The 54489-nt window shown below is 70.5% G+C and carries 58 protein-coding genes; 32 read left to right on the top strand and 26 right to left on the bottom strand.

What is annotated here, in order from left to right:
* The first annotated feature begins 298 nt into the window (after positions 1–298).
* The 6 genes from ABIC70_RS22155 (at position 299) to ABIC70_RS22130 (ending at position 6170) form a co-directional block, all read left to right on the top strand.
* Positions 299–1294, top strand: coding sequence for an ABC transporter ATP-binding protein (locus tag ABIC70_RS22155; protein WP_354441160.1), 996 nt, complete (start codon positions 299–301; stop codon positions 1292–1294).
* Between the two features lie 17 nt (positions 1295–1311).
* Positions 1312–2574 (top strand): ABC transporter substrate-binding protein, encoded by a 1263-nt coding sequence (locus tag ABIC70_RS22150; protein WP_043386400.1) that lies wholly within the window; start codon positions 1312–1314, stop codon positions 2572–2574.
* A 205-nt stretch (positions 2575–2779) separates the two neighbouring features.
* A complete protein-coding gene (locus ABIC70_RS22145; RefSeq protein ID WP_182593205.1) occupies positions 2780–3715 on the top strand; it encodes an ABC transporter permease in 936 nt (311 codons plus the stop codon).
* 2 nt (positions 3716–3717) lie between these two features.
* Complete coding sequence (locus ABIC70_RS22140; protein WP_182593206.1) at positions 3718–4608, top strand: ABC transporter permease; 891 nt, start codon at positions 3718–3720, stop codon at positions 4606–4608.
* A gap of 293 nt (positions 4609–4901) precedes the next feature.
* On the top strand, positions 4902–5318 hold the full coding sequence (locus tag ABIC70_RS22135; RefSeq protein WP_187294380.1) for a hypothetical protein: 417 nt from the start codon (positions 4902–4904) through the stop codon (positions 5316–5318).
* Between the two features lie 159 nt (positions 5319–5477).
* Positions 5478–6170 carry a 50S ribosomal protein L25/general stress protein Ctc gene (locus tag ABIC70_RS22130; RefSeq protein ID WP_043386413.1) on the top strand — a complete coding sequence of 231 codons (693 nt, stop codon included), beginning with the start codon at positions 5478–5480 and terminating at the stop codon, positions 6168–6170.
* A gap of 74 nt (positions 6171–6244) precedes the next feature.
* Here ABIC70_RS22130 and pdxH read toward each other — a convergent pair whose 3' ends face one another.
* Positions 6245–6868 (bottom strand): pyridoxamine 5'-phosphate oxidase, encoded by a 624-nt coding sequence (pdxH, locus tag ABIC70_RS22125; protein ID WP_354441156.1) that lies wholly within the window; start codon positions 6866–6868, stop codon positions 6245–6247.
* A 146-nt stretch (positions 6869–7014) separates the two neighbouring features.
* Here pdxH and ABIC70_RS22120 point away from each other — a divergent pair, with 146 nt between their 5' ends.
* Positions 7015–7452 carry an RT0821/Lpp0805 family surface protein gene (locus ABIC70_RS22120; RefSeq protein ID WP_374701347.1) on the top strand — a complete coding sequence of 146 codons (438 nt, stop codon included), beginning with the start codon at positions 7015–7017 and terminating at the stop codon, positions 7450–7452.
* A gap of 54 nt (positions 7453–7506) precedes the next feature.
* Here the strand turns inward: ABIC70_RS22120 and ABIC70_RS22115 are convergent, their stop codons facing one another.
* The gene (locus ABIC70_RS22115; RefSeq protein WP_354441154.1) at positions 7507–7803 is read right to left on the bottom strand and encodes a hypothetical protein; all 297 of its coding nucleotides are present in this window, start codon (positions 7801–7803) and stop codon (positions 7507–7509) included.
* 359 nt (positions 7804–8162) lie between these two features.
* On the opposite strand from ABIC70_RS22115, the gene ABIC70_RS22110 reads away from it, so the two are divergent.
* From ABIC70_RS22110 to ABIC70_RS22090, 5 genes are all read left to right on the top strand, one after another.
* Positions 8163–9782: a glucosamine inositolphosphorylceramide transferase family protein gene (locus ABIC70_RS22110; protein ID WP_354441152.1), complete on the top strand. Its 1620-nt coding sequence runs from the start codon at positions 8163–8165 to the stop codon at positions 9780–9782.
* Positions 9783–9918: 136 nt separating this feature from the next.
* Positions 9919–11895, top strand: a complete 1977-nt coding sequence (locus ABIC70_RS22105) for a monovalent cation:proton antiporter-2 (CPA2) family protein (RefSeq protein WP_043356576.1) — start codon at positions 9919–9921, stop codon at positions 11893–11895.
* A 17-nt stretch (positions 11896–11912) separates the two neighbouring features.
* Positions 11913–13349: an MATE family efflux transporter gene (locus tag ABIC70_RS22100; protein ID WP_354441150.1), complete on the top strand. Its 1437-nt coding sequence runs from the start codon at positions 11913–11915 to the stop codon at positions 13347–13349.
* Positions 13350–13457: 108 nt separating this feature from the next.
* The gene (locus tag ABIC70_RS22095) at positions 13458–14231 is read left to right on the top strand and encodes a DUF937 domain-containing protein (RefSeq protein ID WP_354441148.1); all 774 of its coding nucleotides are present in this window, start codon (positions 13458–13460) and stop codon (positions 14229–14231) included.
* Between the two features lie 73 nt (positions 14232–14304).
* On the top strand, positions 14305–14622 hold the full coding sequence (locus tag ABIC70_RS22090) for a cupin domain-containing protein (protein ID WP_043386424.1): 318 nt from the start codon (positions 14305–14307) through the stop codon (positions 14620–14622).
* Between the two features lie 163 nt (positions 14623–14785).
* Here the strand turns inward: ABIC70_RS22090 and ABIC70_RS22085 are convergent, their stop codons facing one another.
* The gene (locus ABIC70_RS22085) at positions 14786–15145 is read right to left on the bottom strand and encodes a hypothetical protein (protein WP_354441146.1); all 360 of its coding nucleotides are present in this window, start codon (positions 15143–15145) and stop codon (positions 14786–14788) included.
* 64 nt (positions 15146–15209) lie between these two features.
* Here ABIC70_RS22085 and ABIC70_RS22080 point away from each other — a divergent pair, with 64 nt between their 5' ends.
* The 5 genes from ABIC70_RS22080 to ABIC70_RS22060 all read left to right on the top strand — a co-directional run bounded on the left by ABIC70_RS22080 (position 15210) and on the right by ABIC70_RS22060 (position 19711).
* A complete protein-coding gene (locus ABIC70_RS22080; protein ID WP_354441144.1) occupies positions 15210–15818 on the top strand; it encodes a hypothetical protein in 609 nt (202 codons plus the stop codon).
* Positions 15819–16040: 222 nt separating this feature from the next.
* Positions 16041–17345: a serine hydroxymethyltransferase gene (gene glyA / locus ABIC70_RS22075; protein ID WP_043386430.1), complete on the top strand. Its 1305-nt coding sequence runs from the start codon at positions 16041–16043 to the stop codon at positions 17343–17345.
* 102 nt (positions 17346–17447) lie between these two features.
* Positions 17448–17981, top strand: a complete 534-nt coding sequence (gene nrdR, locus ABIC70_RS22070) for a transcriptional regulator NrdR (RefSeq protein WP_043356555.1) — start codon at positions 17448–17450, stop codon at positions 17979–17981.
* Positions 17978–19087 carry a bifunctional diaminohydroxyphosphoribosylaminopyrimidine deaminase/5-amino-6-(5-phosphoribosylamino)uracil reductase RibD gene (gene ribD, locus ABIC70_RS22065; RefSeq protein WP_354441142.1) on the top strand — a complete coding sequence of 370 codons (1110 nt, stop codon included), beginning with the start codon at positions 17978–17980 and terminating at the stop codon, positions 19085–19087. Before nrdR ends, ribD begins: the two co-directional genes overlap by 4 nt.
* A gap of 3 nt (positions 19088–19090) precedes the next feature.
* Positions 19091–19711: a riboflavin synthase gene (locus ABIC70_RS22060; RefSeq protein WP_043351065.1), complete on the top strand. Its 621-nt coding sequence runs from the start codon at positions 19091–19093 to the stop codon at positions 19709–19711.
* A 6-nt stretch (positions 19712–19717) separates the two neighbouring features.
* Here the strand turns inward: ABIC70_RS22060 and ABIC70_RS22055 are convergent, their stop codons facing one another.
* The 12 genes from ABIC70_RS22055 to ABIC70_RS22000 all read right to left on the bottom strand — a co-directional run bounded on the left by ABIC70_RS22055 (position 19718) and on the right by ABIC70_RS22000 (position 31261).
* A complete protein-coding gene (locus ABIC70_RS22055; protein WP_043386434.1) occupies positions 19718–20146 on the bottom strand; it encodes a PaaI family thioesterase in 429 nt (142 codons plus the stop codon).
* 108 nt (positions 20147–20254) lie between these two features.
* On the bottom strand, positions 20255–21826 hold the full coding sequence (locus ABIC70_RS22050; protein ID WP_043386436.1) for a SpoVR family protein: 1572 nt from the start codon (positions 21824–21826) through the stop codon (positions 20255–20257).
* 90 nt (positions 21827–21916) lie between these two features.
* Positions 21917–23218, bottom strand: coding sequence for a YeaH/YhbH family protein (locus tag ABIC70_RS22045; protein ID WP_043386438.1), 1302 nt, complete (start codon positions 23216–23218; stop codon positions 21917–21919).
* Between the two features lie 203 nt (positions 23219–23421).
* Complete coding sequence (locus ABIC70_RS22040; RefSeq protein ID WP_043348452.1) at positions 23422–25374, bottom strand: PrkA family serine protein kinase; 1953 nt, start codon at positions 25372–25374, stop codon at positions 23422–23424.
* A 218-nt stretch (positions 25375–25592) separates the two neighbouring features.
* On the bottom strand, positions 25593–26036 hold the full coding sequence (locus ABIC70_RS22035) for an Ig-like domain-containing protein (protein ID WP_043348449.1): 444 nt from the start codon (positions 26034–26036) through the stop codon (positions 25593–25595).
* Between the two features lie 120 nt (positions 26037–26156).
* Complete coding sequence (locus ABIC70_RS22030) at positions 26157–26576, bottom strand: hypothetical protein (protein ID WP_182593211.1); 420 nt, start codon at positions 26574–26576, stop codon at positions 26157–26159.
* Between the two features lie 87 nt (positions 26577–26663).
* Positions 26664–27155, bottom strand: a complete 492-nt coding sequence (locus ABIC70_RS22025) for a MerR family transcriptional regulator (RefSeq protein ID WP_182593212.1) — start codon at positions 27153–27155, stop codon at positions 26664–26666.
* Positions 27156–27400: 245 nt separating this feature from the next.
* Positions 27401–27721 carry an integration host factor subunit alpha gene (locus ABIC70_RS22020; protein ID WP_043348440.1) on the bottom strand — a complete coding sequence of 107 codons (321 nt, stop codon included), beginning with the start codon at positions 27719–27721 and terminating at the stop codon, positions 27401–27403.
* Positions 27722–27887: 166 nt separating this feature from the next.
* Complete coding sequence (locus ABIC70_RS22015) at positions 27888–28895, bottom strand: beta-ketoacyl-ACP synthase III (RefSeq protein ID WP_051976215.1); 1008 nt, start codon at positions 28893–28895, stop codon at positions 27888–27890.
* A 104-nt stretch (positions 28896–28999) separates the two neighbouring features.
* Positions 29000–30034: a phosphate acyltransferase PlsX gene (gene plsX, locus ABIC70_RS22010; RefSeq protein WP_043348438.1), complete on the bottom strand. Its 1035-nt coding sequence runs from the start codon at positions 30032–30034 to the stop codon at positions 29000–29002.
* Between the two features lie 145 nt (positions 30035–30179).
* Positions 30180–30695 carry a YceD family protein gene (locus tag ABIC70_RS22005; protein WP_043386443.1) on the bottom strand — a complete coding sequence of 172 codons (516 nt, stop codon included), beginning with the start codon at positions 30693–30695 and terminating at the stop codon, positions 30180–30182.
* Positions 30692–31261, bottom strand: coding sequence for a ubiquinol-cytochrome C chaperone family protein (locus ABIC70_RS22000; RefSeq protein WP_043348434.1), 570 nt, complete (start codon positions 31259–31261; stop codon positions 30692–30694). Before ABIC70_RS22000 ends, ABIC70_RS22005 begins: the two co-directional genes overlap by 4 nt.
* A 155-nt stretch (positions 31262–31416) precedes the next feature.
* On the opposite strand from ABIC70_RS22000, the gene ABIC70_RS21995 reads away from it, so the two are divergent.
* A complete protein-coding gene (locus tag ABIC70_RS21995) occupies positions 31417–31914 on the top strand; it encodes an outer membrane protein assembly factor BamE (protein WP_043348419.1) in 498 nt (165 codons plus the stop codon).
* On the opposite strand, the gene ABIC70_RS21990 is transcribed toward ABIC70_RS21995, so the two are convergent.
* The 7 genes from ABIC70_RS21990 to ABIC70_RS21960 form a co-directional block, all read right to left on the bottom strand.
* Complete coding sequence (locus ABIC70_RS21990) at positions 31851–32570, bottom strand: HAD hydrolase-like protein (protein WP_354441137.1); 720 nt, start codon at positions 32568–32570, stop codon at positions 31851–31853. The genes ABIC70_RS21995 and ABIC70_RS21990 overlap by 64 nt on opposite strands.
* Position 32571: 1 nt before the next feature.
* Complete coding sequence (locus ABIC70_RS21985; protein WP_053609102.1) at positions 32572–34485, bottom strand: PAS domain S-box protein; 1914 nt, start codon at positions 34483–34485, stop codon at positions 32572–32574.
* Between the two features lie 103 nt (positions 34486–34588).
* The gene (locus tag ABIC70_RS21980; protein ID WP_043348413.1) at positions 34589–35680 is read right to left on the bottom strand and encodes an alkene reductase; all 1092 of its coding nucleotides are present in this window, start codon (positions 35678–35680) and stop codon (positions 34589–34591) included.
* 426 nt (positions 35681–36106) lie between these two features.
* Complete coding sequence (locus tag ABIC70_RS21975; RefSeq protein WP_075380890.1) at positions 36107–36499, bottom strand: response regulator; 393 nt, start codon at positions 36497–36499, stop codon at positions 36107–36109.
* A complete protein-coding gene (locus tag ABIC70_RS21970; RefSeq protein ID WP_354441134.1) occupies positions 36492–39002 on the bottom strand; it encodes a GAF domain-containing protein in 2511 nt (836 codons plus the stop codon). The genes ABIC70_RS21975 and ABIC70_RS21970 overlap by 8 nt, the downstream gene beginning before the upstream one ends.
* On the bottom strand, positions 38999–39799 hold the full coding sequence (locus tag ABIC70_RS21965; protein ID WP_043386450.1) for a Crp/Fnr family transcriptional regulator: 801 nt from the start codon (positions 39797–39799) through the stop codon (positions 38999–39001). The genes ABIC70_RS21970 and ABIC70_RS21965 overlap by 4 nt, the downstream gene beginning before the upstream one ends.
* Positions 39800–40201: 402 nt before the next feature.
* Positions 40202–42346, bottom strand: a complete 2145-nt coding sequence (locus ABIC70_RS21960) for a sodium-translocating pyrophosphatase (protein WP_075380891.1) — start codon at positions 42344–42346, stop codon at positions 40202–40204.
* A gap of 259 nt (positions 42347–42605) precedes the next feature.
* Between ABIC70_RS21960 and ABIC70_RS21955 the strand changes: the two genes are divergently transcribed.
* Positions 42606–43082, top strand: a complete 477-nt coding sequence (locus tag ABIC70_RS21955) for a hypothetical protein (RefSeq protein ID WP_354441132.1) — start codon at positions 42606–42608, stop codon at positions 43080–43082.
* On the opposite strand, the gene thiL is transcribed toward ABIC70_RS21955, so the two are convergent.
* The 4 genes from thiL to ABIC70_RS21935 form a co-directional block, all read right to left on the bottom strand.
* Positions 43002–43997 carry a thiamine-phosphate kinase gene (gene thiL / locus ABIC70_RS21950; protein ID WP_354441130.1) on the bottom strand — a complete coding sequence of 332 codons (996 nt, stop codon included), beginning with the start codon at positions 43995–43997 and terminating at the stop codon, positions 43002–43004. The two genes, ABIC70_RS21955 and thiL, sit on opposite strands and share 81 nt — an antisense overlap.
* 3 nt (positions 43998–44000) lie before the next feature.
* Positions 44001–44624 carry a transcription antitermination factor NusB gene (gene nusB / locus ABIC70_RS21945; protein ID WP_354441128.1) on the bottom strand — a complete coding sequence of 208 codons (624 nt, stop codon included), beginning with the start codon at positions 44622–44624 and terminating at the stop codon, positions 44001–44003.
* A gap of 11 nt (positions 44625–44635) precedes the next feature.
* Positions 44636–45130, bottom strand: coding sequence for a 6,7-dimethyl-8-ribityllumazine synthase (ribH, locus tag ABIC70_RS21940; protein ID WP_043348390.1), 495 nt, complete (start codon positions 45128–45130; stop codon positions 44636–44638).
* Positions 45131–45198: 68 nt separating this feature from the next.
* Positions 45199–45861, bottom strand: coding sequence for a carboxymuconolactone decarboxylase family protein (locus tag ABIC70_RS21935; protein ID WP_354441126.1), 663 nt, complete (start codon positions 45859–45861; stop codon positions 45199–45201).
* A gap of 174 nt (positions 45862–46035) precedes the next feature.
* On the opposite strand from ABIC70_RS21935, the gene ABIC70_RS21930 reads away from it, so the two are divergent.
* The 13 genes from ABIC70_RS21930 (at position 46036) to ABIC70_RS21870 (ending at position 54300) form a co-directional block, all read left to right on the top strand.
* Positions 46036–46758 carry an SDR family NAD(P)-dependent oxidoreductase gene (locus tag ABIC70_RS21930; RefSeq protein ID WP_043348395.1) on the top strand — a complete coding sequence of 241 codons (723 nt, stop codon included), beginning with the start codon at positions 46036–46038 and terminating at the stop codon, positions 46756–46758.
* On the top strand, positions 46755–47942 hold the full coding sequence (locus ABIC70_RS21925; protein ID WP_502916036.1) for a hypothetical protein: 1188 nt from the start codon (positions 46755–46757) through the stop codon (positions 47940–47942). Before ABIC70_RS21930 ends, ABIC70_RS21925 begins: the two co-directional genes overlap by 4 nt.
* Positions 47939–48442 (top strand): NUDIX hydrolase, encoded by a 504-nt coding sequence (locus tag ABIC70_RS21920; protein ID WP_354441122.1) that lies wholly within the window; start codon positions 47939–47941, stop codon positions 48440–48442. Before ABIC70_RS21925 ends, ABIC70_RS21920 begins: the two co-directional genes overlap by 4 nt.
* Positions 48439–48909 (top strand): TIGR02301 family protein, encoded by a 471-nt coding sequence (locus ABIC70_RS21915; RefSeq protein ID WP_354441120.1) that lies wholly within the window; start codon positions 48439–48441, stop codon positions 48907–48909. The genes ABIC70_RS21920 and ABIC70_RS21915 overlap by 4 nt, the downstream gene beginning before the upstream one ends.
* Before the next feature lie 159 nt (positions 48910–49068).
* Positions 49069–49323 (top strand): hypothetical protein, encoded by a 255-nt coding sequence (locus ABIC70_RS21910; protein WP_012320917.1) that lies wholly within the window; start codon positions 49069–49071, stop codon positions 49321–49323.
* Between the two features lie 101 nt (positions 49324–49424).
* Positions 49425–50276: a CAF17-like 4Fe-4S cluster assembly/insertion protein YgfZ gene (ygfZ, locus tag ABIC70_RS21905; RefSeq protein ID WP_354441118.1), complete on the top strand. Its 852-nt coding sequence runs from the start codon at positions 49425–49427 to the stop codon at positions 50274–50276.
* Positions 50277–50587: 311 nt separating this feature from the next.
* On the top strand, positions 50588–50998 hold the full coding sequence (locus tag ABIC70_RS21900) for a DUF6841 family protein (RefSeq protein WP_043386464.1): 411 nt from the start codon (positions 50588–50590) through the stop codon (positions 50996–50998).
* Positions 50999–51288: 290 nt separating this feature from the next.
* Positions 51289–51702: an SRPBCC domain-containing protein gene (locus ABIC70_RS21895; protein ID WP_354441116.1), complete on the top strand. Its 414-nt coding sequence runs from the start codon at positions 51289–51291 to the stop codon at positions 51700–51702.
* 154 nt (positions 51703–51856) lie between these two features.
* Positions 51857–52060: a hypothetical protein gene (locus tag ABIC70_RS21890; RefSeq protein WP_354441114.1), complete on the top strand. Its 204-nt coding sequence runs from the start codon at positions 51857–51859 to the stop codon at positions 52058–52060.
* A gap of 87 nt (positions 52061–52147) precedes the next feature.
* Positions 52148–52762 (top strand): DNA-3-methyladenine glycosylase I, encoded by a 615-nt coding sequence (locus tag ABIC70_RS21885; RefSeq protein WP_075380896.1) that lies wholly within the window; start codon positions 52148–52150, stop codon positions 52760–52762.
* Positions 52759–53349: an HD domain-containing protein gene (locus ABIC70_RS21880; protein ID WP_043386474.1), complete on the top strand. Its 591-nt coding sequence runs from the start codon at positions 52759–52761 to the stop codon at positions 53347–53349. The genes ABIC70_RS21885 and ABIC70_RS21880 overlap by 4 nt, the downstream gene beginning before the upstream one ends.
* A 50-nt stretch (positions 53350–53399) precedes the next feature.
* Positions 53400–53912, top strand: a complete 513-nt coding sequence (locus ABIC70_RS21875; RefSeq protein WP_354441111.1) for a tyrosine phosphatase family protein — start codon at positions 53400–53402, stop codon at positions 53910–53912.
* A gap of 127 nt (positions 53913–54039) precedes the next feature.
* On the top strand, positions 54040–54300 hold the full coding sequence (locus tag ABIC70_RS21870) for an exodeoxyribonuclease VII small subunit (RefSeq protein ID WP_043348369.1): 261 nt from the start codon (positions 54040–54042) through the stop codon (positions 54298–54300).
* The last annotated feature ends 189 nt before the right edge of the window (positions 54301–54489 follow it).

Here is a 54489-nt window from a genome sequence, read left to right as displayed (position 1 = left end):
CCTTGGCCCGCCGCTTGCTCTCCGGTGTCGGATGGCGGGCGACACAGGGGGAATCGATGTTGCGGACGCGGCGTCGACCGGATCGAGCGCGGGTCCCCTCTCCCGTGCGGGAGAGGGACAGGGTGAGGGGCGTGCGGCTTCCGGATAGGGCGCGCATGGCAAGGGTGTGCCCCGTCCTGAACGTTCTCGTCCCTCACCCCTACCCTCTCCCGCACGGGAGAGGGGGCGTGTCGCGGCCTTCAAGAGTGATCGTGCCACTCTTGTATCTTGCACATCGCCGGAAGCAGGCGAGCCTCACATGAATGTCGAGCTGATCGGCCTGACCAAGCGCTACGGCGCGGCGACCGCGGTCGATGCCATCGACCTGAAGGTGCCGTCCGGGGCCTATTGCTGCCTGCTCGGCCCCTCCGGCTGCGGCAAGACCACGACGCTCCGGATGATCGGCGGCCACGAGCACGCCAGCGCGGGCGACGTGGTGATCGGCCCGAAGGCAGTGGGCGACGCGGCGCCGTCCGAGCGCGGCACCGCCATGATGTTCCAGAGCTACGCCCTGTTCCCGCATCTCGATGCGCGGGACAACGTCGCCTTCAGCCTGCGGATGCGCGGAAGCGGCAAGGTGGAGCGCCGGGCCAAGGCCATGGCGATGCTCGACCTCGTGCAGATGGGCCACCTCGCCGGGCGCCTGCCGGCCCAGCTCTCCGGCGGCCAGCAGCAGCGCGTCGCGCTCGCCCGCGCCCTCGTCACCGGCCCGAAGGTGCTGCTCCTCGACGAGCCGCTCTCGGCGCTCGACCCGTTCCTGCGGGTCCGGATGCGGGTCGAGTTGAAGCGGATCCAGACCGAGCTGGGCCTCACCTTCATCCACGTCACCCACAGCCAGGAGGAGGCGATGGCGCTCTCCGACCTCGTGGTGGTGATGAATGCCGGGCGGATCGAGCAGGCTGCCGACCCGCGCACCGTGTTCGAGCGGCCGGCGACCGCCTTCGTGGCCCGGTTCATCGGCGGCCACAACGTGATCCGCCTGCCCGACGGGCTCATCGCCGTGCGGGCGGACCGGATGCGCCTCGGCGCCGAGGCCGGCCCCGCCGCGCGGCCGGCCCGGGTGGTGGCTGTCGAGTACCAGGGCACCAGCGTCCATGTCGGCCTCGACGCAGAGGGGCTGGAGCGCGCGCCTGAGAGCCCCGCCGCCCTCACGGCGATCCTCAGCGACGCGGATTTCGCGGCCCGCCCGCTGCGCCCGGGCGACACGATTCCGGTCGGCTGGGACGCGGCCGCCGCCCACCGCCTCGACGCGTAACCGGTACGGAGACGACGATGGATGCTTTCTCGAAGCCGAGCCGGCGCACGCTCCTGAAGGGGGCCGCCGCGCTGGCCGCGACGCCTGTCACCGGCTTCCCGGCGGTGCACGCCGCCGAGCCGGTGACCCTGCGCTACCTCGGCACCGCGGTGAACCAGTCCGCCGACATCGCCAGGAAGGTGAAGGAGGATCTGGGCCTCACCATCGAGTACATACCGGTGGTGACCGACGAGGTGACCAAGCGCGTCGTCACCCAGCCGAATTCCTTCGACCTGGTCGACACCGAGTATTTCAGCCTCAAGAAGATCCTGCCCTCCGGCAACCTCCAGGGCATGGACGCCAAACGGATCAAACTGGCCGACAAGATCTCGTCGATCTTCACCAAGGGCGAGGTGGGGGGCCGGAAGATCGGCGACCAGGGCACGGCCCCCCGGAAGGTCTTCTATCTGGAGGGCCAGGATTCGAAAAAATTTGCCGGCGAACAGACCGAGTGGATCTCGCTGATCCCCACCGTCTACAACGCCGACACGCTGGGCATCCGGCCAGACCTGATCAAGATCCCGGTGACGAGCTGGAAGGAGCTCCTCAACCCGGCCTTCAAGGGCAAGGCCTCGATCCTCAACATCCCGTCCATCGGCATCATGGACGCCGCGATGGTGGTGGAGGCGACCGGCGACTACACCTACGGCGACAAAGGCAACATGACGCGCCCTGAGATCGACCGCACCATCAAGGTGCTGATCGAGGCTAAGCGCGCCGGCCAGTTCCGCGCCTTCTGGCAGGATTTCAACGAATCCGTGAACCTGATGGCCTCGGGCGAGACGGTGATCCAGTCGATGTGGTCGCCCGCCGTCACGAAGGTGCGCGCGCAGGGGGTGCCCTGCACCTATCAGCCGCTGAAGGAGGGCTACCGGGCCTGGGCCTCGGGCTTCGGCATCCCCAAGACCCTGAGCGGCAAGAAGCTCGATGCCGCCTACGATTTCATCAACTGGTTCCTGTCCGGCTGGGCCGGGGCCTACCTGAACCGGCAGGGCTACTACTCGGCGGTGCTGGAGACCGCACAGGCGAACATGCAGCCCTACGAATGGGCCTTCTGGATGGAGGGCAAGCCCGCCGAGAAGGACATCCTCGGTCCCGACGGCACCCTGATCGAGAAGGCCGGCGCCACCCGCGACGGCGGCTCCTTCGACGCGCGGATGGGCGCGGTCGCCTGCTGGAACGCCGTGATGGACGAGAACACCTACATGGTGCGCAAGTGGAACGAGTTCATCGCGGCGTGAGGGCGGTGGGCGCCCCCTCCCCGTCCTTCTCCCTCCGCGGGCCCTCGGAGACGCCCGTCCTGCGCGGCCACGCGGCTGCCGGATGGAACGCGCGCCCCCTCTCCCGCACGGGAGAGGGGGCGCGGTGCGCCTCGCGGGAGCCGATGTGTGAACATCGGAGCCCGCAGAGGGGGAGGGAAGCGGCGGCGCGCGTGGGGTGAATCCGATGACCGATCTCGCCCTGCCCGCCGCCGAGACCGCCGCGCGGACCGCAGCGCCCACCGTTGCGGGCCGCCCGCGCCGCCGCACCCTCGCCTATCTCCAGGCCGCGCCGCTGGCCCTCGTCTTCCTCGTCTTCCTGGTGGTGCCGCTGGTGCTCACCGGGATCGTCTCGCTGTGGGAGTACAACGAGTACGAGATCATCCCGGCGCTGACCCTGCAGAACTACGCCGACGTCTTCGACGGCTGCCTGTCCGCCGACCTCTGCACCACGCTGCGCACCTATCTCTCGACGGTGAAGTTCGTCGCGCTGACGCTGGCGATCACCCTGCCGCTGGGCTTCGCCATCGCCTACTTCCTGGCCTTCTATATCCGCTCCGGCACGGTGCGGATGGGGCTGTTCCTGCTCTGCACGATCCCGTTCTGGACCTCGAACGTGATCCGCATGATCTCGTGGATCCCGCTGCTCGGCCGCAACGGCCTCGTCAACGACACGCTCCGTGCCCTCGGGCTGATCCGCGCGCCGATCGAGGGCCTGCTCTACTCCGACTTCGCGGTGGTCCTGGCCTTCGTGCACCTCGACACGGTGTTCATGATCGTGCCGATCTTCAACAGTCTCGCGCGGATCGACCGGCGCCTGATCGAGGCGGCGCGGGATTGCGGCGCGTCCGGCGCACAGATCCTCTGGACCGTGATCCTGCCGCTGGCCAAGCCCGGCATCGCCATCGGGACGATCTTCGTGACGACCCTGGTGATGGGCGACTTCGTCACCGTCGGCGTCATGGGCGGCCAGCAGATCGCCAGCGTCGGCAAGGTGATCCAGGTGCAGATGGCCTACCTGCAATTCCCGGCGGCCGCGGCCAACGCCATGGTGCTCTTGGCTGCCGTGCTGCTGATGATCCTGGGACTCACCCGGATGATCGACCTCCGGCGGGAGCTGTAGCGATGGACCGGCCCCGCGGCCTCGCCTTCTATCTCCTGGCCGGCGTCTTCGCCCTCTACGTCCTGTTCCTCTACGGGCCGACGCTGACCATCCTGGCCCTGAGCTTCCAGGGGCCCTCCGGCGGCCTGACCTTCCCGATGAACGGCGTGTCGACCCATTGGTTCGCCAAGCTCTGGGAGGGCGTCGGCGTGGTCGACATCTGGGCGGCTCTGCGGCGCTCCCTGGCGCTCGGCCTCGTGGTGATGGCACTCACCGTGACGATCGCCTTCTATGCCGGCATCGCCTTCCGGAAGGGGTTTCGGGGGGCCGGCCTCGTCTTCGCCCTGGCGGTGTCGAGCCTGATCGTGCCCTCGATCGTGGTCTCGCTGGGCATCGGGCTGGAGTTCCGGCTCCTCGACGATGCGATCAAGGCGCTCGCCGCCGCCACCGGCTGGGGGTTCCTGGAGGATCACGGCACGCTGATGGGCCTCTACACCTCGGCGCTGGGGGCGCACCTGACCTGGACGCTGCCCTTCGGCCTGCTGATCATGTTCGCGGTCTTCAACCGGTTCGACCCGGCCTACGAGGAGGCCGCCCGCGACCTCGGCGCCAGCGGTCCGCAGACGCTGCGCCACGTGGTGGTGCCGATCCTCGCGCCCGCGCTCGTCGGCGTTGCGCTGTTCGGCTTCACCCTGTCGTTCGACGAACTCGCCCGCACCAGCCAGGCGATCGGCGGCCGCAACACCCTGCCGCTGGAATTACAGGGCCTGACCACCACGGTGACGACGCCGGAGATCTATGCGCTGGGCACGATGACCACCGCCGTCTCGGCCCTGGTGATCGGGACGGCGCTCGGCCTCACCCTGTGGCTGCAGAAGCGCCGGGCGCGGCGGGCCATGGCGGGGTTGCGGTAGGGCGCTTACCCGCTCACCCTGGAGGCCGTCGAGTCGACGAGGTTCGCGGGTGTGGCCAGCTGGTTCCGTTGCGATCGCGATCCTCGCTTACGGCCGCGGCAATACGGTTCTGATCGAGATCGAGACGCCTGCCGGACGGCTGGAGGCTGTCGGCGAACTGGAGCAGATCGGCCGAACCTTGTATTTTCGTCGCGCCCACATCCAGGGGCTGCACAAGGGTGCCCTTGGGCGAGCGGGGCTGAACGCGATCGGCGCGGAGATCCTGAGAGAGGCTGAAGTCGATGCGGTCGTCATTGAAGGAGGCGCTCGAACGACAGGAGCGGGACCGAAACGGGGGCGCCGGCCACCACCCTTCCGGTATCCCCGTTGAACTCGTGCTTCAGATTTCGGCCTCGAACGATCAGCCCGTCGACCTCGTGAAGGCCCTGATGGCATTCGGCCTGGACTTGCACGAGGCGCACGACATCGTCGATCGCTTGGCGAGCGGAGAAAAGGTCGCGACCACCCTATACCTGACCGCCGAGGGTGAATCGCCTTTCGCATTGAGCCGCTTCGGTGTGAGGGTTGGCGCCCCCCAGCCGGTCGACGCGGCTTCCATCCCTGTGGATGTGCTGAACGCGATCGATGCGTGGCGCCTGTCCGAGCCGGAGCGTCCCACCCGGGATGAGGCGATCGGCATCATCCTCCGCCGCGGCCTCGCGGCCGCGTAGGGGCTCCACCGCAACATTGCCAACCCACCCCCATCCGTGTATGCGCAGCCCGCGCCCCCGAGACACCCTTGGAGGCAGGGGCGCGTCGGGAAGGGCTTGGCCGTCCGCACAGGGCGGCCTTTTCGCGTTCCGGCTCCAGCAATTCGTAAGGATCACGCCATGAGCGCAGTCAAGACGCTTGAGGCCGTGGCACGCGACCGGGTCGGCAAGGGGGCCGCCCGGGCCGTTCGTCGCCAGGGCCAGATTCCCGCCGTCATCTACGGCGGTGGCCAGCCGCCGCAATCCATCGCGGTCGATCTCATCCGCACCCGCACCCTGATCTACGCGGGCGGCTTCAAGACGACGCTGTTCGAGATCAACGCTGGCGGCAAGAAGATCCGCGCGATCCCGCGCGACTTCCAGCTCGACCCGGTCTCCGGCGTGCCGCTGCACGTCGACTTCCTGCGCGTCGTCTCGGGCCAGACCGTCACCGTCGAGGTGCCGGTGCACTTCGTCAACGAGGACGCGGCCCCCGGCATCAAGAAGCTCGGCGGCACCCTCAACATCGTGGCCCACACGCTCGCCCTCGACGTCGCCCCGGATCAGATCCCGGACGCGATCGAGGTCGACCTGACCGGCCGCGCGATCGGCGACGTGATCCACGTCTCCGACATCAAGATCCCGGCCGGCACCTACACCGGTGAGGCGACCGATCCGGTTGCCAACATCGTGCCGCCGACCGTGCTGGGCGCCGAGGTGGAGGCCGAGGAGGCCGCCATCGCCGAGGCGCAGTCGGCCGAGGCCGCCGAGGAGAAGGCCGAAGCCGAGGCCGAGACCTCCGAGGACGAGAAGAAGGACGGCGAGGAGGCCTGAGCCTCGTCGCACTGCTCCGCACTCTCGAGAGCCCCGGCCCTGCCGGGGCTCTCTTCGTTCGGGCGGGCGGGCGGTCAGGGATAGAGCCGCGCGCGGCTCCAGCCGTCGCCGGTCCGGGCGAAGCGGACCCGGTCGTGCAGGCGGAAATCGCCGTTCTGCCAGAATTCGAGGGTGACCGGCGCGATGCGGAAGCCGGTCCAGTGCTCCGGCCGGGGGATCGGCCCTTCGCCGTAGCGCTCGGAGAGGTCCGCCACGGCGCTCATCAGCGTGGCGCGATCGGCGAGTGGGCGTGATTGCTGGCTGGCGATGGCGCCGAGCCGGCTCTCGCGGCGGCGGCTCTGGAAATAGGCATCCGCCTCCTCGGCCGTCACTGGCGTGATCGGGCCCCGGGCCCGCACCTGCCGACGCAGGCTCTTCCAGTGCAGCACCAGGGCGGCTTGCGGGTTCTGGGCCAGCTCCTCTCCCTTGGTGGATTGCGTGTTGGTGTAGAAGACGAAGCCGCGGGCGTCGAAGCCCTTCAGCAGCACCATCCGCACGTCCGGCAGCCCGTCCGACCCGGCGGTGGCGAGCGCCATCGCGTTCGGGTCCTCGGGTTCGGCCGCCTCCGCGTCCTTCATCCAGGAAGCGAACAGCCCGAAGGGGTCGTCGCTCAGTGTGAAGTCCGCGCTCTTCGGGTCATCGGTCCTTAACTGATCCACGCCAAGACTCCTGCCTGCCGCGTCAAGGGCCTGAGGGGGCACCGACATCGGCATGTTCGGTCGAGCGGAAAGCCCGTCGTGAGTCAGGTGTAATGCGGCGATGCGCGTGTAAAGGGCCAAGCCGGCGGGCGCGCATCTGCGCGTCCGTGTCGGTCGTGTCGGTGGCGATGGCCCTGTGCGGCTGCAGCCAGCCTCTGCTGATCTTCCGGGGCGATCCCCCGGCGGCGCCGCGCGTGGTCGAGGAGCCCACCGTCACCGGCAGCATCGAGAAGCGGCCTGTGAGCTTCGGGGACGACCTCGCCGAGGAGGATTGGCGCCGGGCGCGTGCCGCCCTGGGCGTCGCCCTGGATCCGCAGGGCAACGGGCGGCCCGTGAAATGGGACAATCCGGAGACCGGGCTTCACGGGTCGGTCAACCCGACCGGCCTGCCCTATGTCTCGGACGACCTGATCTGCCGCAACTTCCTGGCCTCGGTGATCGGACCGGCCCGCAGCCGCTTCGTCCGCGGCACCGGCTGCAAGCTCTCGGGCGGCCCATGGACGCTGAAGCGCGTCCGGAGCGCGAGCGGCGCCGGCCGCTCCTGAACGAGGCCGCCGCGCCCGGCGGCCTCAGCCAAGTCATTCAGCCGGCGAGGTTTCTCAGTAGGGGTGGCCGTAATACGGCCGCACGCGCAACCGCGGCTGCGCCGCCGGCGGGGCGGCGTAGCGGGCCGCGGCCTCCGGATCGTAAGTCCGGATGTAGGGGTCGAGGGCTGGGTCGCGGTAATTGCCGTTGTTGACCCCGGCCGAACGATCGTTGCCGCTCAGCGCCGCGTAGGGCGAGAGGCCGCTGCCGCTGTCGCCGCCACCACCGCCGCCGCCCCAGGCAAAGGCCATCCCCGGAGTGGCGGCGAGGAGCATCGCCGCGAGGGGCACCGTCAGCGTCTTGCGCGTCATGTCCTGTCTCCGCACCATGTCATTGCCAAGCGAACGGTCCAGCTGAAAGCGCGGTTCCCTCAAAGGCGGACTCTGGCGCGAACCGCCGCGGCTTCACGGCATTGTATCACCGTCTGCCAACACCCGCCTATTCGACGCCCTGAATTTCGATTTTTTCGGTTCACCGCCCAGAAATCGTCTCCGCTGTTAAGATTGAACCGGTAGACATCGATCCGGCCGTGCTTGATCGTGGCGCGGCGTAACAGAATTCGAGCCTGCGCGGCGACCGTATCGGCGGTCACCGCCGGGCGCATAACGGGTCTGGCTGCCGTGAACGTCGATACGAAAGCCGGCACGCGGGGCATGAGGCCGACCGGCTGATGGAGCGGGCGACCGGAGGCATGGACCGGCCATCGGCGGCCGGCGGCCGGGCTCCCGCCCGGGCCGAGCCTTCGCCCTCGCGGACGCTCCCCCGCAGCCGGACCGTCACCGTTCGACTGGACCGCCGGGCGCTGCGCGGCTGGCATATCCGCCTTCTCGACCAGCTCGGGCAGCGGCCCGACCACCGGATCCGCGTCGCATGGGTCGACCACGCGGGGGGGCTGCCGCCGAACGCGGAACTCCTGTTCCGGCTGGAGGCCACCATCCACGGCCTGCCCCGGCCGGGCCTGGCCACGGCGGCCGAGCCGGTGGCGCTCGCGTCCTACGAGGCGAGCCCCGCGGGCGAGGAGCTCCGCAGCAGCGGCGCCCAGGATCTCGTCCTCGATCTCTCGAGCGCGCCTGCGGAACCGGGATCGGCACCGGCGTGGCGGCTCGACTATGACGGGATGCCGGGCGAAGCCGGCCTGCTCGCGGCCCTGTTCGCCCATGGTGCCCCGGTGGCGGCCCTGCGTGGACCGGACGGCAAGCCGGTGGCCTTGGGGCGCCTGGGCGCGGAATCGCATACGGTGATGCTCGCGGCCTTCGAGGGCTACCTCGCGCGGACCATCACGCTGATCCTCGCCGCCCTCGACGGCGCCGCCTCGACGGAGCTTCCCGACGGCGCCGGGGCGCCCCTGCAGCCCGCGACCGCCTACGACCTCGGCGGCCTGGGCGCCCGGCGGCGGGCCGCCGGGGGGCTCGCCCGGCAGATCGCCCGCAGGCTCTACGCCCTCTGCTTCCACGGCCCGCACTGGCGGGTGGGCTGGCGCCGGATCGTCGGCCCCGACCTGATCGATCTGCGCCGGCATCCCGAGGGCGGCTGGCAGGTCCTTCCCGACGACGGCCGGCGCTTCTACGCCGACCCCTTCGCGATCGCCCGGGACGGCGCCGTAACCCTGTTCGTGGAGGAGTTCGACTATCGCCGCGGCAAGGGCGTGATCGCCGCGGTGGGCTTCGGGGAGACCGGACCCCGCGGCCGTCCGGAGCCGGTGCTCGAACTCGAGACCCATCTCTCCTACCCGTTCGTGTTCGAGGCGGACGGGCAGGTCTGGATGATCCCGGAATCCCACGCCTCGGGCACGATCGACCTCTACCGGGCCACCGACTTCCCGCGCGGATGGGTCCACGAGGCGGTGCTCCTCGACGGGGTCGTGGCCGGGGATGCGACCCTGCTGCAGCAGAACGGCCGCTGGTGGATGTTCGCCACGGTCCGGGCCGGCGGGGGCAGCTATTCCGACACCCTGCATCTCTGGCACGCGCCGCATTTCCGCGGGCCCTGGACCCCGCATCGGCACAACCCGGTGTTGATCGATATCGGCTCGGCCCGGGCCGCGGGCCCGATCGTGGCGCGCGACGGCGGCCTGATCCGGCCCGTCCAGGATTGCCGCGAGGGCTACGGCGCGGCGCTCGGCCTCGCCCGGATCCTGCGCCTCGACGAGGAGGCCTACGCGCAGCGGGTCGAGACGCGCCTGCGGCCCGGGGCGGCCTGGCCGGGCACGCGCCTGCACATGCTGAGCGCCGCCGGCGGCTTCGAGTTCATCGACGGCTCGCACCGGGCCCGCACGCGACTCCTGGGCTGATCCCGGCCCGCGCCGCGCCCGGCGCGGACCCGTCGGTGCCGAACGGCACCCGCGGACGGCTCGCATCCCGGCCCCGCGCACGCTAAGCGGGGGGCTCCACCCGCGCCGATCAAGTAGAACCGCCGGGACGATCACCATGGCGAGCCCCGTCGAACATGCGAGCTTCCTGCCGCCGGTCCTGACCTTCCTCACGGCGGCGGTGATCGGCGTGCCGATCTTCCGGCTGATCGGCCAGAGCGCCGTGCTGGGCTATCTCGTGGCCGGGGTGCTGATCGGGCCCTCGGGCCTGTCGCTGATCGCCGAGCCCGAGACGGCGGCGAGCGTCGCCGAGATCGGCGTGGTGCTGCTGCTCTTCATCGTCGGCCTGGAACTGCACCTGTCGCAGCTCGTCTCGATGCGGCGCGACATCTTCGGCCTCGGGACCGCGCAGCTCGTCCTCTGCGCGCTGGTGCTCGGCGGCGCCGGAATCCTGGCGGGCCTCAGCTTGGGCGCCGCCGCGGTGATCGGCCTCGCGCTGGCGCTCTCGGCCACCGCGGTGGCCCTGCAGCTCCTGGAGGAGCGGGGCGATCTCTCCAGCGCCTATGGCGGCCGCGCCTTCGCGGTCCTGCTGTTCCAGGACCTCTCGGTGGTCGGCATCCTGGCGCTGATGCCCCTGCTGGCCTCGGCGGGGGAGGCGACCGACGTCTCCTGGCTCGGGGAAGCGGCCCTCTCCACCGGCAAGGCGCTCGCGGCGATCCTGGCGGTGGTGCTGGTCGGCCGCTACGGCCTGAACCCCTTTTTCCGGCTGCTCGCCGCGAGCGGCGCCCGCGAGGTGATGACCGCCGCCGCGCTCCTGGTGGTGCTCGGCACCGCGCTCCTCATGGAGCAGGTCGGCCTGTCGATGGCGATGGGCGCGTTCCTCGCCGGCATCCTGCTGGCCGAGTCGAACTTCCGCCACCAGCTGGAGGCCGATATCGAGCCGTTCCGCGGCATGCTGCTCGGCCTGTTCTTCATGAGCGTCGGCATGTCGATCGACGGCAACCTCGTGCGGGAGGTCTGGCCCGCCCTGTTCGGCGCCACCCTGGCGGCGATCCTGGTCAAGGTCGCCATCGTGGCCGGCCTGTTCCGGCTGTTCGGCTCGGACACGCTGGGGGCCCTGCGGGGGGCGGCGGTTCTGGCGCCCGCGGGCGAGTTCGCCTTCGTGCTGCTGCCCCAGGCCCAGGATCTCGGCCTCACCGGGGTCACGGCGACGCGCTTCGCGGTGGCGCTCGCCGCGCTGACCATGCTGATCGGTCCGATCGCCGCCAAGGGGCTCGACAAGCTGATCGAGCGGCGCACCGCGCGCAGCACCCGCGCGCTGGAGGCGCCCTCCACCGAGTTGACCGAGAGCGGCGACGCCAGGGTGCTGGTGATCGGCTTCGGCCGCTTCGGGCAGGTGCTGACCCAGGTGCTGATGGCCGAGGGCATCCCCGTCACGGTGATCGACAAGGATGTGGAGCAGCTGCGCGCCGCCTCGCGCTTCGGCTTCCGCATCTATTACGGCGACGGCACCCGGCTCGACGTGCTCCGCGCCGCCGGGATCGGCCGGGTCGAGCTGGTCTGCATCTGCGTCGACGACCGGGAGGGCGCCCTCAAGATCGTCGACATCGTCCACGAGGAGTTCTCCAGCGTGCGCACCTTCGTGCGCGCCTACGACCGCCTGCACGCGGTGGAGCTGATGAACCGGGACGTCGACTACCAGATCCGCGAGACCGCCGAATCCGCCCTCGCCTTCGGACGGTCGGCGCTGGAGGGGCTCGGCCTGTCGCCGGAGGCCGCCTCGGCCCGGGCCGACGACGTGCGCAAGCGCGACATCGCCCGCCTCGTCCTGCAGCAGGCCGGGGCCCTGCCGGACGGCGCCGGCTGGATGCGCGGCGCCGCGGCGGGTCTGAAGCCCGAGCCGCTGACCATTCCGGTCCGGCCGGCGCGGGCGCTCAGCACCGAGACCCGCGACCTCGTGGGCAGCGACCGGCGCGAGGCGGCCGAGCGGCTGCTGGAGAAGCCCGCACTGGCGCCGCAGGAGACGGACGCCGCCGAGGGCGAGGCCGATCCGGAGGCGGAGCTGGAAGCGGAAGGCAGCGCCCGGGATGCGTGACCGGCCGGATGTCTGACATGTCCGACGGGCCGCCCCCGGCGGAGGCGGGCCGCTTCGTCACCGGCTCGATCCTCCGGCACGTGGTGGTGATGGCCGCCACCGGATCGGTGGGGCTGATGGCGATCTTCGTCGTCGACCTCTTGTCGCTGCTCTACGTGTCGACGCTCGGCGACCCGAACCTCACCGCGGCGGTCGGCTTCGCCGGCATCGTGCAGTTCTTCGCCACGGCGGTGAATATCGGCCTGATGATCGCCGCCGGGGCCCTGGTCGGGAAGGCCGTCGGCGCGCGCGACCGCGCGGCGGCGCGGCGCCTCGCGACCTCCGCGCTGGTCCTCGGCAGCCTCGTGGCCGCCCTCATCGCGGTGCTGATCGCGCTGCTCGCCGACCCGCTCCTGGCCCTGATCGGCGCGAAGGGCGAGGCGCTGCGGGTGGCGATCCTGTTCCTCCACATCACCCTTCCGTCGAACCTGCTGCTCGCCGCCGGCATGCTGTTCACCGGCCTGCTGCGCGCGGTGGGCGAAGCCAGGCAGGCGATGTCGGTCACCCTGGCCGGAGCGGTGGTCACCGCACTGCTCGATCCGCTGCTGATCTTCGGGGCCGGCCTCGGCGTCACGGGCGCGGCGATCACCGTCTGCGTCGCGCGCGCGACCTTCGTGGCGGTGGGCGTCCGCGGCGTCGCCCGGCACGGCCTCCTCCGCCGGCCGCACCTGTCCGACCTGCCGGCCGACGCCGCCGCCCTGGCCGGCGTCGCGGGACCGGCCGTGCTCACGAATCTCGCCCCCTCGGTGGCGAGCGCGTTCCTGGCACGGCTGTTCGCCGGCTACGGGGCCGATGCGGTCGCCGCCGCGTCGGTGATCGACCGCCTGACGCCGGTGGCCTTCGGCGGCCTGTTCGCCCTGTCGGGGGCGATCGGCCCGATCCTGGCGCAGAACTGGGGCGCGGGCCTGTTCGACCGGATGCGCGGCGTGCTGCGCGCGGCGGTCCGGGTGACGCTGGCCTATGTCGCCGTGGTCTGGTTCGTCCTGGCGCTGACCCGGGGATGGCTCGCCAGCCTGTTCGGCCTGCACGGGGTCTCGGCCGAGCTCTTCAGCTTCTTCTGCCTCGTCGGCGGCGCGATCTGGTTCTTCAACGGGCTGCTGTTCCTCGGCAACGCCGCCTTCAACAATCTCGGCTTCCCCCTGCGCTCGACGCTGCTGAACTGGGGGCGCGCGACCCTCGGCACGGTCCCCCCGGCGATGCTCGGGGCGGCGCTCTACGGCCCCCGCGGCGTGGTCGCCGGGATGGGCGTGGGATCCCTGGTCTTCGGCGCCCTCGGCATCCTGCTGGCCCGCCGCACGGTGGACCGCCTGGAAGGGAGCGGCCGGCGCGGGCGTGAGCCCGAGGCTGCGGCGGCGGTGCTGGAGAGGCCGGCGCCGCTGCCGCCGGGCCATGCCCATCCCGAGCCGTTGCACTGAGACGGCGGAGAAGGCGCAAGTTCCGCGGGGAAGAACTGGTATTTCCCCGCGTGACGGGTCACCATACCCTGTCTCGGCCTGTCCCGGCCGGGGCAGGATCGAGGCGTCATGTTCAACCCGCTCGAGATGTTCCAGGCCCAGGGCGAGGCCGGCCTTCAGGCCATGGCCCAGCAATTCGGCCTGACGACTGAGCAGACGGCCCGCGCCTTCGAGGCGCTGATGCCGGCCCTGACCCTGGGGCTCCAGCGCAGCGTCGGCGTGGACCCGACCGGCTTCGCCCGGATGTTCGGGCTGGAAGCCGCCAAGCCTGCGCCGCCGCAGGGCTTCGAGGCCCTCAGCCAGATGTTCGGCTCGGCGCAGCTGATGCAGGCCGTGCTGCGGCAGGCCTCGGCCACGAGCGGCGTCGGCGCGCAGGTGCTGCGCCAGATGCTGCCGATGATGGCGGGGGCCGTGGTGGCGAGCATCGTCCATGTCATGCTGAACCAGCCGCAGGCCGAGCCCGCGCAGGCGCGGTCGAGCCCGCCGCCGCCCGTTCCGTTCCCGTTCGGGCCGGCCTGGGCCGAGATGGCCAAGGCGATGATGCCCGCGGTCCAGCCGCCGGCGCCGCCGCCGAAGCCGGCCGCCAAGCCGACCGCGAAGCCGTCGCAGGGAACTGCAGGCGAAGCCGGCTCGGATGTGTTCCAGCAGATGATGCGCACCGGGGCCGAGGTTCAGGGCAACAACATCCGGGCGATGCAGGAGCTGTTCGAGACCTTCTGGCCTGCCTCCGGGAGCGCGACGCCCCAGTCCTCGGACGGCACCCCGGCACGTCCCGATCCGGCGCCCGTCGATCCGGCGGCGGGCAAGGGCCGGCGCGGTCGCCCGTCCGGCGGGACCGGTTGACGCAGGGACAGGGCCCGGGCGGACGTTGACCCCGCGGATCGAAGCGGCAACCTGTCGCCGAGGAGATCCGCCGATGAGCGACCATTTGACCGCCTGGGACGATCGCACGGAGAGCGTCGCCGGGAACGGCGTCGCCAAGCGCGCGATCCCGGGTGCGGGTGCGAGCCTCGTGCGCGTGGTGGTGCCGGCGGGCATCTCGGCGCCGGCCCACAGTCACGACCACGAGCAGTTCGTGCAGGTGCTCGCGGGCTCCGGGGTCCTGGAGACCGAGCAGGGTCGCAAGCCGTTCTCGGCCGGCAGCGTGTTCCACTTCCCGGCCGGGGCGTGGCACGCGGCCGAATTCGAGACCGAGACGGTCTTGATCGAGACGAACCTCGCGTCGCAGGTCTGACATAGGTCCGGCGGGCGTGGCTGGTTCAGCCGGGACTCCTCGGCCGGCTCAGGCTCAGCGCTGAGGAGGAGGACGGATCATTCCGGTCCGGGGCCGAGTTGCCGTTCCAGTTCCTCAGTCGCGGGCACCGTCTCGCGCGCGTACCGGACGGCCTGATCGGCGGTCAGCAAGCGACCGTCCTCGGGAAAGAAGGCGAGCCCCCGACCGATGTCACGCAGGCCGTGATCGCCATCAGGGCGCCGATGGATTGCGCGATGGTGCCGAACCAGAACGCGTACACGCATGGCCAGGAGCCGGCGAAGTCGGTCTCCGGATAGGTTTCCTTCAATTCCGAGAACGGCACGATCGAGCACTCGAAGCCCGAGGCCCGGCCGCGCCGCACGGCCGGCAGATGCCCCGACGAGGCCGGCGGAATCGTCGTTCCACGAAGCTGCAGATCGAAACCGAGGGCGTCCAGGCCGGCCTGCCAATCCGATACGCCGGCGAGTGGTCTCGGACACAGGGCGTACGCTTCCATACTCACGCGAGCACGACCCGAGTGTGACGGCGACAGAGATGCGGCTCGTGACGGAGATGCCGCGGAGCAGATGGATCTCGATGACCGGGACGCTGTCGTCGACACCTGCGCCGGCCCGCAGGGCACGGATGCGGCGCGGCGACAGACCCGTTTCGCCGGTCTTGATGTCCCAGATCGCCCGGACCGGCGCTGCGCTGGTCCGGCCATCCCGGAGAAGAACATCCGTGCGTCTGCTGCCGGACAGGCCGTGGCGGACGATGTCGCCGGCGACGAAGCTCTGCTCGACACCGTGCCTGCCGATCCCGGGGAGATCCAGCGCGCACAGGCGGGCCGCCAGGCTGGCGTGGATCTGGAACCCGTAGAGGAACCCCTCTCCCGGCTCGGTGCTCGCGACGATGTCCTTCAGGACATCGAGGATCTCATCGGTCTTCGCATCGATCCGAGGATCACCCGTTCGGTCCTTGCGAACGACGGTGGGCGACCCGCCCTCTCCGCACCACCGACCATCGCGGCCCCGTGGCTGATCCGGTCTGAATCCAGCTTTGATGTCCAGAAGTTCAAGGGCAACGAAGACTCGGCTCAAGCGAAGCTCCGCGAGGGAATACGCCCAGAGCACATCGGGATCATGATCTCGCATCGCGCCAGAACCCGCCGTCCTTGTTCCTGTTTTATTCCATGATTATTTTCCTTCCATCAAGCGATCTCAGGTTTAATTAGGAAAACATTTCGGCCCCATCCGGCCGAGCAGGCGCCTGGCCTGCGGCAAATTATTCTTGGCGCGCGAGCAAAATGCCTGCGCTTGGCCTGAGCCGTCGGCGCGTGTAGGAATCCCACCTTGAACGCCCGCCCGTGCACGCCGACGAAAGGCCGGGCATCGCCCCTACCAGAACAGAGGCAGACCATGAGCGCCGGTACCGCCGCCGACAAGCACTTCTCCAACAGCTTCTTCGCCGCCCCCCTCACGGAGACCGATCCCGAGATCGCCGAGGCGGTGGCCAAGGAGCTCGGCCGTCAGCAGCACGAGATCGAGCTGATCGCCTCGGAGAACATCGTCTCCCGCGCCGTGCTGGAGGCGCAGGGCTCGGTGCTGACCAACAAGTACGCGGAGGGCTATCCGGGCCGGCGCTACTACGGCGGCTGCCAGTTCGTGGACATCGCCGAGGATCTCGCCATCGAGCGCGCCAAGCGCCTGTTCGATTGCGGCTTCGCCAACGTGCAGCCGAACTCGGGCTCCCAGGCCAACCAGGGCGTGTTCCTGGCCCTGATGCAGCCCGGCGACACCTTCCTGGGCCTCGACCTCGCCGCGGGCGGCCACCTGACGCACGGCGCCCCGCCGAATGTCTCGGGCAAGTGGTTCAAGCCGGTCTCCTACACGGTGCGCCGCGAGGACCAGCGGATCGACATGGAGCAGGTCGCCCAGCTCGCGCAGGAGCATAAGCCGAAGGTGATCATCGCCGGCGGCTCGGGCTACCCGCGCCACTGGGACTTCGCCAAGTTCCGCGAGATCGCCGACTCGGTGGGCGCCTACTTCATGGTCGACATGGCCCATTTCGCGGGCCTCGTTGCGGCCGGCGTCCATCCGTCGCCGTTCCCGCACGCCCATGTCGCCACCACGACGACCCACAAGACGCTCCGCGGCCCGCGCGGCGGCATGATCCTGACCAACGACGAGGCGCTGGCCAAGAAGTTCAACTCGGCGATCTTCCCGGGCATCCAGGGCGGCCCGCTGATGCACGTCATCGCCGGCAAGGCCGTGGCCTTCGGCGAGGCGCTGAAGCCCGAGTTCAAGATCTACGCCCGCCAGGTGGTGGAGAACGCCAAGGCGCTCGCCGACACGCTGATCTCGGGCGGCTACGACATCACCTCGGGCGGCACCGACAACCACCTGATGCTGGTCGACCTGCAGCGGAAGGGCCTCACCGGCAAGGCGGCGGAAGCCGCGCTGTCGCGGGCGCACATCACCTGCAACAAGAACGGCGTGCCCTTCGACACGCAGAAGCCGACCATCACCTCGGGCATCCGGCTCGGCACCCCCGCCGGCACGTCCCGCGGCTTCGGCGTCGCCGAGTTCAAGCAGATCGGCGGCTTCATCGTCGAGGTGCTGGACGGGCTCGCCGCCAAGGGTGAGGCGGGCGACAGCGCGGTCGAGGCCGATGTCAAGAGCCGCGTCCATGCCCTCACGGACCGGTTCCCGATCTACGGCTGAGGCGTGAGCGGGGCCGGTCTTTCGGGCTGCCCTTCGGTGGATTAGGAAACGGCCGCGGATCCGACCGGTCCGCGGCCGTTTCCATGCCCGAGTATCCCATCCATGCGGTGTCCCTATTGCGGCGGCTCCGAGACCCAGGTGAAGGACTCGCGGCCCTCCGAGGACGGGGCCGCGATCCGGCGGCGCCGGGTCTGCCCCGACTGCGCCGGCCGCTTCACCACCTTCGAACGGGTGCAGCTGCGCGAGGTCGTGGTGCTCAAGCGCTCGGGCAAGCGCGTGCCCTTCGACCGGGACAAGCTTCAGCGTTCCATCGACGTGGCGCTCCGCAAGCGCGCCGTCGATCCGGAGCGGATCGAGCGGCTCGTCAGCGGCATCACCCGGCAGCTCGAGAGCGCCGGGGAGCCCGAGGTGACGTCCGAGACGATCGGTGAACTGGTGATGGCGGGGCTCAAGGGTCTCGACGACGTCGCCTACGTGCGTTTCGCCTCCGTCTACAAGAACTTCCGCGAGGCGAAGGACTTCGAGGACCTGCTCGGCACGCTGAGCGACGGTAGCCCGGTGCCGGCGGCCGTGCCGGGGCCGGACGCCGAGCTGGAGCCCGAGGCACCGGGGCGGCGCCGCGCCGGCCGCCCATGAGTGACGATACCCACTTCATGCGCCTCGCCTTGGCGCTGGGCCGCCGCGGTCTCGGCACCACGTGGCCGAACCCGTCGGTCGGCGCCGTGGTGGTCGAGCCCGGAACCGGGCGCATCCTCGGGACGGCGGCGACGGCGCGGGGGGGACGCCCGCACGGGGAGCCTGTGGCGCTGGCCGCCGCGGGGGACGCCGCCCGCGGCGCGACCCTCTACGTGACCCTTGAGCCGTGCTCGCATCACGGCCGCACGCCGCCCTGCACCGACGCCATCCTGGCCTCCGGGATCGCCCGGGTGGTCAGTGCCCTGGAGGATCCCGACCCGCGGGTGGCGGGGCGGGGCCACGATCTCCTGAGACAGGGCGGCGTCGCGGTCGAGACCGAGCTGATGCGGGATGCGGCGGCGCGCGACCATGTCGGCCACATCACCCGGGTGACACGCGGCCGCCCGGCCCTGCACCTCAAGCTCGCCCGCACCCGCGACGGCTTCTGCGCCGCCGCCGGTCCGGAGCGCCTGCGCATCACCGGCCCGGTGGCGGACGGGGCGGTCCATCTCTGGCGCGCCCATGCCGACGCGATCCTGATCGGCATCGGCACCGCCCGGGCGGACGACCCGTCGCTGACCGTCCGGCTGCCGGGCCTGGACGGGCGCTCGCCCCTGCGGGTCGTGCTCGACACGCATCTGCGGCTCTCGCCCGCCAGCGTCCTGGCGCGGACCGCCCGCGACACGCCGACCCTGGTGCTCACCACCCGCTCGGCCCCGGCCCATGCGCGGCGCGCCCTGGAGGCGCTCGGCGTCGAGGTCGCGCCCGTCCCGGCGGACGCGGCCGGCGGGATCGATCTCCCGGCGGCCCTGGCGCAGCTGGGCGAGCGCGGCCTGACCCGCCTGTGCAGCGAGGGCGGCCCCCGCCTTGCGGAGGCGCTCGCACGGGCCGATCTGATCGATACCTGCACGCTGGTCACCGGTCCGGTGGAACTGGGACCGGCGGGCGGTCTTCCGGCGCTGGGGCCCGCCCTGGCGGAGGCCCTGGCGGGCGACCGGTTCCGCGAGGCCGAGCGGCTCACGTTCGGACCCGACGAGGCCGTGACCTACGAGCGCAACAGGACGTAAGCGATGTTCACGGGGTTGGTCAGCGACGTCGGCACGGTCGTCTCGGTCTCGGGCGAAGGTGATCTGCGCCGGATCGCGATCCGCGCCTCCTACGACCCGGCGACGATCGCGCTCGGCGCCTCGATCGCCTGCGCGGGCCCCTGCCTCACGGCGGTATCGGTCGAGCCGGCCGAGGGCGGCTGCGTCTTCGCGGTGGACGCGGCCGCCGAGACCCTGGCGCGCACCACCGTAGGTTCCTGGGCGGCGGGCACGCGGATCAACCTCGAACGCTCCCTCAAGATCGGCGATGAACTCGGCGGCCACTTGGTCACGGGCCACGTCGACGGTCTCGCCGAGATTGTGGAGCGCGAGAGCGTCACGGCGGGCGCCTGGGGGCCGAGCGAGCGGTTCACGCTCCGGGCGCCGGCGGCCCTGGCGAAGTTCATTGCCGAGAAGGGGTCGGTCTGCCTCGACGGCACCTCGCTCACGGTGAATTCGGTCCAGGGCGACCTGTTCTCGGTGCTGCTGATCCCCCACACGCTCCAGGTCACCACCTGGGGTGAGCGGCGCCAGGGCGACCGCCTGAACCTGGAGGTCGACCTGATCGCTCGCTACGCCGCCCGGCTCGCGGAGGCGCGGGCCTGAGCGTCCTCAGCGCGGCGGGATCGAGTAGGTGCCGGTGGCGTGGCAGACGAGATCCGGGCTGCCGACAGCGGTGATCGCCACCTCGCCGACGGCGAGCCGCCGCCCGAGCTTGAGCAGCCGGCATTCGGCCACGAGATCCCCCGTGGCGGGCTTGCGCAGGAAGTTGAAGTTGAGACTCGTGGTCACCGCGAGCGCCACCGGCCCGATATTGGCGAGGATTGCCGCGTAGAGGGCATAGTCGGCGAGCGCCATCATGGCCGGCCCCGACACCGTCGCGCCCGGGCGCAGGAAGCGCTCGTGGGCCTCCAGCCGCATCCGCGCCGAGAGCGGTCCCACGGCCTCGAGGTGGTAGGCCCGCCCGCCCGCCTGCATCTGCGGGAACTCGCGGTCGAGGAAGTCACGGGTCTCGGCGAGGGTCAGGATCGTGGCGGTCATGGGCCCTTGCAGCACGGGCGCTCCCGGGAGGCAATCCGAAGCCCGCCTCCCGTCCATCCCCCCGCATCCTGCGGTGTCCGGATGGAATCAACCGTCGCGCGGCTCCGATCAGAAGAAGATCGGCCGTGCGCTGGCGGTGATCTCGCCCAGCACCGTGCCGGTGGCCGGCTCGATCTCCTTGAGCACCACGTCGTAGCCCCAGAGGTCGGCAAGGTGCTGCAGGACCCGCTTGGCGTCGTCCTTCTGCAGGGTGATCTTGTTGATCGCCTTGTGGTGCAGGATCAGGCGCCGGTCGCCCTCGAGATCCACATCCACCACCTCGATGTCGGGATCGAGCCACGCGACGTCATACTGGCGCGCGAAGGCGCGGCGCAGCTTGCGGTAGCCGCGCTCGTCGTGGATCGCCTCGACCCGCAGCTCCGGCTCCTCCGGATCGTCCACGACGTGGAACAGGCGCAGGTCGCGCATCAGCTTGGGTGACAGGAACTGCTGGATGAAGCTCTCGTCGCGGTAATTCTCCCAGCAGTCGCGCAGGACCGCCATGGCGTCGCCGGTGCCGGCGATGTCGGGGAACCACGCCCGGTCCTCGTCGGTCGGCTGCTCGGCGATGCGGGCGATGTCCTGCATCATGGCGAAGCCGATCGCGTAGGGGTTGTGGCCGCCGTAGGAGCGGTCGTCGTAGTTCGGCTGCCGGATGACGTTGGTGTGCGATTGCAGGAATTCGAGGTAGGCGGCCTCGGTGATCTGCCCGGATTCCGACAGGGCGTTCATGATCCGGTAATGGCAGTACGTGGCGCAGCCCTCGTTCATCACCTTGGTCTGGCGCTGCGGGTAGAAGTACTGGGCCACCAAGCGGACGATGCGCAGGATCTCGCGCTGCCAGGGGCGCAGGCGGGGTGCGACCTTCTCCAGGAAATAAAGAATGTTCTCCTGGGGCAGCTCCAGCAGCGCCTTGCGCCGCTCGGCGGCCATGTCGGAGCGGACGGCGCCGACCTTCTGCGGCAGGGTCCGCCAGAGATCGTTGTAGATCTGCTCCCCGTGCTCGATCCGCTCGCGCTCGCGCCGCTGCTCGGAGGCGAGGTCCGGCCGCTTCTTGCGCGGATAGCGGTGGACCCCCTGGCTCATCAGCGCATGGGCGGCGTCGAGCACCTGCTCCACCGCCTGATGGCCGTAGCGCTCCTCGCAGCGGGCGATGAAGCCCTTGGCGAAGTCGAGATAGTCCAGGATGCCTTCGGCGTCGGTCCACTGCCGGAACAGATAGTTGTTCTTGAAGAAATGGTTATGCCCGAAGGCGGCATGCGCGATGACGAGCGTCTGCATCGTCGCCGTATTCTCCTCCATGACGTAGGAGATGCACGGGTCGGAGTTGATGACGATCTCGTAGGCGAGGCCCATGAGGCCGCGGCGGTACCCGGACTCGTGCTGGGCGAAGTGCTTGCCGAAGGACCAGTGCTTGTAGAACAGCGGCATGCCGATCGACGCGTAGGCGTCGAGCATCTGCTCGGCCGTGATGATCTCGATCTGGTTCGGGTACCAGGACAGGCCGAGCTGCGGTCCGGCCACCGCCTCGCAGGCGTCGTGGATCCGTCGGATCGTGTCGAAATCCCAGTCGTTACCGGTGAACAGGGGTTTCTGGCCCCCGGAGATGGTCTGGGGCGTCCGTGCCTTGACGAGCGTCATGCGGCCTCCCGTTCGATTGCTTGGATCCGGCCAACTCCGCGTCTCGCCCTCCCCCGCAGAGGCGGGAGGGACGCGTCGCGCCACTCCGTGTCACGCCTCCGCCTCGGCGCGGCCTTCCTTGCGGCCGAACAGCTCGCGGAAGACCGGGTAGATCTCCCGGCGGTGGTTGACCTTGCGCATGGCGATCGGACCGCCGGCCTTGGCGATCGCCTCGTAGGTCCGCCACAGGGTGGTGCGGTGCTCCACGAAGCCGGCGCGGGGGCCGTTCTCGTCCCCCACCTCGAGATAGGCGAAGTGCTGGCAGGCCGGCAGGATGTGCGACCGCAAGAGTTCCGTCGAGGTCGGCCCGTCGGAGGAGACGTTGTCGCCGTCCGAGGCCTGGGCGGCGTAGATGTTCCAGTCGTTCGGGTCGTAGCGCTCGGCGATGATGCGCTTCATCTCCACGAGCGCCGAGGAGACCAGGGTGCCGCCGGTCTCCCGGGAGCCGAAGAAGGTCTCCTCGTCCACCTCGGTCGCCCGGTCGGTATGGCGGATGAAGACGATCTCCACGTGCCGGTAGCGGCGCGTCAGGAAGATGTGCAGCAGGATGTAGAACCGCTTGGCGAGGTCCTTCATGTGCTCGGTCATCGAGCCCGACACATCCATCAGGCAGAACATCACCGCCTGGGCGATCGGCCGCGGATATGGCTCGAACCGGCGGAAGCGCAGGTCGATCGGATCGACGTAAGGGATCCGCTTCGACCGCTCGCGCAGCCGGAACAGGGCCTGCTCCAGTTCCGAACGCTCTGGATCGCCCTCCGCCAGGGCCTGGATCTGCGCCTCCAGGGCCGCGACTTCCTCGGGCTTCGGCCGCTTGAGGGCGATCCGCCGGGACATCGAGTTGCGCAGGGTGCGGGTGAGCGCGAGATTCGCCGGCGAGCCGGTGACCGTGTAGCCGGCCCGGCGCAGCCCCTCCGTCTCCACCACGGCCAGCCGCCGCTTGGCGAGGTCCGGAAGCTCCAGATCCTCGAGGAAGAGCTCCAGAAACTCCTCGCGGGTGAGGACGAAGCGGAACGCGTCCTCGCTGTTCTCGCCGCCCTCCCCGCCTTCACCGGCACCACGGCCGCCGCCGCTGCCCGGGGGCCGCTCGATCGTGTCGCCCTCGACGTAGGTCTTGTTGCCGGGCAGGATGTGGTCCTGCAGGCCCGTGCCGGGCTGGCGCGAGAAGCGGGGCTCCCGGACGCCGTCCGCCGGCACGGTGACGCGGCCGTCCTTGCCGAGATCCTTGATGTCCTTCTCGCGGGCGGATTCCCGCACCGCGCGCTGGGCCACGTCCTTCACGCGCCGCAGGAAGCGCTGGCGGTTCGGGAGGCTCTTGCCGCCCGGGTTCAAACGTCGGTCGACGATATGCATCCGCTGCGAAAACCCTCGTCCGCGTGTTCCGGCCGGGTCCGGACCCTTGTCGTACCATGCCGTTACCGGAGGGATGGATCCCTCTTTTGCAGCAGGGCCGAGATCTTCACCGGCCGGTCGTCCGAAACTGTGGCGGCAAAGGGTCGGATCTCAGGGTCGAACCCTGTGCCGGCCGGATTGGACCCGGCCGGACACCCCGCGCCTCAGCCGGCCTGCTTCACCCGCATGTACCATTCCACCAGACGGCGAACCTGCCGCTCGGTGTAGCCGCGCGCGACCATGCGCTCGACGAACTCGCCGTGCTTCTTCTCGGTCTCGCCATCCTTCTTGGAACCGAAGGAGATCACCGGCAGCAGTTCCTCCACCTGGGAGAACATCCGCCGCTCGATCACCTCGCGCAGCTTCTCGTAGGAGGTCCAGCTCGGGTTGCGGCCGCCATGCTGGGCTCGGGAGCGCAGGGCGAACTTGACCACCTCGTTGCGGAAGTCCTTCGGGTTGGCGATCCCGGCGGGCTTCTCGATCTTGGTGAGCTCCTGGTTCAGGAGCTCCCGGTTCATGAGCTGCCCGGTCTCGGCATCCTTGAAGTCCTGGTCCTCGATCCAGGCGTCGGCATAGTCGATATACCGGTCGAACAGGTTCTGCCCGTAATCGTGGTACGATTCGAGATAGGCCTTCTGGATCTCGTGCCCGATGAACTCCGCATAGCGCGGGGCCAGCTCGGTCTTGATGAATTCCAGGTACTTCTTCTCGGTCTCGGGCGGCAGCTGCTCGCGCTTGAGCGACTGCTCCAGCACGTACATCAGATGCACCGGATCGGCCGAGACCTCGGTGGTGTCGTGGTTGAAGGTCGCGGCCAGGACCTTGAAGGCGAAGCGGGTGGAGATCCCGTCCATGCCCTCGTCGACGCCGGCCGTATCCTTGTATTCCTGCATCGAGCGGGCGCGGGGATCGACCTCGCGCAGGGACTCGCCGTCGTAGACCCGCATCTTCGAGAAGACGTTGGAATTGGCGTGCTCGCGCAAGCGGGACAGGACCGAGAAGCGCGCCAGCATCTCCAGCGTGCCGGGGGCGCAGGCGGCGTCCGAGAGTTCCGAGCTGGAGATCAGCTTCTCGTAGATCCGCTGCTCCTCGGTGACGCGCAGGCAGTACGGGACCTTGATCACGTAGATCCGGTCGATGAAGGCCTCGTTGTTCTTGTTGGTCTTGAAGGTCTGCCACTCGGCCTCGTTCGAGTGGGCCAGGATCACGCCGGTGAACGGGATCGCGCCGATATTCTCGGTGCCGACGTAGTTGCCCTCCTGCGTCGCCGTGAGCAGCGGGTGCAGCATCTTGATCGGCGCCTTGAACATCTCGACGAACTCGAGAATGCCCTGGTTCGCGCGGTTCAGGCCGCCCGAATACGAGTAGGCGTCGGGATCCGCCTGCGACAGGGTCTCCAGGCGCCGGATGTCGACCTTGCCGACCAGCGAGGAGATGTCCTGGTTGTTCTCGTCCCCCGGCTCGGTCTTGGCGATGGCGATCTGGCGCAGCCGGGAAGGCCGGACCTTGATCACCTTGAAGCGCGAGATGTCGCCGTTGAACTCGTCGAGGCGCTTGAGCGCCCAGGGGCTCATCAGGCCGGTCAGCCGCCGGCGCGGGATGCCGTAGCGGCGCTGGATCTCCTCGCCCATCGTCTCGGGATCGAACAGGCCCAGCGGGCTCTCGAAGACCGGCGAGACCTCGTCCCCGGCCTTGAGGACGTAGACGGGGTGAACCTCCATCAGGAGCTTCAGCCGCTCGGCCAGCGACGACTTACCGCCGCCCACCGGGCCCAGCAGGTAGAGGATCTGCTTGCGTTCCTCCAACCCCTGCGCGGCGTGGCGGAAGAACGAGACGATCCGCTCGATCGTCTCCTCCATGCCGTAGAACTCCCGGAAGGCCGGGTAGGTCCGGATCGTCCGGTTCATGAAGATCCGGCCGAGGCGCGAATCCTTGGCGGTGTCCACGAATTCGGGCTCGCCGATCGCCGCGAGGATGCGCTCTGCGGCCGAGGCGTACATCAGGGGCTCGTCGCGACAGGCCTCCAGGTACTCGGAGAGCGTCATCTCCGTGTCGCGGCGGGCCTCGTACCCTCGGGCGAAGCTCTGGAAAAGGTCGTTCGTCGCATGCATGGGCATTCGATAACCCTCTCAGACCGTGACAGCTTCATCCTGTCTCGGCTTGGATGCAACCGACAGGCCCGCTTTTGTCGCAGTGCGGCGAGCGTGGCGCCCGGCATGTCGATTGCTTGCAACACTCCCGAGCGCTGAAGGCCGCACAGATGAGACTCCGTGCGGCCCCCGAACGGCTGCACGAGCCGCTGAACTGGGCAGATACCGCCTAAGCGGGCCCAGGCTCACAAATCCGTGCCCTCTTTCTTGCCATCGTCTCCCGATTTGGCACCGGACGCCGCGACCGTAATCTTGACGGTCTGCGTCTGCACTTGACCGTCGGAGCTCTTGACCTCGAACGTCACTTCGTCGGTTCCGGTGAAGCCGGAGTTGGGCTGGTAGAACAGCGCCTGGACGGCCGCCTCCTTGTTGGGACAGCGATAGCTTGCCGGTGTCTTCAGCTTGCCGACCTTGGTGATCACCGAGCCGTTCTTCGGCGGCCCCGAGACCTTGAACTCGGGCATCGGCCCAGGAGAACAATCCTTCTTGAGGTTCGGCGCGATCTCGATGCGCACGGTCTTGCCGGGCGCCACGGTCTTGGTTCGGCTGGCGGGCGCCTGGGCCAGCGCCGGGCCGGCGAGGGCCATGCTCCCGACGAGCAGCGCGGCGAGCGGACGAAGGGCAATCATGGAAGCGTCTCTCCAGTGCCGAGCCGGGACCTGTCTCCGGACGCGCGTCCGGATGCCCCGTTCCTCGGTGGAGACCATGTGGGGACGCCGCGCACGGGCGTCGAGGGCCCGGACGGCCCCTTAATTCTGGAGCGCCGCCGCGACGATACCGGTGATGCGGGCGATCTGCGCGGGATCGAATTCGCCGGCCAGGGCGGCGGCGAGCCGCCCTTCGACCCGCGTGCGCTCCCCGGCATCGGCAAGCGGAGCGGGGGGAATCTCATCCTCGGCCAGACGGCAGACCCGGCGAATCGTCTCGGCGGCCGCGAGGAGTTTCTCCCGGTCGGTGGGACCCATCTCCCAGAGCGGATTGCGCAGGCGGCTGATCACGCGCTTGGCGTCGCGGTACTCGCGGTCGACGCCGGTGGCCGCCTCGATCTGGCTGACGAGGAACATCAGTTCCAAGACTTCGGACGCCGCCTCCGGGCATGTGCGGACGATCCGCATGATGCGGGCCATCAGTTCCTGGCTGGGCGTCAACTTGGGTTTGGGCGCGGCCATGCGGGCGACAACGCAGGTTGTCGCCGGAAAGTTCGCTGGCCGCGTGTCGGATCGCGCGGTCGTGCCGACACGGTCAGGCTGGGCCGGTCAGGCCTCCAGGTCGGGCATCTCGCGCAGGCCATCGAGCAGGGCGCGGCAGGCCCGCAATTCCTCCAGGGCTTCGGCCAGGGACGCCCGGTCCGAGGCTCCGAGAGTGACGGACCGGGCGCCCGCCTCCGTCTCGACCTCCTGAATCAGGGGTTCGGCCGCCACGGCCTCGCCGCGGCCGACCGCCTGCACGAAGCGGACGCCGTTCTCCTTGAGGACCCGCTGCGCCCCCGCGATGGTGTAGCGCTGCACGTGCAGGAGATGCCGGATACCCGCCACCAGCTCGACATCCTGGGGCCGATAATAGCGCCGTCCGCCCGCCCGCTTCACGGGACGGATCTGGCCAAAGCGGGTCTCCCAGAACCGCAGCACGTGCTGGGGCACGTCGAGTTCCTCGGCCACCTCGCTGATCGTCCGGAACGCGTGGGCGCTCTTCTCGCCGATCCCGGTCGGCGGTTCGTCGGTCTGTGCGGCGGCGAGGGCTGGCGGCATGGGTGTCTTGCGAATGGGCTCGGAACGCCCCGATCTTGACCGGTCGCAGGGTCGCACTCAAGCCTGAGAGGCTGAGGAATCCGGCGGCGTTTGGAGCGGGTGCCGCTTGTGCGGTGCGTCGTGTGCCGGGCTCCCGTTCACCGTCCGCGACCTTCCGGGCATCCGGGACAAAGGCGGGGAAGGATGAACCGCAGCCCGTTCCGGGGCGCAGGCCCCGCAGGAGGCGAACCCGCACGCGGACCCGCTCAATCGTCGTCGTGAACGCCCGTGCCGTTCAGGCCGTTGATCTTGGCCTTGAGCACGTTGGACGGCTTGAACACCATCACCTGCCGCGGCTCGATCGCGACCTCGACCCCGGTCTTGGGGTTGCGGCCGACGCGCTTGCCCTTGCTGCGCACCACGAAGGAGCCGAACGAGGACAGCTTCACCGTCTCGCCGCTCGCCAGGCAGCTGCAGATCTCCGACAGCACGGTCTCGACGAGGGCGGCCGACTCGGTCCGCGACAGGCCCACCTGATGGTAGACGGCCTCGCTCAAGTCGGCGCGCGTCACCGTCTTGCCTGCCATGCCGTGTCCCCTCGCCCGCATCGTTCGCCCCATGACGCATGGTGCGGCACGCGCGGCCACACCAAACGCTGAAGGCGTATCCCTATGATCCGGCACGCTAATCGGCGCTCCGCCCCCGGTCAACCGCAGCGGGGCCGCGAATCGTTTCAGGCGCCCGCCCGAAGCCTCACCAGCGGATCAGCGCCGCACCCCAGCTGAACCCGCCGCCGATCGCCTCGATCATCACGAGGTCGCCCGCCTGGATGCGACCGTCCCGCCGCGCCACGTCGAGGGCCAGGGGAATCGAGGCCGCCGACGTGTTGCCGTGGCGGTCCACCGTCAGCACGATCTTCTCCCGGGCGATTCCGATCTTGTCGGCCGAGGCCTCGATGATCCGGCGATTGGCCTGATGCGGCACGAACCAGTCGAGCTCCTCCGCGGTGACGCCCGCCTGCGCGAAAGCCTCGACGATCACGTCGGTGACCTGCCCCACGGCGAACCGGAACACGTCGCGGCCCTCCATGCGCAGGTGGCCGGTGGTGCCGGTGGAACCCGGACCGCCGTCGACATAGAGCTTTTCCCGGTGGCGCCCGTCCGACCGCAGGCTCGCGCTGAGCACGCCGCGGTCCCCGGCCTCGTCCTGCGCCTCCAGCACGATGGCGCCGGCCCCGTCGCCGAACAGCACGCAGGTGGTGCGGTCCTCCCAATCGACGATCCGCGAGAAGGTCTCGGCGCCGACCACCAGCGCACGGCGGGCCGCGCCCGTGGTCAGGAACTTGTCGGCGGTCGAGACCGCGAAGACGAAGCCGGCACAGACCGCCTGCAGGTCGAAGGCCGCGCCCTGATGGATGCCCAGCGCCGCCTGGATCTGGGTCGCGGTCGCCGGAAAGGTGTGGTCCGGCGTCGAGGTGGCGCAGATCACGAGGTCGATGTCGTCGGCGGTCAGGCCGGCATCCTCCAGGGCGGCCCGGGCCGCGCGCGCGCCGAGGACCGAGGTGGTCTCGTCGGCGGCCGCGATGTGCCGCTGGCGGATCCCGGTCCGCTGGACGATCCACGCGTCGGAGGTGTCCATCTGCTCGGCCAGATCGGCATTCGTCACCACCCGTGCGGGCAGGCTCGATCCGGTCCCCACCACCACCGAGCGCAGAGGGGGCGCGCGCCGGTGCGGCTCGGGGTCAGTGCGGAGGGTTGCCATCATTGTCCTTCCCGGACGACGCCAGATTCACAATTTCCAGTTGTGAAGCCGCAGCCGTCCGATTTCCATCCCATCCGTCGACGGGGCTCAGTCCGGCACCGGCGTCACGCCGGCGCCAGCGCCGCGGTCTGGTCGAGCATCTCGCGGATCGTGCGGATCATGTCATGGCGCGCCATGTCGTGCGCCAGATCGATCGCCGCGGCGAAGCCCTGCGCATTCTCCGAACCGTGGCTCTTGATGACGATGCCTTCGAGGCCGAGGAACACCCCGCCATTGGCCCGGCTCGGGTTCATCTTGTCCTTGAGGGCCTTGAAGGCCTGCCGGGCGAACAAGGCGCCGATCTTGGCGGCCAGCGTCCGGGTCATGGCGGCGCGGAGATACGTGCCGATCTGCTTGGCGGTGCCCTCGGCGGTCTTGAGGGCGATGTTGCCGGTGAACCCCTCGGTCACCACCACGTCGACGGTGCCGCGCCCGAGATCGGTGCCTTCGACGAAGCCGTGATAGGTGAGGCCGGGGCTCTCCATCTCGCGCAGGATCCGGGCGGCCTCCTTGACCGCCTCGTTGCCCTTCATCTCCTCGGTGCCGACATTGAGCAGGCCGACGGTGGGCCGGTCGAGGTCGAACACGATCCGGGCCATGGCGGAGCCCATCACGGCCATCTCGACGAGGTGCTCGGCATCCGTGCCGATGGTGGCGCCGACGTCGAGCACGACGCTCTCGCCGCGCACGGTCGGCCACAGGCAGGCGATGGCCGGACGCTCGATGCCCGACATGGTCTTCAGGCAGATCTTCGACATCGCCATCAGGGCGCCGGTGTTGCCGGCCGACACGCAGGCATCGGCCTGCCCGTCGCGCACCGCCTGGATCGCCTGCCACATGGACGATTTGCCCCGGCCCTGGCGCACCGCCTGGCTGGGCTTGTCGTCCATGGCCACGGCCACGCTGGTGTGGCGGATCTCGACGCAATCCTTGAGCCGGGGCTCCTTGGCGACCAGCGGCGCGATCACGGCCTCGTCGCCGAACATCAGGAAGGTGGTGCCGGGATGACGCTCCCGGGCCAGGGCCGCGCCGGGCACGACCGTGGTGGGCCCGTGGTCGCCACCCATGGCGTCGAGCGAGATGCACACGCGTTGGGACATGTCGGTAGCGGGTCGCGGGTCTCGGCGGGAAAGGGTTCAGACGTCGGCGGGACGGGGCCCGCCGGGCGCGGCGGACCATAGCGATACCGGCCCGGCGGGCAAATGAATTCGGGCGGCGCGGGCTTCCGGGCGGTCGCCGACGGCCTCAGGCTCCGCCGTCGCGGAGCTTGCGCAGGCCGTCGAGGGGCCCCGCATCGTCGCCCGCCACCACCGGCTCGAAGGTGATGCCGGGCTTGCGCGGATAGGGATCGAGGCCGAGCGCCAGGAACTCGGCGGTGAGCGCACCGAAATCGATGCGGCCGCCGACCAGCGGGTCGGGGATGTCGGCTTCCTCGGCCTCGGTGCCGGCGAGCCGGTCGGTATCGGTGAACACCACCTCGACCGGTTCATGGACCGGCGCCTCGAAGGGTTCGAGGCTCACGGTGCAGACCTGCGTCACCAGGGCTTCCACCGCGCCGGTCACGGTGAGCCGGCTGGTCGGCCCCTCGATGGCGAAGCGCCCGACCAGATCGCGGATCCCGGGGATGCCGAAATCGGCGGCGAGCGCCGCGCATTCGGCCGGGCTCGCCTCCACGGTGACGGCGCCGCGCCCCTGGGGCAGGCGCTCGACATTGACCCAGCGCGCGAGGGGAAAGCCCTCCTGGCCGGCGTGGCGGGTCATGAATTTCCTCCATCTCCAGCGTGGACCGATGCCGGCGCGAAGCCGTCCGGCTCCGGGAAGGGCGGCCCAGCCCCGAGCAGCCCGTCCAGATCGGCGCCGGCGAGGGCGGCGTCGGCGGACTGCACGTAGGCGGCAAGACCGCGCCCGTCACCCTCGCCGCCCAGCACGTTGCGGACGAGAACGGCGCGCAGCGCCGCCGCGTCGCCGGCCTCCAGGGCGGCATCGTAGCCCTCGGCCCGGCCGTAAAAGGCGGCGCCGAGCTTCTTCATCCGCTTGGACACGCCCATGTCGCCGACACCGAGTTCGCGCAGCGAGGCGTCGAGCTGGGTGAAGACCGAATTCACGAGATCCTGGGCGACCTCGGACGCCGGCGCCGGCAACCGGTTCAGCCGGCGCAGGACCAGGATCGCGTGCAGGCAAAGGGCCTCGAACCGGCCCTCCACGGTATCGGGCACGCCGAGGCGCGTGTAGAGGCCCGGCCGGCGCGCGGCCATGCTCAAGGCCACGTGCAGCCCCTCGACGGCGCGGCGCCGCGCGCTCGCGCGCCGGAACAACCCGGCGATCATCGGTGCCGAACCCCGGCCATCTGTGGCCAAGCTTGCCTTGTCAAAGCCATAACCCCGCGGTACGGCAACCCACGCCCAGGGCGCAAGCGCCGTCGGAGCCCCGTGTCGGCGACGACGGTTGCGCCCCGTCCGTCAACACGCTCTCTGGGGGCCCGATGCGGCGCCGTCTCGTCCAGTCCTTCGCGCGCCTCGCCCTGCTCGGCCTTGCGGGAACCGGCCTGTCCGGCTGCATCGGCGAGGAGCTGCGTCACGGCTATCAGGTCGACCAGGCGGCCCTCGCCACGATCAAGCCCGGCATGAGCCCCGAGCAGGTCCTGCAGATCCTCGGCACGCCGTCGACGGTGTCCACCGTGGGCAACAAGTCCTGGTACTACATCTCGCAGAACACCCGCCGGACGATCATGTTCCTGGGTGAGCAGGTCGAGGATCAGAAGGTGACGGCGGTCTATTTCTCGCCCGCCTTCAAGGTCGAGCGGGTGGCGCTTTACGGCCTCCAGGACGGCCGGATCTTCGACTTCATCGAACGCACGACGCCGACGAGCGGCGCCGACCGCGCCTTCCTCAGCCAGCTGTTCCGCGGCCTGACCCGCTACGAGCCGTTCGGCAGCGGCAGCGGCACCAGCGTCGTGCCGGGCGCCAATCGCGGCATGTGATCGGCCTCGCCCGCCACGAGGCGGGCGATCTCCGGCGGCTCCGAGAACAGGTGCTCGGGGCCGAGGGCCGCGAGAGCCCGGGAATCGGTATAGCCCCAGGCCACGGCGCCGAAGGGACAGCCCAGGGCGCGCGCCGCCTCGAGGTCGCGGATCTCGTCGCCGATGCAGAGAGCCCGGTCGGGCGCCACGCCGGTCCGTGCGAGCAGCGTCCGCAGCCGACGCGCCTTCCCGAAGACCGAGGCCCCGCAGGCATAGGTGCCGATGCGGTCGGCATTGTTCGGTCCGAGCACCCGCCGCACCGTGTCGGCGCGGTTCGACGACAGGATCGCCAGCGGCACGCCCGCCTCCGCGACCGCGGCCAGCATCGCCGGAACGCCGGGAAACAGGGCGATCTGGCCGGCGTCGCGCGCGGCCAGCCTGTGCATGTGGCGGGCGATGAGCGGCAGCTTCCAGCGCGGGATGCCGAGATGGGCCACGATCGCCCGGGCGCCCAGGAGCCGCAGACCCTCGACCTCATGGGCCTCGACCCGGCGGAAGCGGTAGCGGTCGGCGACCCCGTTCAGAACCGAACAGAACCACGGGAAGCTGTCGGCCAGGGTGCCGTCGAAATCGAGGACGACGAGACGCGGCCGTGGAGCGGCCGGCGGCCGGGTCATGTCAGGTCCGCAGGTTCTCGAGCGGGACACAGAGCCGCATCAGGAGACCGCCCGGCGCCCAGTCGTGCTCCAGCACGCCGTCGAGCTGGCCGGCGACGCTGCGCTCGGCCAGAACGGTGCCGAACCCCTTCCGGAGCGGCGCGCCGGCAACCTGGGGGCCGCCCTCCTCGCGCCATGTCAGCGTATAGCGGCCTGCCTCCCGGGCCCCGCTCAGCGAGACGCCGCCCTCCCGCGTCGAGAGCCCCCCGTACTTGACCGCGTTGGTCGCCTGCTCGTGCATGATCAGGGCGAGGGCGGTGGCGGTGCGCTCGCCGATCTCGGCATCGTCCCCGGTGATCACCACGCGCGCGCGTCCGTTCTCCTCGTAGGCGGCCATGATCAGGCGCATCAGCCCGAGCACCGTCTGACCGGCCACCGGCGGGGCGCTGTCGGGGGAATGGGGGCGAACATATTCGTGGGCCCGGGCCAGGGCGCCCAGTCGCTCGCGGAACGCCGCCACGAACGGCTTGGCCGCAGGATCGCTCCGGGCGGTCAGCGCGGCAAGGCCGCCGACCACCGCGAAGATGTTCTTGATCCGGTGCGACAGCTCGCGGATCAGAAGGTCCCGCGCCTCCTCGGCGCGCTTCGCCTCGCGCAGGTCGCGCGTGACGGTGGCGTATCCCACCTCCGTCCCCATCGGATCGCGCACCGGGAAGATGTTGTAGAGCACCGCCAACGGCTCGCCGGTGACGAAGTGCCGGAAGGCCAGCTCGCCCTCCCAGAATCCGTCCCGGCGCACCGCCGGCATGACGGTCTCGGCCAGGATCCGGCGGCTGTCGTCGGTGAAGAAGTCGGACACCGTGCACGCCCGGGCGGCGGCGAGGTCGGGCAGGCCGACCAGGGCCAGGGCGGCCTCGTTGAGATGGGTGATCTTGCCCTCGAGGGTGCAGAGCCCGATGAAATCCTTGGAGGTCTCGACGATCACGGCGAGCTTGCGGGCTTCGGCCTCGGCACGCTTCAGGTCGTCGATATCGGTACAGGTCCCGAACCAGCGCTCGATCCGCCCCTCGGCGTCCCGGATCGGCATGGCGCGCCCGAGCGTCCAGCGGTAATCGCCGTTGTGGTGGCGCAGGCGGTACTCGATCTCGTAGGGCTCGCCCGTCCTGAGGCAGTGGCGCCACCGCGCCCAGGCCCGCTCTTGGTCCTCGGGGTGGAACACCCCGTTCCAGCCCTCGCCGTCGGTGGAGCCGTAGGGCACGCCGGTGAACTCGTACCAGCGGTCGTTGTAATAATCGTGGAACCCGTCCGGCCGGGTGGTCCAGACCATCTGGGGCATGGCGGAGGTCATCACGCGGAAGCGGCGCTCGCTCGCGGCGATCTCCGCCTCGCGGGCGGCGACCCGCGCCAGCGTCCGGCGATGCTCCAGCAGGCTCGAGATCTGACGTGCCAACGCCAGCAGGGTCGCGGTCTGCTCGGAATCGAGGCCGTCCGGCCGCGGGGCCCGGTCCAGCACGCACAGGGCACCGATCGGAATGCCATGATTGCCGCGGATCACCGCGCCCGCATAGAAGCGGAAGGCCGGCGCCCCGGTTACGAGGGGGTTCTCAGTGGTCCGCGGGTCGGTGGTCAGATCCGGGATGACGAGAAGATCGCCCGCCTCGATCGTATGGGCACAGACCGAGCAGTTGATCGGCAACTCGCGCTTGCCGAGGCCCACCTCCGACTTGAACCACTGCCGCTCGGCATCCACCAGGCTGACGAGGGCGACCGGCGCGCGGCAGACATAGGCTGCGACCCGCACGAGATCGTCGTAGAGCGGCTCCGGCTCCGAATCGAGGATCGCGAGATCACGAAGTTCCGCGATCCGATCCGCGGCGCTCCAGCGTCCATCGGTCGGTCCGGCTTCCGCGAGCGCGTGAGGTGCAGGCACATCCATGGTCCTGCCCTCACATAGGCGCGCAGCGGCGCCCTGCCTAGGGACCGCCGCGCTTTCCTGCCGTGCCCGCCGGGGCCCGGCAGACGATGCTGGCCGGGGCGCGTCAGGCGGCCCGGGACTTCGTCAGGGTCGGGTAGTCGATGTAGCCCTCGGGGCCCTGGCTGTACCACGTCGCGGCGTCGTCCTTGTTGAGCGGCGCCTTCTGGGCGATCCGCTCGACGAGGTCCGGATTGGCGATGAAGGTCCGGCCGAACGCGATGGCGTCGGCCTCGCCGGCATCCAGAACCTTCTGGCCGCTGATGCCGTCGTAATCGGCGTTCAGGATCATGGGGTTGCGGAACACGCGCCGCATCGCCGGGGCGATCGGCGGGTGGTCGGCCTTGCCGAAGGTGCCGTTCGGCCCCGGCTCGCGCATCTCCAAGAAAGCGATCCCGACATCGGCGAGCGCCTGGGCGGCGGCCACGAACAGCGGCTCCGGATCGGAATCGTTGCAGCCCTGGATCGCGCCGTTGGGCGAGAGCCGCACGCCGGTGCGCTCCGGCCCGGCCACCTTCGCCACCGCCTCGGTCACCTCGCGCAGCAGCCGCACGCGGTTCTCGATGGAGCCGCCGTACTGGTCGGTGCGGTGGTTGGTGCCGTCACGGAGGAATTCGTCGATCAGGTAGCCGTTCGCGGCGTGGATCTGCACGCCGTCGAAGCCGGCCGCCAGGGCATTGGCGGTGGCCCGCTCGTAATCGGCGAGCAGGCGCGGCACTTCCGAGACCTCCAGCGGGCGCGCCTCGGCATAGGGCTTCTTGCCGGAATACGTGTGCGCCTGGTCGGGCGCCGTCGTGGCAGAGGCCGAGATCGGCTTCTCGCCGCCCAGGAAGTCCGGGTGGACCAGCCGCCCCATATGCCAGATCTGGCAGACGATCTTGCCGCCCTTGTCGTGCACGGCCTTCACGATCGGCCGCCACGCGTCGACCTGGGCGTCGGACCAGATCCCCGGTGCGTAGGGCCAGCCGAGACCCTCCTGGCTGATGCCGGTGGCCTCGGTGAGGATCAGGCCGGCGCCGGCGCGCTGGGCGTAATACTCGGCCATGATCGGGGTCGGCACGTGCTCGCGGGTGCCGCGGCCGCGCGTCAGGGGCGCCATGAAGATCCGGTTCTTCGCCTCGATGGCGCCGATACGGATCGGGTCGAGCAGGGACGGCATGAGGTACCTCGTTGTGGTGCGGCGCAGGCCGCGTCCGGTTTTATTCCCGCGCCGAGGTGGCGCTGCGCCGCCGCGATGCCAAGGTGCAGCGCAGCAGGGCTGACAGGCGCGTGCGGGGGCGCACACGGTGAATGGTGAACAGCCGGGCTCCCTCGGAACCCGGCCCTGTCGACTGATCCGCACCGTGCGGTCCGCGGTCACCGTTCGGGCCGGTCGACGAGAAGGCGCTCACCGATGCCGCCGTCGGTCGCCGGGTCGGCGCCGATGCGCCCGTGTCGTCGCCGCGCGTCTCCGGATATCCGGAGTCGACGCCGGCCATGCGGCTTCGGTTCGTCCGGTCCGGCCTGGGTGTCGGTCTCCATGCCGGGCCGCGCGGCCGATCCCGGAGAGGCAGGATCCGGCTCGGCCGATCGCCCCGACGTCCGGTCAGGCTGCGAGTTCGCGCATCGCCGCGGCGACCTCGTCGCGGCGGTAGGGCTTCTCGAAGAAGCGCCCGCGCTCTGGCAGATCCCCGGGTTCGGGCTGAATCTTCCCCGAGGTCATGATGATCTCGACCGGCGGCCAACGGTCCCGGATCGCATGGGCGAGGTCCAGACCCGCCATGCCGATGCCGAGGTCGATGTCGGAGAAGACGAGGACGATGTCGGGCCGCGCCTCCATAAGGCGCACCGCTTCCTCGGCGTCGAACGCTTCCAGGGCCTCGAACCCCGCATCCTCGACGAGGTCGACAGCCATGAGGCGCATGACCGGCTCATCCTCGATGACGAGGATGGCATTCCGCCTCGCAGTCCCTGCAGCCACGGCTCGCTCCCTATCCATGCTGCAATTGGACGAGCAGCGCACGCAGCGTCGCTTCGAAGCCAGAGGAAGGGTAACGAAGGTCGACGCCGCCGGATCCGGCCAATCCCAAACGAATGAGGCGCGAGCCGAACCCGGCGCGCTTGGAGTGCGCGGGGGCCACAGGTGGCGGGCCGCCCCGCTCGACCCAGTCGAGCACGACCTCACGCTCCCCGATGCCGTCATCCAGGCGCCACGTCACGGCGACCCGCCCGTCGGGGACCGACAAGGCCCCGTATTTGGCGGCGTTGGTCGCCAATTCGTGCAGCAGGAGCGAGACCGAGAGCGTCGCGCGCGGTCCGAGATCGAAATCGGGGCCCGTGACCGTGATGCGGTCGCCATGCCCCGCGGCGCCGAGGACCGCATGGACGACCTCGCGGACCGGGGCGCTCCTCCATGTCTTGTGAAGGAGCACGTTGTGGGCGGTCGACAGCGCGTGGATGCGCCGCTCGAAGGCCTCCACAGGAGCGCGGTCGGGGACACCGCGAAGGGTCTGCGTGGCGATCGACAGCACCATCGCGAGCATGTTCTTCAGGCGATGCGAGATCTCCTCGTTGAGGATGCGCTGCTGCTCCTCGGCCTCGAGCCGGGCGACGCCCGACTCCAGACGCTCGGCGACGTTGCGCACGAAGGCCAGGGTTTCCGGCGACCATCGGCGGGGCTTGTCGTCCTGCACAATGAACACCGCCACCGTGCGTCCCCGCTCGCGAACCGGCATGTTCACGAGCGCGCCGATGCCGACGTCGAGCATCAGCCGGGGATCCGAGGACGTTCTCGGATCGGTTCGCACGTCCTCGATGACCAGCGGCTCGCCGCGCCGAAGGTGCTCGCGGATGTCGCCGAAATCGGCGTAGCGGTGCCGCCCGGCGATGCTGGCGACGCCCGGTGCGGTCCAGCCCTCCTCGATGTCGACGAATTCGACGTCGCCGTCGATATGGCCATAGCCGGCCCGCGTGACGCCGAGGGTCGTGCCGACGATCTCGGCGGCGGCCTGGATCATCTCCGGGGCCTCCGTCAGGTCGCGGAACCGGTCGCCGAGGCTCAGCAGGGCCGTACGCCGCGCCTCGGCCTGGACCCGGTCGGTGACTTCGAGGAAGGTGACGGCGAAGCGGTCGGCGCCGATGGCGAAGGCGCGGCCCTCGTACCAGCGGTCGAGCGTCCCGACCCGCCGCAGGAACTCGCGCGGTTCCGCGCTCTCCACCACCTGTGCGAACTCATTGACCCAGGCGTCCTCGATACCGGGGAAGACCTCGCGGATGGTCCGGCCGGCAACCTGGTTCACGTCGATGCCGACGAGGTCGCCCCAGGCACGGTTGACCTCGACGTAGCGCCAGTCGGTCACCTGTCCGGCCTCGCGGATGACTTCGCCGACGATGAAGCCCTCGCACAGCCGCTCGAACAGGCTGCGCCAGTAGGCCCGGCTCTCGGCGAGGGCGTCCTCGCCGTCGAGGCGCTCGTGGACCGCCGCCATCAGGCGGGCGAGCGTCTCGAAGAACGCCACGGTCTCGCGGTCGAAGGCGGCCACCCGCGTCGAGGCGAAGGCGATGACCGCGCAGAGTTCGCCCCGGCTGACGATGGGGAACCCGGCATAGGCGTCGAGGCCGTTGCCGCGGGCCACCTCCCATCGCGGATCGAGACTGGCCTGCAACCCGCTGAGGATCAGGGGCTGGCGGGTCTCCGCGACGATGCCGCAGAGCGGAGTCCCGAACGGCAGGCGCTTCAGGCGCTCGCGCCCGTCCGGAGAGATGTTGACCGCGTGGGTCAGGCGCAGGTGCTGCCGGTCCGGCGTTACGTCGTAGAGGCAGGCCCGGTCGAACCCGAGGGCGTCGGCCCCGTCCCTCAGAATGGGTTCGAGGACCGCGGAGGGGTCGTCGGCGGTGAGCAGGGCCGTGGAGGCGGTGGCGATGACGTCGAGCCGGTGCGCCCGCCGCAGCTCGGCGGCCTGGAACGCAAGGACCTGATCGCGTTCGTCCACGGCCCGGCGCATCTGCAGCTGGGTGACGACCTGGGCCGCCAGGATGCGCAGGTCCTCCTGCTGCTCCGGGGTCAGCCCCTGGGGCCGGGGCACCGTGTCGATGACGCAGAGCGAGCCGAGCACCTGCCCGTCGGGCGCGCGCAGGGGCGCCCCGGCGTAGAACCGGATGAACGGCTCCCCAGTGACGAGGGGGTTGTCGGCCGTGCGCGGGTCGGCCGCGAGGTCGGGCACGATCAGCAGGTCCGGCTCGGCCAGCGCGTACTTGCAGACCGAGCGCTCGAGGTCGGTCTCGCACGAAGGAAAACCGATCCTTGCCTTGAACCACTGGCGGTCGGCGGCCACGAAGCTGACGAGGGCGACCGGGGTCAGGCACAGCCGGGTCGCCAGCCGCACGATGCCGTCGAAGGCGGCCTCGGGCGGGGTGTCGAGGATGCCGTAGGCCTTGAGCGCGGCGAGACGCAGGTCGGCGGCGATGAGATGCTCGACGCCTTCCATGTCGATCACGGTCATGCGGAAATGGCCCCGTGCGTCGCCAGGGGATCGGGCGCGCCGTCGGGGTCGAGCGCGACGAGGGTTCCGGCCGGCGTGAAGGTCGCGCCGAGGACGAGGGCGAAGTGCTCCTGCACCCGGCGATGGCATTCGCAGGACGCCGCCTGCAGAGCCGGCCGGTCGCGGACCGTGATCCTGGCCCGGCCCATCTCGATGAGCCCCTGGGCCTGGAGCCGGTTGAGGATGCCGCTGAGATAGGTCCGGCGCACCCCGAGCATCTCCGCCAGCATGTCCTGGGTGACCGGCAGGACGTCGGTGGCGAGCCGGTCGTGCAGGGCGAGCACCCAGCGCGCGCACCGCTGTTCGATGGGATGGGCGGCATTGCAGGCGACGGACTGGACCACCTGCGCGAGGAGGCAGTCGGCGTAGCGCACGAGGGCGTTGCGGATCGGCAGCGAGGTGCGCTTGGCCGCCTGCATCCGCGCCGCGTCCAGCCGCACCGCCGCCCCGCCCATCTGAACGACGGCGCGGTTGAAGGCCGGGAGGTAGCCCTGGCTCACGACGCCGCCGAGCGCCCCCTCCCGACCGACGGTCGCGGTCTCGATGGTGCGGCCCTCCTCCAGCGGCACGATCAGGGAGACCACCGTCCCGTCGAGCGGGAAAATCATCGCGGTGACCTCGTCCCCCGGCTCGAACAGGACGTCGCCGCGCACCAGTGTGACCACCTCCGCATGGGGGAGAAGCCTCGACCGTTCGACGGGTGGCAGCGAGCGGAGCAGGAGGTTCCGCTCCAGCGGGGACGGTGAGTTCGGCGGCATCGGTCGCGGCAGGCTGGCGCTACGAGCCGGCATAGCCCAGCTTGGCCGCCGCGTCCGTTCAAGAGTGAACACTTCCCGCTAAAATGATGGCCGGCGGTCGCGAGGTCTCGACATGACGGATTGCCGCGGTCGTTCACGGTCGGCGCAGCGTCCTGCAGGTGGCTGCGCCGACCGCGACGGTCCGAGAGTCGAACCCCGGCACCGCCCGATCGGGTGCGCCGCGCCCTTCGCCCTGTCGGATCGGCGATGACACATCCGCAGGATCCGCCCGGCTCCGTGCGGGCCGGAAGCGGATCGGCCGCAGGCGGCCGCCCGGATCCGGTGCGGCCGGTGATCCCTCAGATGGCCCGCAAGCGGAACCGAGAGGTCGGAAAGCCGACCTTCGGTTCGGCCATCCATCGATCAGCTGTGTGCCAGCACCGCGAGCAGCAGCAGGGCGATGATGTTGGTGATCTTGATCGCCGGGTTCACCGCCGGACCGGCGGTGTCCTTGTAGGGGTCGCCCACCGTGTCGCCGGTCACCGCCGCCTTGTGGGCCTCGGAGCCCTTGCCGCCGTGGTGGCCGTCCTCGATGTATTTCTTGGCGTTGTCCCAGGCGCCGCCGCCCGACGTCATCGAGATCGCCACGTAGAGTCCGGTGAGGATCACGCCGAGCAGGCTCGCCCCCACCGTGGCGAAGGCCTGGCTCTTTCCGGCGATGAGCTGGATCACGAAGAACAGCACAACCGGCGACAGCACCGGCAGGAGCGAGGGGACGATCATCTCCTTGATCGCCGCGCGGGTCAGCATGTCCACCGCCCGTCCGTAATCCGGCCGGTCGGTGCCCTGCATGATCCCGGGCTTCTCCCGGAACTGGCGCCGGACCTCCTCCACCACCGCGCCCGCCGCGCGCCCGACCGCCGTCATGGCGATGCCGGCGAACAGGAACGGGATCAGGCCGCCGAGCAGCAGGCCGACCACGACGTAGGGGTTGGACAGGGAGAAATCGACGCTGACGCCCTGGAAGAAGCGGTACTGTGTCGGGCTCGCATTGGCGATGAAATAGTTCAGGTCCGACGTGTAGGCGGCAAACAGCACCAGCGCGCCGAGGCCCGCCGAGCCGATGGCGTAGCCCTTGGTCACCGCCTTGGTGGTGTTGCCGACCGCGTCGAGGGCGTCCGTGGACTTGCGCACCTCCGCGGGCAGGCCCGCCATCTCGGCGATGCCGCCGGCATTGTCGGTGACCGGCCCGAAGGCGTCGAGCGCCACGATGAAGCCCGCCAGCGCCAGCATTGCGGTGACCGCGATGGCGATGCCGAACAGGCCGGCGAGCGCGTAGGTGCTGATGATGCCGGCCACGATCACGATGGCCGGCAGCGCGGTCGATTCCAGCGAGATCGCCAGCCCCTGGATCACGTTGGTGCCGTGGCCGGTCACCGACGCGTCGGCGATCGACTTCACCGGGCGGAAGTTGGTGCCCGTGTAGTACTCGGTGATCACCACGATCAGCGCCGTGATGGCGAGCCCGATCACCGCGCATCCGAACAGGCCGCCCGACGTGAAGGTGACGCCCGTGGAGGTGGTGAAGGTCGTCGAGAAGCCCCCGAGCAGGGTCATGTTGACCGCCGCGATCGCCCCGATCGACAGAACGCCCGCGGCGATCAGGCCCTTGTAGAGGGCGCCCATGATCGACTGGTTGGCCCCGAGCCGCACCGCGTAGGTGCCGGCGATGGAGGTGAGGATGCAGGCCGAGCCGATGGCCAGCGGGTACAGCATCATCGGCTCGAGGACGTCGCGGCCGCTTCCCGTGGGACCGGAGAAGAAGATCGCGGCCAGCACCATCGTGGCGACGACCGTCACCGCGTAGGTCTCGAACAGGTCGGCCGCCATGCCGGCGCAGTCGCCGACATTGTCGCCGACATTGTCGGCGATGGTGGCGGGGTTGCGCGGATCGTCCTCCGGGATGCCGGCCTCGACCTTGCCGACGAGGTCGCCGCCGACATCGGCGCCCTTGGTGAAGATGCCGCCGCCCAGCCGGGCGAAGATCGAGATCAGCGAGGCGCCGAAGCCCAGGGCGACGAGCGCGTCGATCACCTCGCGGCTCGACGGGTCGAGATGGGCGCCGCGGGTGAGGAACAGGTAGTAGAGGGCGACGCCAAGGAGCGCGAGGCCCGCCACCAGCATGCCGGTCACCGCCCCCGACTTGAAGGCGACGTCGAGGCCGCCGCCCAGCGAGGTGGAGGCGGCCTGGGCCGTGCGGACATTGGCCCGGACCGAGACGTTCATGCCGATGAAGCCCGCCGCCCCCGACAGCACGGCGCCGATCAGGAAGCCGACCGCGACCTTGATCCCGAGGAAGACGGCGAGGAGGACGAACAGGACGACGCCGACGAGGCCGATCGTCGTGTATTGCCGCCGGAGATAGGCCTGCGCGCCCTCGGCGATGGCGGCGGCGATCTCCTGCATGCGCTGCGTGCCGGCATCGCGCCGCATCACGTCGAGGATCGTGACGATGCCGTAGGCGACGGCGCAGAGCCCGCCCACGATGATCAGAAGCAAGGGAATCATTCGACCGTCCTTGTCATTATCGTGCCTGGCGTGGGCTTGTGATTGTCGAGCTTGACCGCCGGACGACGGCCATGGGACGCGGTGCTCAGATTCGGGGCTTTCCTTCCCAGAACAATACCTTGATTGCCAAACTTCGCCGGTGAGCGCAAACGCCGCGCGGGAGAATACGCTCAGGCCTCGGATCTCATGCGCCCGCGCGAGCGGTCCTCGCAGGCGCACGATTTCGCATTATTTTGCATTTCCCGGCGGCATGGCGTCGATGGCAACCGGGCATCGCCGCAGCCGCGGGCTGAGCCGGCGGTCGATTAACGTTCTTTTAACCCTCCGGTATTCTATTTTTAGTTGTACTTTGACGGGGCTCGCGATGAGCAGTGACCACGCCGCCAAGCTGGCGGCCACGCTTGAGGTGTTGCGCGGTGCAGTCGGCTTCCTGATCGCCGAACGGGTCGCGGCACAACCGGTGGCGATCCAGGATGACCTGATCTCCGCGCTGCAGGACGCCCTCTCCCAGACGCCCGGCATGGGCCGGGATCCGGTGAGCCCGTGGATTCCGGTCGTCGCGGCGGACATGATCGACGAGGTCCGTCGTCAGATCGGGCATCCGGCCGGAGCCGCGGCCAGCCGCGGCGTCGCACGATCCGGGCCGGCTCAGATCTCAGAAGTGGCTGAAGGACCCAGCCGCGAATACGCGCTCGGCGCCATCGCGCATTTCGAAGCGCGGCGGGCCGTCGCCTGATGTGACGGTGCCGATGGCCGAGACGGTAAGACCGGCGGCCGCCGCCTCGGCCTGGAAGGCCGCGACATTCTCCGGAGCAACGGTACAGAGGATCTCGTAATCGTCGCCACCGGTCAGGACCGCGTCGATCAGCGCGGGCTCGGCCGCGCAGGCGCGCCGGGCGGCATCCGAGAGCGGCAGGGCGGCGGCCGCGACCCGGGCGCCGCGACCCGCGCCCAGCATCTTGGCGAGATCGCCCGCGAGGCCGTCGGACACGTCCATGGCCGCCGAGGCGTAGCGGCGGACCGCCGGCCCAGCGGCGAGCCGCGGGCGCGGATGCAGGTAGCGGTCGGCGAGTTCGGCCTGGAGCGCCGGGTCCAGCCCGGCGACCCAGGGCGCCGTGGGCTCCAGGCGGAGCCGCAGGCCGAGGGCGGCATCGCCGATCGTGCCGGTGACGCAGATCCGGTCGCCGACCCGCGCGGTGGTGCGGCGGACGATGGTGCCGGTCGGCACCTCGCCGAACAGGCTCACCGAGATCAGCGCCGGGCCACCGGAGCGCACCGTGTCGCCGCCGAGGAGCGGACAGCCGGCCTCCGCCGCCGCCGCGCCGAGCCCCGCCGCGAAGCCGTCGAGCCAAGCCTCCGTCCAGTCATCGGGGAGCGCCAGGGTGAGCAGGAAGCCGCGCGGGACCGCGCCCTTGGCGGCGATGTCGGAGAGGTTCACGCCGAGGGCCTTCCGGGCGATCGAAGCCGGCGGATCCTCCGCGAAGTAGTGGATCCCCGCCACCACGGCATCGGTGGTGAGGACGAGGTCGTGGCCCGGCGTGGGCGTCAGCGTGGCGGCGTCGTCCCGCAGCCCGTGGGCGCCCGGCCCCGCGAGGGGGGCGAAGTAGCGGGCGATCAGCCCCTCCTCGGAAGCACGGGCCGACCCGGCCAAGGCTCAGGCCTTCCCGGCGGGCGGCTTTCCGGCGGATGGCTTTCCGGAGGACGGTTTGCCGACGGACGATTTACCGGGAAGCGGCTTCGACGAGCCCGGCTTGCCGGACGCCTTCTGAGCCCCGACCTCCCCCGGCCGGACCTCCCGGGCGAGCCGGTCGAGCACGGCATTGACGAGGCCGGGCTCGTCGGCCGTGTAGAAGCTGTGGGCCACGTCGACATATTCCGAGATCGCCGCGGCCGCCGGCACGTCGCGGCGGAACATCAGCTCGTAGGCGCCCGCCCGCAGGATCGCCCGGAGCACGATCTCGATGCGCCGCAGCGGCCAGCCCTGGACGAGGGCCTGATCGAGCTTCGGGTCGATGGCCCGCTGCTCCTCGACCGTGCCGCGCAGGAGGTCGCGGAAGAAGGCGGTCTCGGCCGGGGGATGGACGATCCCGTCGACCTCCTGGCCGATCCAGAAGGCCTCGAACTCGGCGAGCGCGTCGAGGACGCCCTTGCCGGAGATGTCCATCTCGTAGAGCGCCTGCACCACGGCGAGGCGGGCGCCGCTGCGCAGGCTGATCTTGGCGGGCTTGCCGGCGGGCTCGGCGCCCGTCTCCGGCTGGGTGTCGGTGGTCCCGGTCATGGGGGTATCCGTCATCGGGTGCGCGCGGCTTCGGCGGCGCGCTTCAAAGCGAGCACGCCGAGGGCAGCCTCGGCGGCACCGCCGCCCTTGTTCATCTCGGCGACCCGGGCACGGGCGAGGGCCTGCGCCTCGGTCTCGACCGTGAGGATGCCGTTGCCGAGGGGCACGCGGCGCTGCACCGACAGGTCCATGAGCGCCCGGGCGCTCTCGCCGGCGACGATGTCGTAGTGGCCGGTCTCGCCACGGATGACGCAGCCCAGCGCCACCACCGCGTCGTAGGGCTCGGCGTCGAGCAGGATCGCCACGGCGGCGGGGATCTCCAGGGCGCCCGGAACGGTCACCACGATCGCCTGCGCGGAGGCGGCCGCGATGGCCGCGCGGGCCCCGGCGAGGAGTTCGTCGGCGATCGCGTCGTAGTAGCGCGCCTCGACAACGAGGATCCGGGCGCCGGCGAGGGCCGGGTCGGTGGGCTTGGGCGCCGAGTCGGCGCGGGTATGGGCGACCATGGCTCTCGTCCGGCCGGGTTTTCGGGAATGGGCGGGCGGCACGTCGGGCGCCCGCACGGGGAGGACGGTTAGACCGAAGCGGCCGGCGCCACAAGCGGTGCGGGATCTTGGCTCAGGCCTGGTCGCGCGAGCGGCGCCGAAGCCGGCCCCACCAGCGGCGGCAGCGGAGGCGCCGCGGGCCCGCCCGCCGGCAGGGCCGTGCGCGCGACGTTCATCGTCATGGCGAGGAGCGCGTAGTAGCCGTTGATGCCGGTGAGGTCGATCGCCCCCTGCTCGCCGAAGCGCGCCACCAGGGCCGCGTAGGTCGCGTCGCTCACCGCGCGGTTGCGCATCAGCTCGGTCGAGAACGCGTAGGCCAGCGCCTCGTCGGCGCTCATCGTGTCGGGGCGGCGTCCTTCGGCGAGCGCCTGCGCGGTCTCGGGGGCGACCCCGGCCTTCAGGGCGATGGGGTGGTGGATGGCCCACTCCACCGGCTGGCTCCATTCCCGCGCGACCACCAGGATCGCGAACTCGCTGACCCGGAGCGGCAGGACGCTGCCGTAGCGCAGGTACTGGCCCATCCGGCTCGCGCACAGCATCAGTTCGGGGCTGCGCAGGAGCGGCACGAACGGCCCGAAGACCGGGACGCCGCGCTCGGCCTGGAACGCGGCCGCGGCCGCGGTCTGCGCCGGGGACAGGCTGTCGGCCGGGATCTTCGGCATGCGCTCCGCGCTGGTCTGCCCGCTGGCCATGCGTTTCTCTCCCCTGCCTCGACCCCGACCCGCGGCGCGCTCTGGATTTCCGGCCCCCGTGCGCCTAGACCATTGAGGCTCACCGGCACGCACCGCGCCCGACCGGGCCGCGACCCCTGAACGCCAGCGAGGCTTACGGCTTTGGCCCTCCCCGTCAACGAACGCCGGCGCATCATGCTGCTCACGGGCGCGAGCCGGGGCATCGGTCACGCCACCGTCAAGCGCTTCTCGGCCGCGGGCTGGCGGGTGATCACCTGCTCGCGCCACGCCTTCCCGGAGAACTGCCCCTGGGAGATGGGGCCCGAGGACCACCTGCAGGTCGACCTTTCCGACGCGCAGGACACGGCCCGCGCCGTCGAGGAGGTGCGGGGCCGGCTCGCCGCCGAGGGCGGGGTTCTGCACGCGCTGGTCAACAATGCCGGCATCTCGCCGAAGGGGCCGGAGGGCGAGCGCCTCGGCGCCCTGGCCACCGAGTTCGACACGTGGCAGCGGGTGTTCCAGGTCAACCTGTTCGCCACGATCCTGCTGGCCCGGGGCCTGCGCGAGGAACTCGCCCGGGCCAAGGGCTCGGTCGTCAACGTGACGTCGATCGCAGGCTCGCGCGTCCATCCCTTCGCGGGGGCGGCCTACGGCACCTCCAAGGCGGCGCTCGCCGGCCTGACCCGCGAGATGGCCGCCGATTTCGGGCCGCTCGGCGTGCGGGTGAACGCGATCTCGCCGGGCGAGATCGACACGTCGATCCTGTCGCCCGGCACCGAGAAGCTCGTCGAGCAGATCCCGCAGCGCCGGCTGGGCACGCCGGACGAGGTCGCCAAGGCGATCTACTTCCTGTGCACCGAGGCCTCGTCCTACGTGAACGGCGCCGAACTCCACATCAACGGCGGCCAGCACGTTTGACCAGATCGGGCGCTTCCTCTGGCGCATCCGCGGGCACGACGGCCGCGCGCCGGCACCCGGCGCCGGGCCGCAGGCTGCGCGCCGTCGTCCTGGGCCTCATCGTGGGCGTCGCGCCCGTCGCGGGGGCGCGGGCCGAGCCCGGGATCCGGATCCTCGACCTGCCCTTCAAGGTGCGGGCGCTGCGCGGCTCGCGCAGCGAGGCGGCGGTCTCGGTGGCGACCTCCGGGCTCCTGCCGATCACCGGCGCCAAGACCGGTCCGCAGACCGGCGGCCAACAGGCCGGCGACGAGGAGAGCGCGCCGATCGCCGTGGTCTGGGGCGACGAGGGCGGCGCCGTGCTCGCCCTCGCCGAGGGCCGCGTCACCGTGCGGCCGATCGGCAAGGAGGCCGTCGAGGGGCTGACCGCCGCCGAGACGCCGCGCGGGGCCCTGCCGGGCTCGCGCCGGACGCTCTCGGGACCCCTGAGCGCCTATCTCACCGGGCGCACCCGCGCCCCCGACGGCGGCCCGGCCGCCGCGGTCCTGACGATCCGCGAGCGCCAGCCGATGGCGGTCAGCACCGATCCGAAGCCCGTGCCCGTGGCCACCGTGACGGTGCCGGCGGGGGGCGAGGCGGTGTTCGCGCCCCTGCGGCCGCGCCTGCTGCGCCTCGGGGGCCGGCCGGCGCTCCTGGCGGCGACGCTGTCGGGCGCGGATGCCGGGGGTCTCGCGCTGATCGACCGGCCCGCCGGCGATCCGGGCGCGGCCTGGGCCGTCACCGCCCGCACGCCCGCCCAGCCGGGGCCACCGCTGAAGATCGTCGGCATCGCCGATTTCTCCGGGTCCGGCGAAAGCCAGGCCGCGACGGTCAGCGCCAAGGGCAGGCTCCAGCTCTGGACGCTCCGTCCCGACCGGATCGAGGCGGCCGGCGAGGCCGAGGGCTACGCGGCGGGCGACGGCGATTCGGATCTCGCCGTCACCACCCCGGCCGGCGGCGGCCCCGAACTCGTCCTGCCGGTGGCGGGCCGCCCGGAGATCGCCTTCGTGGCAGCCAAGGGCGGCCTGCGCGAGCGCGCGCGCGTGCCCCTGCCGGTTCCCGCCGAGACCGGCATCGTCGTCCTCGGCGAGGGCGCCGTGGCGCGGCTGCTCGTCGGCCTCGCCGACGGCCGGGTGGCCGTCGTGGCACCCGATGGAGGCACGCCGTGAGTGCGGGCGCACCGGATTCCGACAGCCGCCTGTTCCCGGCGCGGCCCTTCGTGGGCGCGTCGATCGCGGTGATCCGCGGCGATCGCGTCCTTCTGGCGGCGCGGGCCAACGAGCCGATGCGCGGCGTCTGGACCCTGCCGGGCGGTCTCGTGGAAGCGGGGGAATCCCTGGCCGAGGCGGCCCTGCGCGAATTGTCCGAGGAGGTCGGCCTGCCCGCGGAGGTTGTCGGCGTGCTCGCGCCCACCGAGATCATTCTCCGGGACGAAGCCGGCCGCGCCCGACATCACTACGTCGTCCACCCGCACGCCGCCCTGTGGCGCGGCGGCGAACCCGTGGCCGGCCCCGAGGCGCTGGGGACCCGGTGGGCGACGCTCGCGGAGGTCGCGACCCTTCCGACCACCCCGGGACTGGTCGACACCCTGCGCGAGGCCTTCGCGCGCGTGAATGCACATGTGGATGCACATCCTGCGCGGACGGGCGGCGGGGAGGCGACGGCGTGAGGCGGCCGACGACGATCCTGTGCCTGCTGGCGCTCCTCACCGGCCTGGTCTCCGGGCCGGCCCTGGCCCAGCAGCGTTCCGGCCGAGGGGCCGCGCCTGCCAAGGAAACCGCCCGGGAAGCCGCGAAGGAGGCCCCCAAGGAGGCGAACGCCCCCGCGGACGTGCCCGCCCCCTACGACCGGGACCTGCTGCGCATGTCCGAGATCATCGGGGCCCTGGCCTTCCTGCGCAACCTCTGCGGAGCGCCGGATGCGTCCGACTGGCCGACCCGCATGAAGGCCCTGATCGAGTCCGAGGGCGTGACCCCGGTCCGCCGCGACCGCCTGGCCGGCGCCTATAACCGCGGCTACCGCGGCTATGCGCTCACCTACCGGGTCTGCACGCCGGCGGCCCACGAGGCCGCCGCCCGGTACGTCGCCGAGGGCGACCGGCTGTCGCATGCCCTGGCCGGCCGTTTCGGAGGGTGATGCAGGCGCAACACACGCACCGGCGATGCCGGCGAAACATCGGATTTGAGCGCCCGTGTTAACCGATCCGAAATTCTCGGCTGGCCGAGCCGCCGGGACCCGCCTATCATCCATTGTGTCCGCCGGGCCCCGTGTCCGGCGCAATGGAAGTATCCGGCTATGCAGCACAGCTCTCACACCGCCCCCATCGAGGTCGATGTCGAGGAGAAACGCGTCGCGCTGAGTTACGTCTCGGAAGCGTTCGCGGAAGGCTGCCTCGATGGTCTCGACGGTGACTGCATGGCCCAGGCCGCCCTGTTCGCGGCGTTTCAGGAACTGGTGACCACGTACGGCGAGGAAGCCACCGCCCGGTACGCCGAAGGATTCCCGGAGCGCATCCGCGGGGGCGCCTTCACCACCACCCTGCAGCATTGAGCGTGTGAGCGCGGACGGTTGAGGCACGGGCGGTCAGCGACTACGTCCCGGGTCTGCGGTTCGGCGCGCCGGACCGCCCGCCGCCCGAGGAGCCGCCGCCCATGCCCGTTGCCCTGTTGCCGGACCGCGTTCTGGTCACCGTCGTGGGACCGGACGCCACGACGCTGCTCCAGGGCGTCCTGACCTGCAATGTCGAGACGCTCCAGCCCGGTGAGGCGCGCCTCGGCGCCCTGCTGACGCCGCAGGGCAAGATCCTGTTCGACTTCCTGGTCTCGCGGATTCCGGACGGCTTCCGGCTCGACGTGCAGGCCGACAAGGCTGCAGACCTCGCCAAGCGCCTGACGCTCTACCGTCTGCGCGCGCAGGCGACGATCGCCGCCGACCCGACCGTCGCGGTGGCGGCCGTCTGGGCCGGCGCCGTCCCGCCCGCGGCCGAGGCGGTAGCGGATTCCCGCGCGGCCGATCTCGGCGCCCGCCTCTACGCCGCCGCGGGCGCCTTCTCGACGGACGCGACGGAGGCCGATTACCACGCGCACCGGATCGTCCTCGGCGTGCCCGAAGGCGGACGCGACTACGCCTTCGGCGACGCCTTCCCGCACGAGGCGCTGATGGACCAGCTCGGCGGCGTCGACTTCCGCAAGGGCTGCTATGTCGGCCAGGAGGTGGTCTCGCGGATGCAGCACCGGGGCACGGCCCGGACCCGCATCCTGGCCGCAGCCTATCCCGACACCGCGCCCCAGCCCGGCACCGAGATCACGGCGGGCGGCAAGGGGCTCGGCACCACGGGCAGCGCCGCCGGAACCCGCGGCCTCGCCCTGGTCCGCATCGACCGCCTGGGCGACGCGCTGGCGGCCGGCGAGACCCCGCGGGCGGGCGAACGCCCCGTGACGCTGGAGCGCCCGGCCTACGCGACCTTCGCGATGCCGGATGTTGCGACGAGTGCGGCGGGCTGAGGCCGGATCGCATTCCGCGGGCGCCGCATACTCCGGGACAGGGGCCCCGCGTTACCGATCACAGCCCGATCCCGGGCATTCGCATCGGAGCACGATCAGCTGGCGCGTGGGGTGGCTTCTTGCGACCCCGGGGCGGCATGCCGGGATCGTTAGAGGTTCCCAGGAGCCGGCACCCTCCGGCCGGCATCCCAGGCCGGCCCGGGGTCGATCGGGAGCCGTCCCGGACCTTCTGCCCTGAAGCGGATGCTCGCCTCCGGGCCGCAGCGACGGCCAGATCGGTCGCATGGGCGGGGACATCGAGGAAGACGACGATGACCTTCCAGGACGAGATCGCAGCGTTCTTCGCCAGCTACGTCGAGGCGTTCGCGCGCCGCGACGCCGATGCGTTGAGCGAGCTGTGGGAGCCGGTCGGACTGTTCCCGTCTTCGACCGGCAACTTCGCGTTGCCGAGGGAGGCATTTCGCGACCATTGCGTGACGCTCATGGACTTCTATCGCAAGCAGGGGGTCGTCCAGCCCCTGGGCGAACTCCGGTCGGCGGTGGAACTCTTCCCGAACGTCGCCCAGGCTCGGATGACCTATCGGATGCGGGGCGAGGGAGACGCACTCGTCGCCGAGTGGGACCACGTCTACATTCTGCGCCGCTCCGACCGCTGGCGCGTATCGTTGACGATCGCTGACGGTGAAATGGCGGCATGGGCCGCACGAGGGGCGCAACTCTGATTTGCGAATGTCGGGCGCTCGACGCCACACAGGACGCCTGTTGCTCAGGCGCCTCGCGAGAAAGCGGAAGCGCTGACAATCTCGGAAGGGTCGCGAGCAGGCGCGACGGCGATGTCCATTCCGGTGCGTTTGCCGCTCTGGAGCGAAGCCTCGCACATCCACCCCTCGCCGACATACGCGCCTTTGCACCCGCGGCCGTCGTCGACATCATTTCGGAGGTTGCCGCCGTAACTGATCTGAGATGAGGTGCGCCCCTCGAAAGCTCGACATCGACGGGATTGCGACCACAAATGACTCAGAATCGGATCACCGTGGAAGCAACGGCTCCCGCCCCCCTCGATGTCGCCTGGAAGGCCTATACATCGCCCGACCAGATCATGCAGTGGAACTTTGCCTCCGACGACTGGCATTGCCCAGCCGCAAGCGTCGATCTGAAGGAAGGCGGCAAGTTCACGTCCCGCATGGAGGCGAGGGACGGAAGCATGGGCTTCGATTTCGAGGGCACTTACACGAAGATTATTCCGAACACGCGAATCGAATATGCGTTTGGTGATCGCAATGCGGTGGTCGAGTTCACCCCATCGGGCGAGCAAACGCACGTAAAGATTGCGTTCGATCCCGACGAACACGTCCCCATCGATCACCAGCGCGACGGCTGGGCGGCGATTCTTGGAAACTTCTGCCAGCATATCGGGAGGCGTTGAAGCCCGCCCAACGAGAACGACGACCGAGACCGCTGTCCGGCCGGAGCGGGCGTTTCCCTCCCGCCCCGACAACGCCAGTCCTGTGCCTTGCCTTTCATCCCTCGAGCGGACAGCCTGCAAGCGTTGAGGAGACCCTCCAGACGACCAGGAGAGGATGCTCGAAATCGAAGAGGACGATCTGTCTCGCGAGCAGACACGCGCATTGCTGGCGCTTCATCGTGCAGGCCCGCATGCGTGCTCGCCGCCCTGCCACGTGTTCGCGCTCGATCTCTCAGACTTGCACTCACCGGGCGTGACCGGGTTGACGTCGCAGAAGGCGCGCGCCGGCCCTGCGACCGGATCAATCCCCCATGCGTGAAGCCGGAGCGGAGCGCGCCGCGACAGCCGCTGCGCGTTCCCCATTCCGACGATGGCGTTCCGCTCCTGTTCTCGTTAACGTGGCCGGATGTCCGAGACTGGCCTGATCGACCATTCCGACGGCTGCCCCCGCTGCTGGTGGGCCGGCCTCGACCCGCTCTATGTCGCCTATCACGACACCGAATGGGGCGTGCCCGAGTATGACGGCCGGGCCCTCTACGAGAAGCTGATCCTCGACGGCTTCCAGGCCGGCCTGTCCTGGATCACCATCCTGCGCCGCCGGGACGGGTTTCGCGACGCCTTCGCGGGTTTCGATCCGGAGCGGATCGCCCGCTTCACCGAGGACGATGTCGCGCGGCTGATGGCCGACACCCGCATCATTCGCAACCGCGCCAAGATCCAGGGCACCATCGCGGGCGCCCGGGCTTGGCTGCGGATCGAGGACCAGGGCCCCGGCTTCTCGCGCTTCCTCTGGGATTTCGTCGACGGCCGGCCGATCCAGGGCAAAGCCCGGACCCGTGCGGGGATCGCCACCGAGACGCCGGCCTCCCGGGCGATCGGGAAGGCCCTGAAGGCGGAAGGCTTCTCCTTCTGCGGGCCGACCATCGTGCACGCCTTCATGCAGGCGGTGGGCATGGTCAACGACCACCTCGTCGGCTGCCACCGGCACGGACCCTGCGCCGAACTGGGCCGGCCCCGATGAGCGAGCCGCCGCGCGCCTGGCAGCGCATGCTCTCCGGCCGGCGCCTCGACCTCCTCGATCCGGCGCCCGGGGACATCGAGATCGCCGACATCGCCCACGGCCTCGCCCGGGTCGCCCGCTGGAACGGCCAGACCCATGGGCCGCACGTCTTCTCGGTGGCCCAGCACAGCCTGCTGGTCGAGGCGGTGGGCCGCCATCTCGACGCCGCTTGTACCGATCCGGACGGGCTGGAACTCCTGCTGCACGACGCGCCGGAATATGTCGTGGGCGACATCATCTCGCCCCTGAAGGCCGCCCTCGGCGACGCCTATCGCGGCATCGAGCTGCGTCTGCTCGCCGCGGTGCGCCGCCGCTTCGGCCTGACCGCCCCGGTGCCGGCGCTCGCCCGTTTGGTGAAGCAGGCCGACCGGATCGCAGCCCATGTCGAGGCGGTGCGCCTCGCCGGTTTCGCCCGGGACGAGGCCGAACGCTATTTCGGCCCCGCCAGGGCGCTGCCCGAACCGGTGCTGGTCCTGGCCGAGCCGTGGCCGACCGCCGAGGCCGAGGCGCGGTTTCTCGCGCGATTCCACGCTCTGTGTCCGACCTGACGAATCTCCGCCCTCGATCCGTCACGATCGCAGGTCACTGGCGCCAGACCATGCCGACCCTCCACGTCTGTCCCCTCTCGCGTCTGCCCGAGACGGTCGCCGCCACCGATGCGAGCCACGTGCTCACGCTGATCAATGTCGGCACGCCGCTGGAGCGGCCGGCCGCGATTGCGGCGGAGAACCACGTCGTCATCGGGGTCAGCGACATCGCCGCGTCGCGCGACGGGCACGTTTTGCCGGCTGAAGAACATGTGGCCCGGGTGCTCGACTTCATTCGGGCCTGGCCGCGGGAGAAGCCGCTCGTCATCCACTGCTATGCCGGGATCAGCCGGTCGACAGCCGCCGCCTATATCGCAGCCTGCGCGCTGGCGCCGGAGCGCGACGAGGCGGCGATCGCCGAGGCCCTGCGCGCAGCTTCGCCTTCGGCGACGCCCAACCCCCTGTTCGTGGCCATCGCCGACCGCATGCTCGGCCGAGACGGCCGCATGGTCGCGGCGATCGCGCGCATCGGTCGCGGCGCCGACGCCTTCGAGGGCACGCCGTTCAGCCTGGCGCTGACGTGAGCCGAAGTGTGGCGCAAACGCCGCCGCGTGGCTCCAAAACGGTGCGGATCCGGCCAGCGGATTGGCTCCCCGGGTTGTGGGCACCGGGTTTCGCGCCGTACAACCACCCCCAAAGGAAGTATCTGGGATGAGCGCGAGCAGACCCGAGGGGGCCCCCGCCGCCGGCGACCTGCCCTTCGAGAAGGCGCTGGAACAGCTGGAGGAAATCGTTCGCCGGCTTGAGCGGGGCGACGTGCCCCTCGACGAATCGGTGGCGATCTATGAGCGCGGCGAGGTGCTGAAGAAGCATTGCGAGGCGCTGCTGAAGCGGGCTGAGGCCCGGATCCAGCGGATCACGCTGGGCTCCGATGGGCGGCCCGAGGGCGTTGCCCCACTCGACATGTCCTGAGGCTCGGCGGTCAAACCGATCCCATCCGTTAGAGGTTGATGCCGTGGCAATTACCCCCGAGCAGAGTGCGCTTCTCGATCGTGTCCCGAATCCTGCGGCGCTGCGGCGTCTTCCGGAATCGGATCTTCCGGCTGTTGCGGAGGCGGTGCGCGCCGAGATGATCGACGCGGTGTCGATCACCGGCGGCCA

Origin of the sequence: Methylobacterium sp. 1973 (genome assembly GCF_040545035.1) — a bacterium.
Lineage (GTDB): Bacteria > Pseudomonadota > Alphaproteobacteria > Rhizobiales > Beijerinckiaceae > Methylobacterium > Methylobacterium fujisawaense.
This window is presented reverse-complemented; position numbering and strand designations above follow the sequence as displayed.

Excerpts from the sequence above, each read along its gene's own strand:
- ABIC70_RS22155 (WP_354441160.1), top strand. The coding sequence starts at position 299 with ATGAATGTCGAGCTGATCGGCCTGACCAAGCGCTACGGCGCGGCGACC.
- ABIC70_RS22150 (WP_043386400.1), top strand. The coding sequence starts at position 1,312 with ATGGATGCTTTCTCGAAGCCGAGCCGGCGCACGCTCCTGAAGGGGGCC.
- ABIC70_RS22145 (WP_182593205.1), top strand. The coding sequence starts at position 2,780 with ATGACCGATCTCGCCCTGCCCGCCGCCGAGACCGCCGCGCGGACCGCA.
- ABIC70_RS22140 (WP_182593206.1), top strand. The coding sequence starts at position 3,718 with ATGGACCGGCCCCGCGGCCTCGCCTTCTATCTCCTGGCCGGCGTCTTC.
- ABIC70_RS22130 (WP_043386413.1), top strand. The coding sequence starts at position 5,478 with ATGAGCGCAGTCAAGACGCTTGAGGCCGTGGCACGCGACCGGGTCGGC.
- ABIC70_RS22115 (WP_354441154.1), bottom strand. The coding sequence starts at position 7,803 with ATGACGCGCAAGACGCTGACGGTGCCCCTCGCGGCGATGCTCCTCGCC.
- ABIC70_RS22110 (WP_354441152.1), top strand. The coding sequence starts at position 8,163 with ATGGAGCGGGCGACCGGAGGCATGGACCGGCCATCGGCGGCCGGCGGC.
- ABIC70_RS22105 (WP_043356576.1), top strand. The coding sequence starts at position 9,919 with ATGGCGAGCCCCGTCGAACATGCGAGCTTCCTGCCGCCGGTCCTGACC.
- ABIC70_RS22100 (WP_354441150.1), top strand. The coding sequence starts at position 11,913 with ATGTCCGACGGGCCGCCCCCGGCGGAGGCGGGCCGCTTCGTCACCGGC.
- ABIC70_RS22095 (WP_354441148.1), top strand. The coding sequence starts at position 13,458 with ATGTTCAACCCGCTCGAGATGTTCCAGGCCCAGGGCGAGGCCGGCCTT.
- ABIC70_RS22090 (WP_043386424.1), top strand. The coding sequence starts at position 14,305 with ATGAGCGACCATTTGACCGCCTGGGACGATCGCACGGAGAGCGTCGCC.
- ABIC70_RS22080 (WP_354441144.1), top strand. The coding sequence starts at position 15,210 with ATGGATCTCGATGACCGGGACGCTGTCGTCGACACCTGCGCCGGCCCG.
- glyA (WP_043386430.1), top strand. The coding sequence starts at position 16,041 with ATGAGCGCCGGTACCGCCGCCGACAAGCACTTCTCCAACAGCTTCTTC.
- nrdR (WP_043356555.1), top strand. The coding sequence starts at position 17,448 with ATGCGGTGTCCCTATTGCGGCGGCTCCGAGACCCAGGTGAAGGACTCG.
- ribD (WP_354441142.1), top strand. The coding sequence starts at position 17,978 with ATGAGTGACGATACCCACTTCATGCGCCTCGCCTTGGCGCTGGGCCGC.
- ABIC70_RS22060 (WP_043351065.1), top strand. The coding sequence starts at position 19,091 with ATGTTCACGGGGTTGGTCAGCGACGTCGGCACGGTCGTCTCGGTCTCG.
- ABIC70_RS22055 (WP_043386434.1), bottom strand. The coding sequence starts at position 20,146 with ATGACCGCCACGATCCTGACCCTCGCCGAGACCCGTGACTTCCTCGAC.
- ABIC70_RS22050 (WP_043386436.1), bottom strand. The coding sequence starts at position 21,826 with ATGACGCTCGTCAAGGCACGGACGCCCCAGACCATCTCCGGGGGCCAG.
- ABIC70_RS22045 (WP_043386438.1), bottom strand. The coding sequence starts at position 23,218 with ATGCATATCGTCGACCGACGTTTGAACCCGGGCGGCAAGAGCCTCCCG.
- ABIC70_RS22040 (WP_043348452.1), bottom strand. The coding sequence starts at position 25,374 with ATGCCCATGCATGCGACGAACGACCTTTTCCAGAGCTTCGCCCGAGGG.
- ABIC70_RS22035 (WP_043348449.1), bottom strand. The coding sequence starts at position 26,036 with ATGATTGCCCTTCGTCCGCTCGCCGCGCTGCTCGTCGGGAGCATGGCC.
- ABIC70_RS22030 (WP_182593211.1), bottom strand. The coding sequence starts at position 26,576 with ATGGCCGCGCCCAAACCCAAGTTGACGCCCAGCCAGGAACTGATGGCC.
- ABIC70_RS22025 (WP_182593212.1), bottom strand. The coding sequence starts at position 27,155 with ATGCCGCCAGCCCTCGCCGCCGCACAGACCGACGAACCGCCGACCGGG.
- ABIC70_RS22020 (WP_043348440.1), bottom strand. The coding sequence starts at position 27,721 with ATGGCAGGCAAGACGGTGACGCGCGCCGACTTGAGCGAGGCCGTCTAC.
- ABIC70_RS22015 (WP_051976215.1), bottom strand. The coding sequence starts at position 28,895 with ATGGCAACCCTCCGCACTGACCCCGAGCCGCACCGGCGCGCGCCCCCT.
- plsX (WP_043348438.1), bottom strand. The coding sequence starts at position 30,034 with ATGTCCCAACGCGTGTGCATCTCGCTCGACGCCATGGGTGGCGACCAC.
- ABIC70_RS22005 (WP_043386443.1), bottom strand. The coding sequence starts at position 30,695 with ATGACCCGCCACGCCGGCCAGGAGGGCTTTCCCCTCGCGCGCTGGGTC.
- ABIC70_RS22000 (WP_043348434.1), bottom strand. The coding sequence starts at position 31,261 with ATGATCGCCGGGTTGTTCCGGCGCGCGAGCGCGCGGCGCCGCGCCGTC.
- ABIC70_RS21995 (WP_043348419.1), top strand. The coding sequence starts at position 31,417 with ATGCGGCGCCGTCTCGTCCAGTCCTTCGCGCGCCTCGCCCTGCTCGGC.
- ABIC70_RS21990 (WP_354441137.1), bottom strand. The coding sequence starts at position 32,570 with ATGACCCGGCCGCCGGCCGCTCCACGGCCGCGTCTCGTCGTCCTCGAT.
- ABIC70_RS21985 (WP_053609102.1), bottom strand. The coding sequence starts at position 34,485 with ATGGATGTGCCTGCACCTCACGCGCTCGCGGAAGCCGGACCGACCGAT.
- ABIC70_RS21980 (WP_043348413.1), bottom strand. The coding sequence starts at position 35,680 with ATGCCGTCCCTGCTCGACCCGATCCGTATCGGCGCCATCGAGGCGAAG.
- ABIC70_RS21975 (WP_075380890.1), bottom strand. The coding sequence starts at position 36,499 with ATGGATAGGGAGCGAGCCGTGGCTGCAGGGACTGCGAGGCGGAATGCC.
- ABIC70_RS21970 (WP_354441134.1), bottom strand. The coding sequence starts at position 39,002 with ATGACCGTGATCGACATGGAAGGCGTCGAGCATCTCATCGCCGCCGAC.
- ABIC70_RS21965 (WP_043386450.1), bottom strand. The coding sequence starts at position 39,799 with ATGCCGCCGAACTCACCGTCCCCGCTGGAGCGGAACCTCCTGCTCCGC.
- ABIC70_RS21960 (WP_075380891.1), bottom strand. The coding sequence starts at position 42,346 with ATGATTCCCTTGCTTCTGATCATCGTGGGCGGGCTCTGCGCCGTCGCC.
- ABIC70_RS21955 (WP_354441132.1), top strand. The coding sequence starts at position 42,606 with ATGGCAACCGGGCATCGCCGCAGCCGCGGGCTGAGCCGGCGGTCGATT.
- nusB (WP_354441128.1), bottom strand. The coding sequence starts at position 44,624 with ATGACCGGGACCACCGACACCCAGCCGGAGACGGGCGCCGAGCCCGCC.
- ribH (WP_043348390.1), bottom strand. The coding sequence starts at position 45,130 with ATGGTCGCCCATACCCGCGCCGACTCGGCGCCCAAGCCCACCGACCCG.
- ABIC70_RS21935 (WP_354441126.1), bottom strand. The coding sequence starts at position 45,861 with ATGGCCAGCGGGCAGACCAGCGCGGAGCGCATGCCGAAGATCCCGGCC.
- ABIC70_RS21930 (WP_043348395.1), top strand. The coding sequence starts at position 46,036 with ATGCTGCTCACGGGCGCGAGCCGGGGCATCGGTCACGCCACCGTCAAG.
- ABIC70_RS21910 (WP_012320917.1), top strand. The coding sequence starts at position 49,069 with ATGCAGCACAGCTCTCACACCGCCCCCATCGAGGTCGATGTCGAGGAG.
- ygfZ (WP_354441118.1), top strand. The coding sequence starts at position 49,425 with ATGCCCGTTGCCCTGTTGCCGGACCGCGTTCTGGTCACCGTCGTGGGA.
- ABIC70_RS21900 (WP_043386464.1), top strand. The coding sequence starts at position 50,588 with ATGACCTTCCAGGACGAGATCGCAGCGTTCTTCGCCAGCTACGTCGAG.
- ABIC70_RS21895 (WP_354441116.1), top strand. The coding sequence starts at position 51,289 with ATGACTCAGAATCGGATCACCGTGGAAGCAACGGCTCCCGCCCCCCTC.
- ABIC70_RS21890 (WP_354441114.1), top strand. The coding sequence starts at position 51,857 with ATGCTCGAAATCGAAGAGGACGATCTGTCTCGCGAGCAGACACGCGCA.
- ABIC70_RS21885 (WP_075380896.1), top strand. The coding sequence starts at position 52,148 with ATGTCCGAGACTGGCCTGATCGACCATTCCGACGGCTGCCCCCGCTGC.
- ABIC70_RS21880 (WP_043386474.1), top strand. The coding sequence starts at position 52,759 with ATGAGCGAGCCGCCGCGCGCCTGGCAGCGCATGCTCTCCGGCCGGCGC.
- ABIC70_RS21875 (WP_354441111.1), top strand. The coding sequence starts at position 53,400 with ATGCCGACCCTCCACGTCTGTCCCCTCTCGCGTCTGCCCGAGACGGTC.
- ABIC70_RS21870 (WP_043348369.1), top strand. The coding sequence starts at position 54,040 with ATGAGCGCGAGCAGACCCGAGGGGGCCCCCGCCGCCGGCGACCTGCCC.